Raw genomic sequence first — 57,671 nt, forward strand, 5'->3', positions numbered from 1 at the left:
TCCGCCGCTACATCATCTGGCGGAACAAGCACGCCGCCGACGAACGCCTACGCGCAGTCGTCGCCAGGGCCAACGTTGCCTGATGCGGCACTAGCCGTCCAGCTCCTCCAGCCGGCCCGCGTCCCGCTGCTGCTGCGGCGGCAGACCGAGCGCCGAGGCCAGGCCGTCCGGCCCGCTGCCCGCCTTGCGGTAGACCGCCGCCAACCGACGGTTGACCAGCCCGAGCGGCACCCCGAGCTCGTCGGCGATCCGCTGCGGCGGCACGCCCTGCACGGCCCGCTTGGCGACCTCCCACTCGGCGCTGCTGAGCGTCTCCAGGGTGTCCCGGAAGTCGCGCAGCCCCAGCCGGTTGGGCCGCAGGCCGTAGTTGGCCAGCTCCCGCCGGGCCCGGTCGACCAGCCCCTCCGCGGAACAGTGCTGGGCCAGTTCGATGCCCTGGTACAGGTACTCCTGGGCGTCCTCCAGCCGCCCGACCCGGCGCAGCGCGGCACCGAGGTCGACCAGGGCGACGGCGTGCTCGTATCCGGCCGGGGACTGCCCGAGGTACGCCACGGCGTCCTCCAGCAGTTCGACCGCCGCCTGGCCGTCCTCGATCCGGGCCTGCAGGCGCAGCGCGCTGCCGATCGCCGAGGCGGTGCCGAAGTTGCGTGCGTCCCGGACCGCCCGCTGGGCGTAGTCGCGGGCACGCTCGGGCTCGTCGTCCGCGATCGCGATGGCGAGGTGGCCGGCCCAGGGCGCCCAGACGGTGTTGTGCCAGCCGCGGACCTCCAGTTGGGCGCCCGCCTCGGTGAGCGCGGCGGCCGCGCCCGCGTACTTCTCCTTGGCGACCAGCAGCTTGCCGTACAGCGAGGCCGCGTCCGGCAGCACCATGGCCGTCGCGTGGTACGGCGGGTGGAAGCCGAACTCGTTGGCCAGTTTCCAGGCCTCGTCGACCCGGCCGCGGGCGATCAGGGTGTCGACGAGCACGCCGATCGCGTCCCACGCCAGCGGCAGCTTCTCCCCGATCCGCTCGGAGATGCGGTACGCCCGGCGCAGGAAGTCCTCGGCCTCGGCGAGCAGGCCGCGGCGGAACCGGGCCAGGCCCATCAGGAAGTAGGCGAAGCCCCGGTGGGCACCGCTCCACCCGGCGATCTCGAACTGGATGATGGCGTCCGCGGCCAGCCGTTCGGCCTGGGCGATGCGGTCGTTGTAGATGTACGTCAGGCCGAGCATCGAGGGCAGTTCGAAGCCCCAGGTGGTGTCGGTCCAGCCGAGGCCCTTGGGCAGTCGGCCGCCGTCGAGGACCTCGTCGGCGAGCGCGAGCGCATCGGCGGAGGCGGCGCCGCGCAGGGTGAGGTCCCAGGCGCGCATGGCGAGCACGGCCCGGTCGGCCGCCTCCCGCCCGCTCAGGCCCCGGCACATCTCACCGAGCCGGGCGGAGCGGCCCGGGCCGTCCTCCTCGGACTTGCGGAAGGCGTGCCACATGAACGAGGCGGCCTGGAGCCGCTGGCGCCCGGCCGGTTCGGTGGTCCTCAGGGCTTCTTCCTGGCAGACCAGGGCCGCCTGGCCCAGTTCACCGGCGTGGGCGAGCACCTCGGAGAGCCGGAAGGTGGCGTCCACGCGCAGGGCGGGGCGCAGCGGCACCTCGTCGGGGTCGAGGGCCAGCTTGAGCTGGTTGACGGTGGCGACGGGGTCGGTGAGCAGCGCGGAGCACCCGAGTTCGTAGAGCACCTCGGCCTTGATCTCGTCGGCGGGCGGCTCGTTGAGCGCGCGGTGCAGACAGCGCTGGGCCGCCTCGGGGGCGCCGATCAGCTGGTGTTCGACGGCGGCGCGGCGCAGCTTCTTGACGATCCGGTCGTCGCCCTCGCCGGAGTGGGTCTCGACCAGGTGGCGGGAGGCGGCGAGCAGGCCGAGTCCGGCGTTCTCGATCTCGGCGGCGGCGATGCCGTGCATGCCGAGGCGGGTGGCGTCCGGCATGGTGTTGTAGATGGAGCTGGCGATCAGCGGGTGGACGAACTCCAGGTTCCCGTTGGGGCTCTGGGTCAGCACGCGCTGCTTGCGCAGCTGCTTGATGGAGTCGCGGGCGCCCTCGGTGCTCTGGGTGGAGATCCGGGTGGCGAGGTCGACCCGGATGTCGGTGCCCAGCATCGCGCAGGCCCAGGCGAAGCGCAGGGTGCTGGCGCCGAGCCGGTCCAGCCAGCTCTTGAGGGTCATCCCGGCGGCGTCGACGGCGAGTTCGCGCAGCTGCCGGGAGTTCTCCTCGACCGGTTCGAGTTCCTGCTCGCGCACCTGGTCGAGCAGGGCGTTGGCCTCGAACGGGTTGCCGTTGACGACGTTCCAGAACTCGTAGCAGAAGGCGTCCTCGGCCCTGTCGCCGAGCTCGGCGCGGATCATGTCGGTGACGGAGCTGAGGGTGAGCCGGTTGAGCTCGTGCTTGCGACCCTTGAGGAGGAGGACGTCCCGCCGGAAGTCCTGGGTCTCGATGGGCCAGTCGTTCTCGTCCTCCCGGAAGGCGAAGACGAGCAGAACGGGAAGTTCACTCGATCGGATGGCGAACTTGGTCAGCCAGGAGAGTGACTCGCCGTCCGCCCAGTGCAGGTCGTCGACGATCATCACCATCGGCGCGCGGCGCGGCGCGAGCTGGGTGAGGACGTAGTCGAGGCCGTCGCGCACGCCCTGCGGGTCGAGGCGGCGGGCGCCGGCCTTGGGCTGCTTGAGGCCCATGGCCGGTCCCACGACCTCCTCCCAGGTGCCCATGACCTGGCTGAACACCTCGGGCTTCAGGTCGGTGAGCACGGGCTGGAGCAGCTGGCGCAGGACGTGGTACGGCTCCTTGAACTGCCGTTCACCGCCTCGGGCGAACAGCACGGTGGCACCGTCGCGGAGCTTGGCGAGCCGCCTGACCTCGTGCAGCAGACTGGTCTTGCCGATGCCGGGGCGGCCCGAGAAGGTGAGCAGGTCGCCGATCTCGGTGCCGCCGGCGGCGAAGCCACGGCAGAGCCGGTCGACAGCGGCCTCCACCGAGCGCAGTTCGGCGTCGCGGTCGCGCAACCGGACCCGGGGCGCGATGCCGTCGCCGTCGTGGGCGGAACCACCGCCCGCCCGAAGTGCGTTCTCCTGCTCGGTCACCGTCGTGCCTCCGCCTCGCCCGCTGCGTCACAGCTCCATCACTGCGTGGAGCCGAGGTTAGCGCCGTGCGGACCTCCCCGTGGGGCATTCGTGCAGGCTGGGGCGGACGGTGAGGGTTTGGGGGCCCTGTCAAGGGCAATTGCCCTACATCCCTAACATCCCATCATTGCATCAGATACCCTACGGCCTTCGAGGCGCGGATGATCTTGCGAAGCCCACCCTCACCGTCCGCGCCCCGTCGCGCCAACTCCCCCCACCATCACCGCTCCAACAACAAGCGCCCCCACCCTTCGCTGCACCGGGAGTCCGATGTCTGACGACACCTCACTTCAGATTCCGTTCCCGCACCGCCGCAGTCCGCACGGCATCCACGCCACCGCACTGCACAGGGACTGGCTGATCCGCCACCCGCTGCTGCCCGACGCCGACCATCCCGGCTACGCGCACTGGGAGGTGGTGGACCTCGCCGCACTCGGCTATCCGGACGCCGGCCCGGACGAACTCGCCCTGGCCGCCGACCTGATGGGCTTCTACTTCCTCTTCGACGACCAGTTCGACGGCCCGCTCGGCCGCCGTCCCGCCGAGGTGGCCCCGATCTGCGAACGGCTGATCGCCGTCCTGCACGGCGCCCGCGCCGACCAGGGCTCCGCGGTCGAGACCGCCTTCGCCGATCTGTGGAACCGCAGCATGCGGGGCATGCCGGCCCGCTGGCAGGCCCGCGCCGCCTACAACTGGGAGTACTACCTGGCCAGCCACCCGGCCGAGGCGGCCGGCCGGATCTCCACCCGGCCGCCGGACCGCGCCGGCTACCTGGAGCTCCGCCGGGGCACCGCGGCGATGGAGACCATCTTCGACATGGTCGAACGCCTGGGCCAGTTCGAGGTCCCGGCCGCCGTCCTGCACCACCCCGTGCTGCGTCAGCTCCGCCAGCTGGCCGCCGACATACCGTCGCTCAGCAACGACGTGCACTCCTACCCGCTGGAGGCGCCGCGCGGGGACGTGAACAACCTGGTCATGATCGTCCAGCGGGAACGGCGCTGCTCGGCCGAGGAGGCCTGCGCGGCGGTCATCGCCGAGGCCCAGCTGATGGTCGACCGCTGCGCCGAACTGCACGCCCGGCTGCCCGACGTCCACCGCGAGTTGGGCCTCTCCCGGATCGAACGCACGATCGCCCAGCGGTACGCGGACGGGCTGCTCACCTGGCTGGCCGGCTACCTCAGCTGGGAGGCCCGCACCGGCCGGTACCACGCGGTCTGACCGGCGTGCGCCCCGGACCGCCCGACGGGCGTGCGGTGGCGCGACCCGAGAGCGCCGCCCCGGCCGTACGGCGGCGCACGGCGGCACGCCGCGGGGACGGTCCGGCCGACGCACGGCGGCTTACGGAGGCACGCCGGGGACAGCCCCACCGACGCGCGACGGCGCGCGGCTGCGGGTCGCGGGGGTGCGTCCGAAACGCGCGCCCCCGCAGTGATCCGTTTCGGGACGCCCGCGGAGATCGGGATCGGGCCCCGGGCTCCCGCGGAGATCGGGATCGGGCCCCGGGCTCCCGCGGAGATCGGGATCACGCCAGGGGTCCCGCGGAGATCCGGTCCGGGACGTCCGGCGGACCAGGCCCCCGCGAACGACCGGAAGACACACCCTCCGTACCGGACACGCGTACGGACCGTAGCCGCGCCGGGCGCCCGGCGGTTATCGTGCTCGGCGGCGGGCGCCCCGGCGGGGCGCCGGTCCGATTGCGTGTCCGACCCCTCCCGCCGGACCGCCCCCGAACGGGCGGTCCGGCGTGCCGCCCGTGGCCAGAGCCGTGCCCGGCGGCGCCCGACGCAGCGAGGAGACAGCGAACATGACGGTCTACCAGCCCCCCGGCACGCCCGGCAGCATCGTCGCCTACCGCTCCCGGTACGAGCACTGGATCGGCGGCGAATGGACGCCTCCGGTGCGCGGCGAGTACTTCGGCAACCCGACCCCGGTCACCGGCGAGGTGTTCACCGAGGTCGCCCGGGGCACCGCCGAGGACATCGAGGCCGCGCTGGACGCGGCCCACGCCGCGGCCCCGGCCTGGGGCCGCACCTCCGCCGCCGAGCGCGCGCAGGTCCTGCTGCGGATCGCGGACCGGATGGAGACCAACCTGGAGCAGCTGGCCGTCGCGGAGAGCTGGGAGAACGGCAAGCCGGTGCGCGAGACGCTGGCCGCCGACCTCCCGCTCGCGGTCGACCACCTGCGCTACTTCGCCGGTGCGCTGCGGGCCCAGGAGGGCAGCCTCTCCCAGCTGGACGAGGACACCGTGGCGTACCACTTCCACGAGCCGTTGGGCGTGGTCGGCCAGATCATCCCGTGGAACTTCCCGATCCTGATGGCGGTCTGGAAGCTCGCCCCGGCGCTCGCCGCCGGCAACGCGGTGGTGCTCAAGCCCGCCGAGCAGACCCCGGCCTCGGTGCTGCTGCTCGCCGAGCTGACCGCCGACCTGGTGCCGCCCGGCGTGGTCAACATCGTCACCGGCTTCGGTGAGGAGGCCGGCGCCCCGCTGGCCGCCAGCCCCCGGATCCGCAAGATCGCCTTCACCGGCGAGACCGGCACCGGCCGGCTGATCGCCCGTTCGGCCGCCGAGAACCTGATCCCGGCCACGCTGGAACTCGGCGGCAAGAGCCCCAACGTGTTCTTCGCGGACGTCGCCGCCGACGACGACGCCTTCTACGACAAGGCCGTCGAGGGCTTCGCGATGTTCGCCCTCAACCAGGGCGAGGTCTGCACCTGCCCCAGCCGCGCCCTGATCGAGACCCCGGTCTACGAGCGGCTGCTCGGCGACGGCCTGGCGCGGGTGCGGGCGATGCGCCAGGGCAACCCGCTGGACACCGAGACCCAGGTCGGCGCCCAGGTCAGCGTCGAGCAGCTGAAGAAGATCCTCTCCTACTTCGAGATCGGCCAGGACGAGGGCGCCAGGATCCTGGTGGGCGGCGAGCGGGCCGACCTCGGCGGCGCGCTCGCCGGCGGGTACTACGTCACGCCGACGGTCTTCGAGGGCGACAACTCGATGCGGGTCTTCCAGGAGGAGATCTTCGGACCGGTCGTCTCGGTCACCCGCTTCGACGGCTTCGACCAGGCCGTCGCGCTCGCCAACGACACCCAGTACGGGCTCGGCGCGGGCGTGTGGACCCGCAGCATCAACACCGCCCACCGGGCCGGGCGCGCCATCCAGGCGGGCCGGGTCTGGACGAACTGCTACCACGCCTACCCGGCCCACGCGGCCTTCGGCGGCTACAAGAACTCCGGCATCGGGCGGGAGACCCACAAGGCGCTGCTGGAGCACTACCAGCAGACCAAGAACCTGCTGGTCAGCTACTCCCCCGACGCGGTCGGCTTCTTCTAGACACGCGGTCGGCTTCTTCTAGACCCGACGAGCCAGGGAGGCCGGGAAAGCGGAGCGGGAGGCCCGTCGGGGCCTCCCGCTCCCTCGCCACTCCCCGTGGCGGGCTCCGGGGCGAATCGCCTGTTCCGGGGATCAAAGCACATGAATGCGGCCAATTCACCGACGCGCCGCCGACATGCCCGGACGGCCCGCGCGAAAGCCGTAAACAGGACTCCCCGCCCCTCACCCCCATCAGGGAGTCCCGCGTGACCATCGCCCCCACGAAACTCAGCGACCCCGCCGTCCGCGCCTTCGTCACCGCGGTCAACGCGGGCGACCGCGAGGCCTTCTTCGCGCTGCTGGCCCCGGACGCGACCATGGCCGACGACGGCTCCGAGCGCGACCTGGCGGACTGGGTCGACCGGGAGATCTTCGGCCCGAACGGCCGGATGGCCGTCCAGACCGAGTCGAGCGGAGGCCACGCGCTGGTCGCCGAGTTCACCAACGAGACCTGGGGCACCATGCGCACCGCCTGGCGCTTCACCGTCGACGGCGGGAAGATCCACCGCTTCGAGACCGGCCAGGCCTGAGGCTACCGGTCCAGCCCCAGGCACCCCCGCACCGCGCGGATCAGGTTCCGCGAGCGGATGTCCCCGGTGACGCCCGGCTGCATGCCGTTGGTGACGTAGCCGAAGCCCAGCCCCAGGTCGGGGTCGGCGAAGCCGAGCGAACCGCCCCGACCCGGGTGGCCGAAGCTCGCCGGGGAGGCCATCGGCGCGGTCGGGCCGTGCCGCCAGAAGCCCAGGCCGAAGGTGGAGTTGACGATCAGCACCCGGTCCGGCCCGCTCACCGCCGGCTCGACCGCGCGTGCCAGCACCTCGGGGCCGAGCAGCGGCGGCAGCAGCGCGCCGGAGCCGTCCGGGCGGTCGGCCGCGCCGATCAGTGCCGCGTAGAACCGGGCGAGTGACCGGGCGGTGCCGATGCCGCCGGCGCCGGGGATCTCGGCGGCCTGCACCGCCGGGTCGTTGAGGTCCACGCCGGGGCGCACCGAGGCGAAGGAGCGGGCGGTCAGCGAGGCCGGGTCCTGGTAGGCGTCCCGGACGGACTGCTTGGGTCGCAGCCGCAGCCCGCTCGGACCGGTCCGGGCCGCGTCCGGCGCCGGGAGGTCGACGAGTCTGCCGACCCTGGGCGCGGCGCCGGCCGGCAGCCCGATCCACAGGTCCAGCCCGAGCGGCCGGGCGACCTCCTCGGCGAAGAACTGGCCCACCGTCCGGCCGCTGACCCGGCGCACCACCTCGCCGACCAGCCAGCCGAAGGTGTACGGGTGGTAGCCGTGCGCGGTGCCGGGTTCCCAGGCGGGCGCCTGCGCGGCGACGGCGGCGGCCGCGCGTTCCCAGGTGAGCACGTCCTCCAGCCGCAGCGGCACGTCCAGCGCGGGCACTCCGGCCTGGTGCGAGAGCAGCCAGCCCACCGGTATCCGGCCCTTGCCGGCCGCCGCGAACTCCGGCCAGTACGAGGCCGCCGGGGCGTCCAGGTCGAGCAGGCCGCGTTCGGCCAGGAGCAGCGCGGTGGTCGCGGTCAGGCCCTTGGTGACCGAGCGCAGCACCTGCGCGGTGTCCGCCGTCCACGGCACCGCGGGCGCCGGCCGGCCGCCGACCTCGGGGCGGGCGTCACCGCCCCACAGGTCGACCACCTTGCGGCCGCGCACATACAGCGCGAAGGCCGCACCGAGCTCGCCGTAGTCGGCGAAGTTCCGCACGAAGGCCGCCCGTACGGGCTCGAACCCCTCGGCCGTCTCGCCCCAGATCTCCACCACCGCGTGCCGCCCTCGACCAGTTCCGTTGCTTCTCGTGCCACTCGTGTTCGCTTTCGATCTCCTTCGATCGAATCCGTTCGAACCGAGCCCCGAAACCCTAACCTGTCCCTCATGACCAACCCTGCCGAGGAACTGCTGGACATCGTCGACGAGCACGACCGCGTGATCGGGACCGCCCTGCGCGGCGAGGTGTACCGGCGCGGGCTCACCCACCGCTGCGTCTTCATCCTGGTCCGCGACCCGGCCGGGCGGATCTTCGTCCACCGCCGCACCGACACCAAGCTCTTCGCCCCCGGCGCGTACGACATGTTCGTCGGCGGCGTGGTCGGCTCCGGCGAGACCTACGCCGAGGCCGCCGTCCGCGAGGCCGAGGAGGAGCTCGGCGTGCACGGCATCGCCCCGCGCCCCCTGTTCAAGTTCCTCTTCGAGCAGGACCGGCTCTCCTGGTGGTGCGACATGTACGAGGCCGAGTGGGACGGCCCGGTCTCCCCCCAGGAGTCCGAGGTCGCCTGGCACACCTGGCTCACCCCCGCCGAACTCGCCGACCGCCTCACCCGCGACTCCTTCGTCGCCGACGGGCGCGAGGCCTACCGCCGCTACCTGGACCTCCGGTCCGCGTAGCGCCGCCACGACCTCGGCGTTCGGGGCCGGTGCGCGGGCCGGAGGGCAGTGGGCCCCTGTCTCCACCGCAGGGCCCTCGACGAACTAGGGTGGCGCGCATGGCCTCCCGTACGCCGTCACCGACGGCCGATCGCGCAGCACGGACCTCCGCCTCCGCCCGGGCGGCGGGCGAGCGGCCGCGTCGGCGGCTGAGCGTGGACGAGCGGCGGGAGCAGCTGATCGCCGTGGCACTGGAACTGTTCAGCCGACGGCCGCCGGAGGAAGTGTCGATCGACGACATCGCCGCCGCCGCGGGGGCCTCCCGGCCCCTGGTGTACCACTACTTCCCCGGCAAGCAGGCGCTGTACGAGGAGTCGCTGCGGCGGGCCGGGCAGGAGCTGTCGGCCCGGTTCGAGGAGCCCATGGACGGGCCGCTGTCGGAGCGGCTCTACCGGGTGATGGGCCGCTACCTGGACTTCGTGCAGAGCCACGGGCCGGGCTTCGCCGCGCTGCTGCGCGGCGGCTCGGTGGCGGCCAGCGCGGGCACCTCGGCGGTGATCGACGACGTGCGCAGGGCCGCGCAGGAGCAGATCCTGGCCCACCTGGCGCTCCCCGAGCCGAGCGCCGGACTGCGGCTGACCGTCCGGGCCTGGATCGCCAACGCCGAGATCACCTCGCTGGAGTGGCTGGTCGAGCGCTCGGTGCCGCTGGAGGAGCTCCAGCTGCACCTGGTGCAGGAGTTCGTCGCCTCGCTCACCCTCACCGCCGCCCGCGAACCGGCCCTCGCCGCCGAACTGGCCTCCTTCTTCGCCGACGAACGCCCGGACGGCCCGACCGGGCGCCTCGTGCGGGACCTCGCGGGGCTGTTCGCCGTGCCGGGGATCGTCGAGGCGGTCACCGCGCTCGCCGCCGGCACCCCCGAGGACGGGTCCGCGCAGGCCACCGGCACCACCACCGAGTGATCATCGGGTCATCCTGCGGTTCGGTCCGGACGGCGGGCTCTGATAGGAATGAGCCGGGATCTGACGACCCGCCGCCGCGGCGGGCCCGGTCCCACCCGAACCACCGACGGCAGACGGAGCAGAGCGGGGGGCTCACCAGGTGACCCAGGACGTGCAGTTCAGCGTGGAGGCCAATCCCTTCGCGGCGGCGGAGCAGGTCTGCGCGACCCTCGGCACTCTCACCGACGCCCTCTTCGACGAGCGCACCTCGCGCCACCCGGCGGCCTCGCTGAGCGCCCCGCGGGCGGCCGAACACCCCGCCGCCGAAACGCTGTTCGGCCTGCCCCTGGCCCCCAACGGCCCGGTGCACACCGCCCTCGACCGGCTCGGCACGGTGACCACCGCCGGCACCGCCCGGCCGGGCACCGGCGCACGGCTCACCGACCGGGTGGTCACCGCGCTCCAGGCCCGGTACGGCGGCGGCGCGGTGCGCGGTGCCATCGCCGACCGGGGCACCACCTCGGCCGCGCTGTTCCAGCTCCCGGTCACCGGCGAGTTCGCCGACGCCAAGCTGCGCCCACCGTTCGCCCCCGCGCTGGCCGCGCTGGCGGCCGGGCAGCAGACCCGGCAACCGGTCGAACTGCCCACCGGCGCGGGCGCCGAGGTCCGGCTGGTCGTGCCGCCCGGCTTCCACGCGCTGACCTCCCCGGGCGGCCCGCCCGGCGTCTCCGCCCGTGCGGTGCCCCCGCTGTCGGCACTGCCCGACGGCACGCACCGGACGGGCGACACGGACCGGACGGGCGGTACGGACCCGGCCACCGTGGCGGCCGCCGACGAACTGGCCCGGCACCTGGCGGAGGTCGCCGAGGAACTGTTCAGCGCCACCGGCCCGGAGCCGCGGCGCGACTTCGCGGTGATCTCCGCCACTCTGGCCGACCTGATCCGCGACGCGGGCGTCGTCTACGCCGGCGTCTGCGCCCTGGAGCTGGACGACCGCACCTCGGACGCCGCCCTCGTCGTCTCGCTCGCCCGGCACCCGCTGCCGATCACCGCGCTCGCCACCGAACTGGCCACCGTCCGGCGGCACGCCGAGGTGTGGACCGTCCTGCTGCCGGCCGGTCCGGCCGCCGTCCTGGTCGAGGGCCGGACCGCCCCGGTGCCCGGCCCGCTGGCCGCCGACGGGCAGCGGCGCTGGGTGGTCACCTCGGCCGTCCAGGCCTTCGTGCCGCTGCCGGACGGCGGGACGGTGCTGTGCGCCCAGCTGTCCACGGCGCGGCCGGAGGACTGGGAGCTGTACACGGAGGCGTTCGCGGAGCTGCTGAAGAGCGTCCAGTTCGGCTGGGACGGCGTGCCGGCCGCGATGAGCGGCGTTCCGGTCCAGGCTCCCGCTCCGGTCCGGACGCCCGCCCCTGCTCCGGCTCAGGTTCCGGCTCAAGCCCCCGCTGCCGCTGCCGTCGCTGCCGCCGCCGTGGCCGCCGAGAAGGAGGCGGAGGAGAAGCCGGTGCACCTGCGCGGCACACCGGTACGGGTGCCTCCCGCGGACTTCAACCCCTTCGCGCCCGTCGCGGAGGTCCCCTCCTCCGATGGGGAGGACACGGCGCCGGATGTCGAGGACCGCCCGAAGGGCACGCCGGTGATGGTCCCGCCAGCTGACTTCAACCCCTTCTCCATGGAGGGCATCCCGGACGCGCCGGGCGACGCGCCCGCGGCCCGGCCCGCCGGCGCCGCTCCGGTCGCCGACCCGTTCGGGACCACGGTCACGGCCGAGCAGAAGGCCGATCCGTTCGGCACCACCCTCCCCTCGCAGGGCCCCGCCGTCCCGCCGCCGCCCTCGACCCCGCCCGTCGTCCCGGCCCAGGCCCCGCCCGTCGCAGTGAAAGCGGCGGCACAGGGATCGGAGCAGCCCGGGGACGCGGAGGAGGCAGGTCCGCGCAAGGGCACGCCGGTGATGGTCCCGCCGCCGGACTTCAACCCCTTCTCCATGGAGGGCATCCCGGCCCTGCCGACGGACGAACCGAAGCCGGTAGCCGCGGCCGGCGCCGAGCCGGAGAACCGCCCGTTCGGCTGAGCCGGAGGCGCGGCGAGCCGCCGCGCGGTGACACGGCGAACGGATGACGGCCGACAGTCGACAGATTTCAGATTTCAGCGAACGAAATCTGAAATCTGTTACCTGTCGGCTGTCATCCGTTACCCGCTTCCGGCCCCTCTCCCCCGGCGCCAACTCCCCTGCCGCGAGCGCCGTCGGAGGTCGGCCGCGATCCGCTCCGCCGCCAACCGCCGCACACCGCCCACGGGTTCACCCACGCTCCGGGCGTACCTGCTCCGCCCCGGCCGGACCGGCTTCGGCGCTCAGCCCGCCCGCCGGGCCACGTGCACCACGTCCGGCACCCCCCGGGCGACCGGGACCTCGTGCGTCACCACGTCCGAGAACCCCACCGCCCGCAGCGCGTCCTCGAAGGCCCGCGAAGGCTGCGCACTCCACACGGCCAGCACCCCGCCGGGCCGCAACCGGTGCCACAGCACCGTCAGCCCGTCCGCGCCGTACAGCCCGTCGTTGGACTCGGTGACGGTCCAGTCCGGCCCGTTGTCGATGTCGAGGCACAGCGCGTCGTAGCGCTCGCCGTCCGCCGCCGCGAGGTACTCCAGCAGGTCGGTGTGGAGAACCTCGACCCGCTCGTCGTCCAGTGCACCGCCCGAGAAGGCGCCGAGCGGGCCGGTCCGGTGCCAGTCGATGATCGCGGACTCCCGCTCCACGATGGCGATCCGCCCCCAGCGCGGCTCGGCCGCCGCGTACGCCAGCGAGAATCCGACCCCGAGGCCCCCGATCAGCACCGACGGCCGCTCGACCGGGCCACCGGCCGTACGGTCCAGCTCGTCCAGCGCCGTCTGGATCAGCAGCCGCTCCGAGCGCCCGTCGGCGGTGTCCATCAGGAAGCAGCCGTTGGCGATGATCTCGAAGTCCCGACCGCGTTGCCGGAGCACCACCTCACCGTACGGGCCCTCCCGCCGGTCGAGCGTGACGACGGCCTCGCGGCCGTCGCGTTCGGGCAGTGCTGTGGTCATCCGTCCTCCTTGGCGGACTCGGTGAACTCGGGTGAACTCGGGTGAACTCGGCCGCACCACCGCCCTGGTACCGGCGGGCCGGGTGGGCTTGCGCCCGACAATAGCCGAGTCCGCACCCGGGTCCGTCAGGTCGTGATCAGCACCCCCGCGTACGAGACTCCCGCGACGACCACCCAGGATCCGAGCCCGAGCAGTGCGATCCGCCCGCCGGTGCGGGCCATGGTCGGCAGGTGCACCGCACTGCCGAGACCGAACAACGCGGCGGCCAGCAGCAGTTCCTGGGCGTCCGAGGCCAGGCCGAGCGCCCGCTCGGGCAGCACCCCGGTGGTCCGCAGGACGATCATCGCGAGGAAGCCCGCCACGAACAGCGGCACGATCGGCGGGCGGTTGTCGGTCTTCACCGACTTCTCGCCCGTCTTCCCGCCCACCTCGCCCTCCGCCGGAGCCCCCGCCACCGACGTCACCGCCGCCGAAGCCCCGGTCGAAACCCCCGCCGCGACCTTCACCGAAGCCACCCGCGCCACCCGCGCCGCCCGCAGGTTCCGCCGCACCATGACGGCCACCCCCGCGACCAGCGGCGCCAGCAGCACCACGCGCATCAGCTTGACCAGCACCGCCTCCCGCAGCGCCCCGGCCCCGCTGGTCTGCGCGGTGGCGACCACCTGCCCGACGTCGTGCACGCTCGCCCCGACCCAGCGCCCGAACTCCAGCTCGTCGAGCCCGAGCGGATGCTGGAGCAGCGGGAGCACGGCGATCGCCAGCGTCCCGCACAGGGTGACCAGCGCCACCGAGGCCGCGACGTCCTCCTCCTCGCTGCCCGCCGCCTGGCTGACCGCGCCGATCGCCGAGGCCCCGCAGATCGAGTACCCGGTGGCGACCAGCAGCGGCTGGTCGCCGGGCAGGCCGAGCCGCCGGCCCAGCCAGAGCGTGCCCGCGAAGGTGGCCGCGACCACGGCCAGCACCATGGCCACGGTGGCCCAGCCGAGGCCGAGCACGTCGTCCAGGCTGAGCTTGAGCCCGAGCAGCACGATCCCGAGCCGCATCAGCCGCTTCCCGGCCGTGGACAGCCCCGGCCGGGCGATCCCGCGGACCACCGGGCGCACCCCGGGCAGGTGGGCCGCCACCATGCCGAGCACGACGGCGGCGGTGAGCTTGGGCACGGCCGGCACCAGCGCGTGGACGCCCAGCGCGGCGGCCACCCCGAGGGCGGCGAGCAGCAGCCCGGGGGCGTCCCCGCGCATCGGGGGCAACGAGCGGGTACGGGCGGCACGGTGCCGGAGGGTCAGTGCCACGCCGGGATCACTGCTGCCCGTCGGCGGGCATCCGGTAGACCCGCCGGATGCTGGTGCCGAGCCGGGAGACGTCCGCACCGTAGACGTGGATGGAGATCGCCGTGCTGCTACAGGAGTTGCGCACCAGGTGGATGTCGCCGGGCGGGGCGAAGGCGGCGACGGTACCGGCCGGGCCGGCCACGTGCTCGGTCTCGACCAGCCGGGCGGTGGGGCCGCCGGAGACCAGCCGGTAGCGGGTCTCGCTCTCCTGCCCCTGGTGGACGCCGGCCACGCACCAGGAGACGTGGTCGTGGATCGGGGTCTGCTGCCCGGGCAGCCAGACCAGGGCGACGACGGAGAAGCTGCCGTCCTCCTCGGCGTGCAGGACGTGCTGGCGGTAGCGCTGCGGGTCGCCCTCGCGGTGGGCGGGGGCGAGCAGCGCGTCGGGACCGTCCGGGTCGGCGTGCAGGTGCGGGGCGAGTCGCTCGCCGACCAGGTAGGCGGTGAGCTCCGGCGGGAGTCCGCGGTCCACGACGGCGCGGATCTCACTGATCAGCGCGGTCATCCGCTCGGTGAGTCGGCCGCTGCCGACCGTGGCTGAGGGAGTCATCCCAGCAGGTTCGACCCTGGCGACCTATCACGTCCAAGGAGGGTTTGTAAGGAACCTACCCACCAACGCTTATATGTCAGCAGGCAGCCGCTCGCCCGTTACCTGCTGCCGCCTCCTGCTGCCGCTCGCCGCCGGGAGTCGTCATCCGGGTCGGCGCTCAGCACCCGACCCGACTCGCCGCCGCCTGCCGCAGGTGGTCCAGCACCAGCCCGGTGGCCGGGATCCGGCGGTGCTCGCGCAGCACGTACGCGCTCACCTGCCGCCGCAGGTGCGGTTCGACGGCCCGCCCGGTGACCTTGCGGTGGCACATGAAGGAGAGCACCAGCGCCGGCATCAGCGCGATCCCGACCCCGGCGGCGACGAGCGACTGCACCGCGAGGTTGTCGTCGGTGGAGAACACGATGTCCGGCGCGAACCCCTCCTCCGCGCAGACGTGCAGCAGGTTGGCCCGGCAGCGCGGACAGCCGGCGATCCAGCGTTCGCCGCCGAGGTCGGCCAGCCGTACGGCGTGCCGGCGGCCGAGCGGGTGCCCGACCGGCAGCAGCACCGTGAGCAGGTCCTCCATCAGCGGGATCTCGTCCACGCCCTCCGGCACCTCGGTGGCCACACCGGGGTATCGGAAGGCCAGCGCGATGTCGCACTCCCCGCGCAGCAGCCGCTGGACGGAGTCCGGCGGCTCGGCCTCCAGCAGTTCGACCCGCACGCCGGGGTGCTCGGCCAGCAGCCGGGCCATCGCCTCGGGTATCAGGGTGGCGTTGGCGCTGGGGAAGGCGCAGACCCGCACCCGTCCGGCGCGCAGCCGGGCGAGGGCGGCGAGCTGCTGCTGGGCGGCGGACATGCTGTCGAGGATCAGCTCGGCGTGCCGGGAGAGCGCCTCGCCGGCCTCGGTGAGCCGCAGTCCGCGCCCGGCCCGGGTGAAGAGCGGAACGCCGACGGTGCGTTCGAGCGCCTTCATCTGCTGGGTGATGGCGGGCTGGGTGTAGCCGAGCTCGCGGGCGGCGGCCGAGTAGGAACCGGCCCGGACGACCTCGTGGAACGTCCTGATGTGCCGCGAATCGAACACCGGCTCCATGACCCCTCCCGCCCATCCGTTCTCGACAGCCCCGCCCCGGCCCCGCCCGGACCGTGCTCGGACCGCGCCCGGGCCTCGCCCGGACGCCCGAGAATCATAAGAGGAATTTGGAGGTATCGACCCCAACCCCACCCGTACCTATGGTTCAGCCCCGAACCAGGCTTCTCACTGCTGCGCCGACGGCGGCAGCCCCATCGCCACCTCGGCCTTGACCACCGGTGCCCCGCCGCGCACGCCCGGGCTTCGCCGGCTGCGCCGTTCCACGAAGCGGGCGAGCCAGGAGAGCAGCAGACACATGCCGATGTAGATCGGTGCGATCACCATCACCACCGGGATGAACGGCAGGTCGTAGTCCAGGTTGGTGGCGATCAGCTTGCCCGCGTGCAGGAACTCCTCGTAGGTGATCAGGAAGCCCAGCGAGGTGTCCTTGAGCGCGACCACCAGCTGGCTGATGATGGCCGGCAGCATCGCCCGGTTGGCCTGCGGCACCAGGACGTACGACATCACCTGGGTCTTGCGCATGCCCAGTGCGTACGCCGCCTCCCGCTGGCCCTTGGGCACGGCGAGCACGCCGGCCCGGAACACCTCGGCCAGCACCGAGCCGTTGTAGAGCACCAGCCCGGTCACCAGCGCCCAGAGCGGCTGCACCTTGAGCGCGACGAAGACGAAGAAGATCATCACCAGCACCGGCATGGCCCGGAAGAACTCCACCACCAGCGTGGAGAGCCAGCGCACCACCCGGTGGTCGGAGAGCCGCCCGGCCGCGAACAGCGCGCCGAAGGGCAGCGCGAACAGCACCGTCCAGCCGAAGGCCTTGAGGGTGTTTCCGAGCCCGCGCAGCAGCAGTTCCTGCACGCCCCGGTACTCGAACGGCTGCCACTTGGCGTACGTGAACTGGTGGGTGTGGAACAGCATGTAGATCACCCAGCCGATCAGCGCCGCGATCAGCAGCAGCGCGATCCCGCCGTACAGCCGGTGCCGGGCGAGCGCCTTCGGGCCGGGGATGTCGTACAGCGCCGAGGATTCAACGGTCATCGGGACACCGCCACTCGTCGTTCCAGCAGGTTGAAGACGGCGCTGATGGCCAGGGTGATGATCAGGTATCCGACGGCGATCCAGACGAAGGTCCAGACGATGCTGTAGCCCAGCTCGTTGATGGTCCGGTAGGTGCCCAGCAGCTCGGTGACGCTGAACGAGCCGGCGATCGCCGTGTTCTTGGCCAGCGCGATCATCACACTGCCGAGCGGCGCCACCACCGAGCGGTACGCCTGCGGCAGCACCACCAGGCTCATCGTCTGCCCGAAGCTCATGCCCAGGCTGCGGGCCGCCTCGCCCTGCCCGGTCGGCACCGTGTTGATGCCCGAGCGCATCGACTCGCAGACGAAGGCCGAGGTGTAGCAGCCCAGCGCGAGCACCGCGAAGGTGTAGAAGGGCAGGGTGATGTTGAACCGGGGCAGGCCCAGCACCACGATGAAGAACAGCAGCGTCAGCGGCGTGTTGCGCAGCAAGGTCACCCACACCGTCCCGAACACCCGCAGCGGCTTGACCGGCGAGACCCGGAAGCCCGCGATCAGCACGCCCAGCACCAGCGACAGCACGGCACTCACCGCGAACAGCGAGAGAGTGCCGAGGAACCCCTCCCAGTAGGTCGACCAGTTGTCGATCAGCGTTTTCACGGCGCGGCCCTCTCAGTACCGGTCGATCTGCGGCGGGGTGGGCGCCGGCTCCCCGGAGAGGCCGAGGGTCGCCTCGAAGGCCCTCTGCCAGTCGCCGTTCTGGATGTGGTGCTCCAGCGCGTCGTTGATCGCGCCGCGCAGCACGGTGTCCTCCTTCGGCACCCCGATCCCGTACGGCTCGGTCGAGAACAGCGGGCCGACCACCTTGAGCTCGTCCGGCACCTTGGCCGCGTACCCGAGCAGGATCGCGTTGTCCGTGGTCACCGCGTCGACCTGGTTGGTGATCAGGTTGTCCACGCAGGCCGAATAGGTGTCGTAGCCGATCAGCTCTGCCTTCGGGTACTTCGACTGGATCCGCTGGTACGGCGTCGATCCGGCCGCCGAGCAGACCTTCTTGCCGTCCAGGTCCTCCGGGCCGTGGATGGTGTCGTTGTTCTTGCGCACCAGCAGCGACTGCCCGGCGATGAAGTACGGGCCGGCGAAGCCGACCAGCTTCTTCCGGTTGTCGTTGATGGTGTAGGTGCCGACGTAGTAGTCCACCTGGCCGTTCTGCAGGGCGGTCTCGCGGTTGGCCGAGGCGATGGTCTTGAACTGGATCCGGTCCGGCGGGAAGCCCAGCGAGGCGCCGACCATCTTGGCGATCTCGATGTCGAAGCCGGAGTACTCGCCGGTGGCCGGGTTCTTCTGGCCCAGGTACGGCTGGTCCTCCTTGGCGCCGACCACCAGGTGGCCCCGGCTGCGGGCGGCGTCCAGGGTCGGCGAGCCGGTGATCGCGGAGGCGTCCTGCACCTGGTAGCTGGGCAGGGCGCTGGGCTGCGGGCCCTTGGGCGGCGGGGTCCCGGGCTTGCCGCAGCCGGCCGCCAGCGCGGCGAGCAGCAGGGCGACGGCGAGCAAGCGCCGGCCCGCCCGTGCGGCGGGCCGCACCCCGGGCCGCGCGACCGGCCTCCCCGCGGGTCGAGCCCCGGGCGTCGTCTCACGGTTCACGGCGCCGCCTCAGTGCTTCAGGATCTTGGACAGGAAGTCCCGGGCGCGATCGCTCTCAGGGGCGCTGAAGAAGTCCTCCGGGGCGCGGTCCTCGACGATCCGGCCGTCGGCCATGAACACCACCCGGTTCGCGGAGGCCCGGGCGAAGCCCATCTCGTGGGTGACCACGATCATCGTCATGCCCTCGCTCGCGAGCTGGCGCATGACGTCCAGCACCTCGTTGATCATCTCGGGGTCGAGCGCCGAGGTGGGCTCGTCGAACAGCAGGGCCTTCGGGTCCATGGCCAGCGCGCGGGCGATCGCGACCCGCTGCTGCTGCCCTCCGGAGAGCTGCGCCGGGTACTTGGCGGCCTGGTCGGCGAGGCCCACCCGCTCCAGCAGCGCGCGGGACTTGGCGTCCGCCTCGGCCCTGGGCCGGCCGCGGACCTTGATCTGCGCGAGCGAGACGTTCTGCAGCACGGTCTTGTGCGCGAACAGGTTGAAGGACTGGAACACCATGCCGACCTCGGCGCGCAGCCTGGCCAGGCCCTTGCCCTCCTCGGGCAGCGGGCGGCCGTCGATCAGGATGGTGCCGTCCTCGATCGGCTCCAGCCGGTTGATCGCCCGGCAGAGGGTCGACTTGCCGGAGCCGGACGGGCCGATGACCACGACCACCTCGCCGCGGCCGACCGTCAGCTCGATGTCCTGCAGGACGTGCAGGTCCCCGAAGTGCTTGTTGACCCCGCGCATCTCGATCAGCGGGGTGAAGGCCGAGGCGCCGGCCGGCGCCGGCCCGGGGGCTGCGGTCACCTGTTGCGCCGTCCCTTCAGCAGCCAGCCCAGCGCGACGCCCGCGATGAGCGTGGCCAGCAGCGCGATCCAGAGCGGCGCGGTGACGGTGAAGACCCAGAACTGGATCTGGACCCTGTCGAGGTTGGCGAACAGGAACCACACGGCGAGGACGACGATGACGCCGATCCCGATGTAGCGCGTGGGGATGCCGCCGATCTCACCGCGCGGGGAACGGGATGGTCCGTCTGAAATCTTGGTCACCGGAGCAGTCTGCGGGCCGGGCGGCCGATTTGCCCGGTTACGCGCTCTTCCGGGCCAGGGAGTAACCCGTACGGGGCAATCAGGCCCCGTACGGGTTTGAGTCCGCCCCGGTCCGCTCCGGTCCAGTCCGGCCCGACTCCGGTCCGGCCGCCGGCCGGACCGGAACCCGCTACCGCTCGTCCCGCCAGGACCGCCAGAGCGCCGCGTACGGACCGCCCGCCGCGACCAGCTCCGGGTGGCTGCCGTACTCGCTGATCCGCCCGCCCTCGACCACCGCGATCACGTCCGCGTCGTGCGCGGTGTGCAGCCGGTGGGCGATGGCGATGACCGTCCGCCCCTCCAGCACCCGGGAGAGCGAGCGCTCCAGGTGACGGGCGGCCCGCGGGTCCAGCAGGGAGGTGGCCTCGTCCAGCACCAGGGTGTGCGGATCGGCCAGCACCAGCCGGGCCAGCGCCAGCTGCTGGGCCTGCGGCGGGGTCAGTGAGGTGCCGCCGGAGCCGACCTCGGTGTCCAGGGCGTCCGGCAGGGCGTCCACCCAGGCCCCGGCGTCCACGGCGTCCAGCGCGGCCCGCAGCTCGGTGTCGTCCGCCCCGGGCGCGGCCAGCCGCAGGTTGTCCCGCAGGGTGCCGACGAAGACGTGGTGCTCCTGGTTCACCAGGGCGACCTCCGCGCGCACCCGCTCGGCCGGCATCCGCGCCAGCGCCGCCCCGCCGAGGGTCACGCTGCCGCGGCCGGGGGCGTAGATCCCGGCCAGCAGCCGGCCGAGGGTGGACTTGCCCGCGCCGGACGGCCCGACCAGCGCGACCCGGCTGCCCGGGGGGACGTCCAGGCTGATCCCGTGCAGGACGTCGGCGCCCTCGCGGTACCCGAACCGGACGTCCTTCGCCTCGACCCGACGGCCGTCCGGCAGGACGGACTCGTCCCCCTCGTGCTCGGGCACCTCGCGCACGCCGACCAGCCGGGCCAGCGAGGCCTGGCCGATCTGGAGCTCGTCGTACCAGCGCAGGATCATGTCCACCGGGCCGGTCAGCATCTGCGCGTAGAGCACGCCGGTGGTCAACTGGCCCACGGTGATCCAGCCTTGGACGGTGAACAGCCCGCCGAACAGCATGGTGGCGAGCACCGCCAAGGTGTAGACCGCGTCGATGGTCGGGAACCAGACCGAGCGCAGCCACAGGGTGTACCGCTCCCAGGCCAGCCACTCGCGCAGCTTGCGGTCGGTCAGCCGGACCCGCTGGTCCCCCAGCCGCAGCGCCTCCACCGTCCGCCCGGCGTCCACCGTCTCGGCCAGCACGTTGCTCACCGCCGCGTACCCGGCCGACTCGCTGCGGTAGGACTGCGGCGCGCGCCGGAAGTACCAGCGGGAGCTGACCAGCAGCAGCGGAAGCCCGATCAGCGAGGTCAGCGCGAGCAGTGGCGAGGTGACCAGCAGCGCGCCGAGCACCAGCAGCAACGACACCACGGCGACGGCGAGTTCGGGCACCGCCTCGCGCACCGACTTGTCCAGCCGGTCGATGTCGGTGGTGCCCCGGGAGACCAGGTCCCCGGTACCGGCCCGCTCCAGCACCCCGGTCGGCAGGGCCACCGAGCGGACCAGGAAGTCCTCGCGCAGGTCGGCCAGCACCCGCTCGCCGAGCACCGCGCCGCGCATCCGCGACCAGCCGGTGAACGCCGCCTGCACCACGAGTGCCAGCAGGTACCAGGCGACCGCCACCGCGATGGTGGACCCGACGGTCCCGGTGGCCAGCGACTCGACCAGGCGCCCGAGCACCCAGGGCCCGACCAGCCCGGCCACGGTGGCCACGGAGTGCAGCGACACCACCGCGGAGAACCCGGCGCGGTGCCGCCGCGCGAGCAGCAGCAGGTATCCGCGCACCGCGGCCGGGGAGCCGACCGGCAGGGTGGCGGCCGGCTCCTGTTCCTCCTGGAACGGAGGCTTCATGACGTGCTCCTCGCGTGCGTAGCAGGGAAGTTGACGATGTTCCTCATACGGCCTCACCCACCGGAGCGGCCGCCTCCTCGCCGCGGGTGACCACGGCCCGGTAGGCCGACTCGGTGCGCATCAGCTCGCGGTGCGGCCCGGCCGCGACGACCCGGCCCTCCTGCAGCAGCACCACCCGGTCCGCCCGGTCGAGCAGCAGCGGGCTGGTCGCGAACACCACGGTGGTGCGGCCCGCCCGGGTGTCCCGCAGCCCGGAGGCGATCCTCGATTCGGTGTGGGCGTCCACCGCGCTGGTGGGCTCGTCCAGCACCAGCACCGGCGGGTCCGCCAGCAGGGCGCGGGCCAGGGCGAGCCGTTGGCGCTGCCCGCCGGAGAGCGAGCGTCCGCGCTCGGTGATCCGGGCGCGCATCGGGTCTCCCCCGCACTCCGGCGAGCCCTCCGCCAGGGCCGTCAGCACGTCCTCCGACCGGGCCGCCGCCAGGGCCGCGGCGGCCGTGACCCGCCCCGAGGAGGGGATGTCGAAGAGCTCGGCCAGCGTGCCGGAGAGCAGCACCGGTTCCTTGTCGTGGACCAGCACCGCCGCCCTGGCCTCGGCCAGCGGCACCGCGTCCAGCTCCGTACCGCCGAGCCGCACCGGGGCCTGCGCCCGCTCGCCCTCGACCGGCGGGACGTGGCCGCCGAGCCGCTCGGCCAGCGCCCCCGCGAAGTCCGGGTCCCCGCAGACCACCGCGGTCAGCTCGCCGGCCCGCGCCGTCAGCCCGCTCGTCGGGTCGTGCAGGTCGGCCTTGTCCGGCCGGACCAGTGAGGCCTCCGCCGTGCCGGCCGTCCGGCCGAGCGAGAGCACCCGGACGGTGCGCGCGGCGGAGACCCGGGCCACGCTCCACGCGTGCGCCGCCTCGCCCAGGATGCGCAGCGGGGCGGCCAGGAAGGCCGTGGCGCCGTAGACCGCGATCAGGGTGCCGACGGCGAGCTCGCCGGAGGCCACCAGCCGGGCGCCGTACCAGGTGACGCCGACCACGAACAGGCCTGGCAGCAAGACCTGTTGAGCCTGCATCAGCGACTGGATCCGGGCCGAGCGGACGGCCGCGGCCCGGACCTTCTGGGAGGCGGCCCGGTACCGCTCCAGGAACAGCTCCTCGCCGCCGATGCCGCGCAGCACCCGCAGCCCGGCGACGGTGTCGGCCGCCAGCTCGGTGGCCTTGCCGCCGAGGCTGCGCTGCTGCTCGTAGCGCCGCTCGAACGGCCCGATCAACGGCCAGACGGAGGCCGCCAGCACCGGGACGCCGAGCAGCACCCCGGCCCCGAGCACCGGATCGACCAGCAGCACCGCCACGCTGACGGCCAGCCAGACGATCACCGCCGACCGGACCCGGGCGACCAGTTCGACGTACCAGCCGATCCGCTCGACGTCCCCGCTGCCGACCGCGACGACCTCTCCGGTGGCGATCCGGCGGGACAGCCCGGCCCCGAGGCGCGAGGCCTTCCGGGACACCAACTGCCGTACGTGGGTGGCCGCGTGGATCCAGTTCCAGACCGCCTGGCGGTGCACCAGCACGGCGCCGAGCGCGGCACCCGCGCCGAGCAGCAGCAGGATCCCGCCGGCCCGCCAGATCCCGCCGGCGTCACCGTCCACGGCGGCCTGCACGCCGAACCCGAGCGGTATCGGCAGGGCGGCCCGGCACCCCAGCTCGATCAGCGACCAGAGGGTGGCGAGCACCTGCCCGCGCCGCTGGCGGCGCTGCAGCCAGCGCAGGAAGGCCGGGGGTGAGGAGAGGTCGGGACTGCCGGGATCGGCCAGCGGCAGGGGGGTGAGCAGCATGACACTCCGATACGAGCGGTGCGCGGCCACGAGCGCACAGGGGTTCGGGAGAGCTACAGGAGTTCGAGGAGCGACGCACACGGAGCACCGGGGTGACGTGCGCGCAGTGCGGACGGCAGCCCTACGGCGGGCGGCCCGACGAGGAGCGGCCCGAGCCGACAGGCGGATGACGCGCGGCACGGCAGCACGGCTGCGGCGCGACGTCGACGATGCGCCCGGAGCGGAGCCGGACGGGGTGGGATGGGCACGAAGGGCCCGAGAGTCAGGACGTCATGATCGGGAGCCTGCCAACCTCCGCGCGATCTGCGCAACGTGTTTTTCACCACGGCTTTTCGCCCCGGCCCGCGCGCTCCGCACCCCGGCCACCGCGAGCCGGACCCGCACGCCCCCCGCACGCCCCGCCGGGGCGGTCCCCACCCCGCCCCGGGTCGGCCGACCCCTCGGCCAAACCCCCGCAAAGCTTCACCCAAGATTCGCCCGTTCGGCGGGAACAATCACACCGGGACGCCAGTTGCCCCCACTGGAACCACAGGACAATCAGGAGGGCACCCCTTCCCGTGAGCACCATCCCCACCGTCACCCTCAACGACGGCGCGCAGATCCCGCAGCTCGGCTTCGGCGTGTGGCAGGTCCCGGACGCCGAGGCCACCCCGGCCGTCCGCACCGCGATCGAGGCCGGCTACCGCTCCATCGACACCGCGGCCATCTACGAGAACGAGGCCGGCACCGGCGCGGCGATCGCCGACGCCCTGGCGGGCGGCGTCGCCCGCGAGGACCTCTACGTCACCACCAAGCTGTGGAACTCGGGCACCCGCGACTGGTCCGGCGAGCAGGGCCGCGACGCGGTGCTGCGCGAGTTCGACGCCTCGCTGGCCAAGCTCGGCCTCGAATACCTCGACCTCTACCTGATCCACTGGCCGCGCCCGATGCACGGCGACAGCTACCTGAACATCTGGAAGGCCTTCGAGCAGCTGAAGGCGGGCGGCCGGGTCAGGTCGATCGGCGTCTCCAACTTCGGCACCGAGCAGCTGAGCCGCCTGCTGGACGAGGCCTCCGTCGCCCCGGCCCTGAACCAGGTCGAGCTGCACCCGTACTTCCCCCAGGCGGAGCTGCGCGCGTTCCACGCCGAGCACGGCATCGCCACCGAGGCCTGGAGCCCGCTGGGCCAGGGCAAGGACCTGCTCGCCGAGCCCGCCCTGGTGAAGACCGCCGAGAAGCACGGCCGCACGGTCGCCCAGGTGGTGCTGCGCTGGCACCTCCAGAGCGGCGTGATCGCCATCCCGAAGTCGGTCACCCCGTCCCGGATCCGCGAGAACCTGGACGTCGCCGGCTTCGAGCTGGACGCCGAGGACCTCGCGGCGATCGCCACCGTGGCCACCGGCAAGCGGATCGGCCCGGACCCGCAGGAGTTCGACTGGAACTGACGCCCGGCCCGGGGGCCCGGCCCCCGGACACCCGGATCGCCTGACGGCCGTCATGCCGAAGACCGCCCGCTCCCGTGGGGGGAGCGGGCGGCCTCAGGCGTACCCCGATCCGCCAAAGTCCATGGCCATGGACCCTCAGCGTTTTGGCGAATCGTTTTGGCTACTGCGGCGAAGTCTTGACCTAGAGCCTGCCCGCCTTCGCGATGAGCGCGAGCGCGGCCTCGTGCTCGCTCTCCTCCAGCGGGGCCAGCAGCAGCCGCTGGACCTCGGCCACCCCGGCGGCCGAGCGGTGCAGCAGGTCCTGTCCCGCCGGTGAGAGCGAGAGCAGGTTGCGCCGCCCGTCCGAGGGGTCGCGCCGGCGCTGCACCAGACCGCGGCGCACCAGTCGGCTGACCATCTCGGCCATCGTGGCCTTGTCCAGCGAGGCCAGCTCGCCGACCGTGCGCTGGTCGGCGCCCGGTTCCAGTTCCAGCGCGTCCAGCACCGCGTACTGCGGAGCCGTCAGCTCGGCGCCCACGTGCTCCGACCAGAGCTTGGTGTGCACCTGCTGGCTCACCCTGATCAGGTAGCCGATCGCCCGCTGGGCGTCCAGTATCGGCCGCGCGTCGGTGATGACGGCGACCGCCGCGGGCTCCAGCCTGGCTATCTTGGCCATCACCCGGACGATCTCGACCTGTTCCTCCGCCGTGAGCGGCTCGAACAGGACGCGCTGAACGCGGACCACACCACCGGTGGCCTCGCGCACCGCCTGGGCACCGCTCTGCGAGAGCGCCAACAGTTTGCGCCGGCCGTCGGCCGGGTCGCGCCTGCGCAGCACCAGGCCGCGGCGGACCAGCCGCGCGACCATCTCCGCCATCGTGGCCTTGTCGAGCGAGGCCCGCTCGCCGACCGTCCGCTGGTCCGCACCCGGTTCCAGGGCCAGGACCAGCAGCACGGCGAACTGCGGAGCCGTGAGATCGGCTCCGACGTGTTCGGACCACAAACGGGTGTGGACCTGCTGTGCAACGCGAATGAGGTGTCCGGGCGACTGCTGCAGTCGCGCAGACACGCGGGTTGTCGGGATCTCCCCCAGCACCATGTATCCGTCCCGATGTCACACCCGGTGTGTGTGGGACACCCGGGTGGGGCAGTAACGGCGAGTGGGCGTCCAGCTATGAGGGAGGGCGCTCCAGCCGTGCAGCCGGTGGCTGCTGGCGGACACTATACAAACGGCGGGCCCTTGCTGGCAGGCAGGGGCGGATAGTAGACGCAGGTTCGGCAACATTGGCATATTTACGGACTGCGAACGGCTTGCAGTAACTCGTTCTCAGCAGAAAGCCGACCGGTCGGTCCTTACCCACCGTCACCTGCGTCTCTCCACCCTGGCCGCCCTCCCTACCCGCCGGTAGGGTGTGGCCACCCTCTCCGGGGGCTCTCCCCGGGAGGCAACCCCGAGAGAGACGAGACCGAGCATGACCGAGCAGAGCACCGCCCCCCGGGTCGCCGTCGTCACCGGCGCCGCCCGCGGCCTGGGCGCCGCCACCGCCGTCCGGCTGGCCGCCGACGGCTACGCGGTCGCCGTCCTGGACCTCGACGAGGCGGCCGGCAAGGAGACCGTCGACCGGATCACCGCCGCCGGCGGCAGGGCGCTGGCCGTCGGCGCCGACGTCTCGGACGCCGAGCAGGTCCAGGCCGCCATCGACCGGGTGGCCGCCGAGCTCGGCACCCCGGTCGTCCTGGTGAACAACGCGGGCGTACTCCGCGACAACCTGCTCTTCAAGATGTCCGAGTCCGACTGGGACACGGTCATCAACGTTCACCTCCGCGGCGCCTTCCTGATGACCCGCGCCGTGCAGAAGCACATGGTCGACGCCGGTTTCGGCCGCATCGTCAACCTGTCCTCCTCCTCGGCCCAGGGCAACCGCGGCCAGGCCAACTACTCGGCCGCCAAGGCGGGGCTCCAGGGCTTCACCAAGACTTTGGCCATTGAGCTGGGCAAGTTCGGCATCACGGCCAACGCGGTCGCCCCCGGCTTTATCGCCACGGACATGACAGCAGCCACCGCCGCCCGGGTCGGCATGGACTTCGAAGACTTCAAGCGGGCCGCGGCCTCGCAGATCCCGGTCCAGCGGGTCGGTGAGCCTGAGGACGTCGCCCACACCATCTCCTTCCTCGCGAGCGAGGGCGCCGGCTTCGTCTCCGGCCAGGTGATCTACGTCGCGGGCGGCCCCCTCGACTGAGCACGGAACCTACACAGGGTTACCACGGAGTGGGAAGCCGGCCGAACCGGCCTCCCACTCCTCCTGCTTTACCGGGGCTTTTGCAGAATCATTCGACGACCACACGGACTTTCGATCCTGGAATAGTGGAAATCACCCCCCGAGCCAGCCCCGATCGACCCAATTGTCGATTTCCCGGGAAAATGACAATTACCACCGGAATAGCCCTGTCCGGCTGGGTAAGGTCACCCCGTGCAATCCAGAAGTACCCCCGCTCCCATTCCGCGCCAGAGGCCGGAGCGCCGCACCGCCGAACCCGACCGCCGGGAACGCCCCACCACCCCGGGATACGCCCTCCCCCCGGCCGGCCCCGGCCCCGGTGAACCCGGCTGGCCCCCGATGAGCCGACGGCAGGCCGCCCTGCTCGCCGTCACCCTCGCCGGCTACCTGCTGGTACTGGCCGGGGTCCTGCTCAACACCGAGCTGGTCGACCTCGACTGGTCGGTCCGACTGCTGCGCCCCTACGAGCGGTGGCCCCGACTGGAGCCACTGCTCGACACCTGGGTGGTCGCCGGGCAACGCGGACCCTCGGCGATCGCCGCCTTCTGCTGGCTCGGCTGGCGGGCCCACCGCCTCGGCCGGCTGCGCCCGCTGCTGGTCATGGGCATCGCGCTGCTGTTGCTCAACGTCACCGTCGGCGCGGTCAAGATCGTCACCGGCCGGCTCGGCCCGCACTACGCCCAGTACGTCGGCTCGCCCGAGCTCTTCTCCGGCGGCACCATCTTCCCCTCCGGCCACACCGCCAACGCGGTGGTCACCTGGGGGGTGCTCGCCTACCTCGCCGTCCGCTGGCGGCGCACCGGTGCGCTGATCGCCGCCGCCACCGCCTGCTCGATCGGCCTGACCACGGTCTACCTGGGCACCCACTGGGTCACCGACGTCCTGGCCGGCTGGGCCGCCGGACTGCTCGTCCTGCTCTCGCTGCCACTGCTGGAGCCCCTGGTCGCCACCGCCGAACAGCGGCTCCACCGGCGTTTCGCCCGTCGGCACCTGCCCTGCTGAACCCGAAACCGCACCCGACCCGAGTCACGCCCGACCGGAGCCACGGCGAACCCCGACCGCACCGGACCCGCACCAGGCCCGCACCGAAGCCGAACCCCGAATGCCGGAACCGAACCCGGCCCCGATCCGACGGAACGGGCCGGACCTACCCCTCCCAGCTGCGCTCGACCACACCGTTGCGCACCGCGAGGTTGAGCCGCCCCTGGCGGTACTCCATGGTCATCAGGTCACCCGGCTCCAGCACCCGGACCGACGCCCAGCCGTGCCTTCGGGCCAGCTCCCGGGCCCGCTCGATCCGCAGCCCCGCGTATCCCTCGCCGTCCTGGCCCCCCGCACCCGAACCGGCGCCCGAACCCGCCGCGCCGGACCCCGCCCCCACCGCGCCCGAACCCGACATCGCGCCTCCCCGGCTCGCCTCCTCGGACGTACGCTGGAATCGTAGCCCGACCGGCGTGGTCAGGAGGTGAACGCCATGCGCACCACCACCCCGCGACGGTGGCGCAGCGGCACCGAGCCGGCCACCGCCCGCAGCGATCTCAAGCTCCGCTACCTGCTCTCGCTCACCTTCACGCCGCTGTTCGCACTGGCGACGGTGGGTTTCGCGCTCTGGGCGGCCGCCTCCCCCGCCGACGGCGCACCCAGCCGGGGCACCCTCACCGGCTTCGCCGTGGCCTGCGGCCTGCTGACCCTGTTCGCCGCCGTCGATCTCGTGGTGGTGATCCGGCGTCGCCGGACCGAGCTCTGACGTGGTGTCTCCCATGGAGTGGGAAGTCGGCCCGGCCGACTTCCCACTCCGTGCCACCGACTTCCCACGCCCCCGGCTCCCACTCCACGCCCCCGGCTTCCCACTCCGTGCCACCCGCTGCCCCGGGCTCAGCGGCCGCCGACCGCCTGCTTGACCAGCGTCCGCCCGAAGTCCCACATCAGTCCGCTCCCCCGGTGGGCCTCGTCCATGATGTCGGTGAAGGCTTCCATGAACCGGTCCACATCGCGCTCGGTGATGATCAGCGGCGGGATCAGCTTGATCACTTCCAGGTGGTCGCCGGACACCTGGGTCAGGATGCGGTGCCGCTGCAGCAGCGGCACCACCACCATCTGTGCGAACAGCCCCTTGCGCGCCGCCTGGAGCGCGGTCCAACCGGTGCGCAGCTTGAGCGACTTGGGCCGGCCGAACTCGATCCCGATCATCAGCCCGCGCCCGCGCACCTCGGCGAGCAGCTCGTAGGTGTCGACCAGTGCGGCCAGCCGTTCACGGAAGTGGTCGCCCACCTTGCGGGCGTTCTCCACCACCTGCTCGTCGCGCATCACCTCCAGGGTCGCCAGCCCGGCCGCCATGGCCTGGGCGTTGGACCCGAAGCTGGCCGAGTGCACCAGCACCCGGTCCATCGAGGAGTACACCTTCTCGAAGATCCAGCTCTTGCCGAGCGTCGCCCCGATGGGCACGTACCCGCCGGACAGGGCCTTGGCCGCGCAGACGAGGTCGGGCAGGACCCCGTCCTCGTGCTGGTAGGCGAAGAACTCGCCGGTGCGGCCGATGCCGGTCTGCACCTCGTCGCAGATCAGCAGCGCCTTGTGCTCGTGCAGCAGGGCCTGGGCGGCCCGCAGCCAGCCGGGCGGCGGAGCCTGGACGCCCTTGCCCTGGATCGGCTCGACGATCAGCCCCGCGACGTCGCCGCGCTTCAACTCCTTGGCCAGCGCGCCGAGATCGCCGAGCGGGATGGCGGTGTCCGGCAGCAGCGGGTCGAAGCCCTTGCGGAATCCGTTCTCCCCGTTGACCGAGAGCGAGCCGGTGGTCAGCCCGTGGAAGGCGTGGTCGGCGTAGAGGATCCGCCGGCGTCCGGTGGCGTACCGGGCGAACTTGAGCGCGGTCTCCACCGCCTCGGTGCCGCTGTTGCCGAAGAACACCCGGTCCAGTCCGGGCGCGTACGACAGCAGCCGCTCGGCCAGCAGTCCGGGCAGCGGCGGGCAGTCGAAGCGGACCAGGTCCGGCAGGTCGAGGTCCATCACCTGCTGGACCGCCGAGCGCACCACCGGGTGGTGGCGGCCGAGCGCGAAGATCCCGAAGCCGGCCAGCATGTCGAGGTACTCGTTGCCCTCGGCGTCGTAGAAGTACTGGCCCTCGGCTCGCTCGTAGTACTTGTCGAAGCCGATGGTGTGCAGCATGCGCGGCAGCTGCGGATTGAGGTATCGGCTCTGCAACTCGTAGCGCTCGCCGCCGCGTTCGGCGATCAGGGCGGCGAGGTCGAAGGGGCGGTCTGGGTCAGCCGGCATGGCGCGGGTTCGCTCCTCGGGTCGGTAGCAGGTTCTTGGCGAAGACGGCGGTCTGGGCGGCGACCCCGGTGCCGGTCAGTCCGGCCTCCTCCAGGATCTCCCCGCGCGAGGCGTGGCCGAGGAACTCCTGGGGCAGGCCGAGCACCCGCACCGGCACGTCCACGTCGGCGTCGCGCAGCGCCTGGGCGAGGACCGAACCGACGCCGCCGGTACGGCCGTTGTCCTCGACGGTGACCACCAGCCGGTGGGCGGCGGCCAGTTCGGGCAGCGCCGGGTCGACGGGCTTGACCCAGCGCGGGTCGACCACGGTCGCGGTGAAGCCCTCGGCGAGCAGCAGCCGGGCCGCGTCCAGGCAGGCGGAGGCGGTGGTGCCGACCGCGACCAGCAGGATCTCCGGCACCCGCCCGGTGCGCAGCAGCACGTCCACCCCGCCGATCCGCTCCACGGCCGGCACCGCGGGTCCGACGTTCCCCTTCGGGAAGCGCACGACGGTCGGGGCGTCCTTGACCTCGACGGCCTCGCGCAGCTGGGCGCGCAGCTGTTCGGCGTCGCGGGGTGCGGCGAGCCGCAGGCCGGGGACCACCTGGAGGATCGACATGTCCCACATGCCGTTGTGCGAGGCGCCGTCCGGCCCGGTCACCCCGGATCGGTCGAGCACGAAGGTGACGCCCAGCCGGTGCAGGGCGACGTCCATCAGGACCTGGTCGAAGGCCCGGTTGAGGAAGGTCGCGTAGACCGCGACCACCGGGTGCAGCCCGCCGGTGGCCAGCCCCGCCGCACTGGTGACGGCGTGCTGCTCGGCGATCCCGACGTCGAAGGTCCGCTCCGGGTAGGCCTTGGCGAACGGGGCCAGGCCCACCGGCTGGAGCATGGCCGCGGTGATCGCCACCAGGTCCGGCCGCTCGGCGCCGAGGGTGACCAGCTCGTCCCCGAACACCGAGGTCCAGGAGACACCGCCGCTGGGCGAGATCGGCAGGCAGGTGTAGGGGTCGATCGGGTTGACGGCGTGGAAGCGGTCGGCCTCGTCCTGCTCGGCCGGCCGGTAGCCGCGCCCCTTGACGGTCAGGCAGTGCACGATGACCGGCCCGCCGAAGTTGCGGGCCTGGCGCAGCGCCTGTTCGACCGCGCCCAGGTCGTGGCCGTCGATCGGTCCGAGGTACTTGAGGCCGAGGTCCTCGAACATGCCCTGCGGGGCGAAGGCGTCCTTGAACCCCTTCTTGGCGCCGTGCAGCGCGTCGAAGATCGGCTGGCCGACCAGCGGGGTGCGCTGCAGGGCCTCCTTGCCGAGGGCGAGGAAGCGCTCGTAGCCCTGGGTGGTGCGCAGGGTGGCCAGGTGGTTGGCGAGGCCGCCGATGGTCCTGGCGTAGGAGCGCTCGTTGTCGTTGACGACGATGACCAGCGGCCGGTCGCGCGCCTCGGCGATGTTGTTGAGCGCCTCCCAGGCGAGCCCGCCGGTGAGCGCGCCGTCGCCGATCACCGCGACGGTGTGCCGGTCGTGCTGGCCGAGCAGTCGGGCGGCCTTGGCCAGGCCGTCGGCGTAGGAGAGCGCGGTGGAGGCGTGCGAGTTCTCGACCAGGTCGTGCTCGGACTCGCCGCGCGAGGGGTATCCGGAGAGTCCGCCGCGCATCCGCAGCCGGCTGAAGTCCTGGCGGCCGGTGAGCAGCTTGTGGACGTAGCTCTGGTGGCCGGTGTCGAAGACGATCCGGTCGTACGGCGAGTCGAAGACCCGGTGCAGCGCGATGGTCAGCTCCACCACGCCGAGGTTGGGCCCCAGGTGGCCGCCGGTGCGGGTGACGGCGTCGATCAGGAAGTCGCGGATCTCGTCGGCGAGCAGCGGGAGTTCGGCCGCCGGGAGCCTGCGCAGCTCGGCCGGCGACGTGACGCGGGAGAGCAGTGACATGGGTACACCTCACGACTCGGAGCGGTGCGGTGGCGCCTCCGGCCGGCCCGGGCGGCGCGGGGCCCGGCCCGGTTCGGGAACGGGCCCGGTTCGGGAACGGGCCCGGTTCGGGAACGGGCCCGGCCCGGTTGGGCGGAGCCGGCCCGGGCGCGTGCCCGGGCCGGGGTGCCGACCCGGGGGCCGGCTCCCGTCTCAGCGGCCCTTGTTGCCGCTGACGGTCTCGGTGATGGCGCGCAGCGACTGCTGGAGCGAGCCCATCGTCGCGAGGACGGCGGTCGGCTCGTAGCCGCAGTGGGCCATGCAGTTCTCGCAGCGCGGGTCCTTGCCGCGGCCGTACTTGCTCCAGTCGGTCTTCTCGACCAGTTCGCGGTAGGTCGGCACGTAGCCGTCGGCCATCAGGTAGCAGGGCCGCTGCCAGCCGAACAGCGAGTAGTTGGGGATGCCCCAGGGGGTGCACTCGAAGTCGGCCTTGCCCTCCAGGAAGTCCAGGAAGAGCGGGCTGTGGTTGAGGCGCCAGCGCTTGCGGTTGCCGTCGGCGAAGGCCTTGCGGAAGAGCTCCCTGGTCTGCTCGACGCCGAGGAAGTGCTCCTGGTCGGGGGCCTTCTCGTAGGCGTAGGCGGGCGAGATCATCATCTCGTCCACCTTGAGCTCGTCGTTGAGGTAGTCCAGCACCTCGATGACGGTCTGCGGGGTGTCGGTGTTGAAGAAGGTGCTGTTGGTGGTGACCCGGAAGCCGCGGCGCTTGGCCTCCTTGATCGCGGCCACCGCCTCGTCGAAGGTGCCCTCCTTGGCCACGGACTCGTCGTGCCGCTCGCGCATGCCGTCGATGTGCACCGCGAAGGTGAAGTACGGCGAGGGCGTGAACTTGTCCATCTTCTTGCGCATCAGCAGCGCGTTGGTGCAGAGGAAGACGTACTTGCGGCGCTCGACCAGCTGCCGGACGATCTCGTCGATCTGCGGGTGCATCAGCGGCTCGCCGCCGGCGATCGAGACCATCGGGGCACCCGACTCCAGGACCGCGCCGACCGCCTGGGCCACGGGCATCCGCTGCTTCAGGACGCCCGCCGGGTGCTGGATCTTGCCGCAGCCCTCGCAGGCGAGATTGCAGGCGAAGAGCGGCTCCAGCTCCACGATCAGCGGGAACTTGTCCCGGCGCTTGAACAGCTTCTGCTGCATGAGGTAGGTGCCGACCCGCACGGTCTGGCGCAACGGCATGGCCATGGCTAGCTCGCCTCCTGGGGGAGCGTCGAGGATGTGGGGTGGTTCAGGTCTGCGGAGCCGGGCGCGCGCTCCTGCCGGTACCAGTCGACCAGGGCGGGGACCGTCGCCCGCAGGGTCCGCCAGGCACGCACCCCGGCCGGGAGGGTGCCGAACCGCAGCAGCTCGTGCTCGGGTGTGTCCACCACCACCCGCAGGACGGCCGCCGGCAGCGCGGGCCGCACCTCGCACAGCGCGGCCAGGACGGCGGAGGCCTCCATGTCGACGGCGAGCGCGCCCTGGAGGTGCAGGGCGCGCCGTTCGATGCCGCGCACCACGTGGTCGGCGGTGTGGTGGACGCCGGTGTGCACGGTCAGGCCGCGCTCCTTCAGCGCCCGGGTGAGCCCCGGGCCGGAGTCGACCGGGTACAGGTGGCCCTCGGCGTCGCGCACGCCGTCGGCGGCCACCACGTCGCCGGGCAGGACGCCGGGGCCGACCGCGGCCCCGAAGCCGGCCACCACCACGGCGCCGTAGCCGGTGGGGGCGGAGCCGAGCAGCCGTCGGACGGCCGTCCCGGCGCGCCGCCGGCCGACCCCGGTGCGCACCAGTACCGGGGAGCCGCCGACCGCGCCGCGCCAGTCACCGCCGCGCAGGGCCCAGACCTCGGGGCCCAGGGCGCAGAGCACCAGCAGGGGCGCGGTGGTCACCGGGCCGCCCCGATCGCCGGGGCGCCGTCGGGCCGGCCCGTGCCCGGGGCGCCGTTGAGGTAGCGGCCGAGCGCGGTGACCGGGAAGACCAGCCGGTACAGGTGGTAGTTGATGGAGAAGTCCCACGGGAAGCCGGTGCCGGTGAACTGCGGCTCGTCCCAGGTGCCCTCGGGCAGCTGGGTGCGCACCAGCCAGTCCACGCCGCGCTCCACCGCCGGGTTGGCCCGGCCCTGCGGCCCCTCGCCGGCCGAGAGCAGCGCCATCAGCGCCCACGCGGTCTGCGAGGCGGTGGAGTCGCCGCGCCCGGCCCAGCGCGCCGGGTCGTCGTAGGAGCGCATGTCCTCGCCCCAGCCGCCGTCGGCGTTCTGCCGGTCCTCCAGCCACCGCACCGCCCGGCGGATCGCCGGGTGCTCGTCCGGGACGCCGGCCGCCACCAGGGCGGGCAGCACCGAGCCCGTGCCGTAGATGTAGTTGGTGCCCCAGCGGCCGAACCAGGAGCCGTCCGCCTCCTGGTTGCGCAGCAGCCATTCGACGCCGCGCCTGGTCCGGGGGTCGCGGGAGCGGCCGGTCTCGGCGAGCATCTCCACCACGTGCGCGGTGACGTCGGCGGACGGCGGGTCGACCACCTCGCCGAAGTCGCAGAACGGCAGCTTGTTGGGCAGCGTGCCGGTGTTGTCCACGTCGAAGGCGCCCCAGGCGCCGTTCTTGGACTGCATGCCGAGGTTCCACAGCACGCCCCGGTCCACCGCCGCGTCGACCTTGCCCGGATCGGGGTGGGCGACCCGGCGCAGCGCGAGCACCACCTCGGCGGTGTCGTCGATGTCGGGGTAGGTGTCGTTCTCGAACTCGAAGGCCCAGCCGCCGGGGGCGAGCCCGGGCCGCTTCACGGCCCAGTCACCGGGCTTGCGGATCTCCTCGCCGAGCATCCAGTCGACGGCGGAGACCAGCGCCGGGTGGTCGGCCGGCACCCCGGCGTCGACCAGGGCGATGGTGGCCAGGCAGGTGTCCCAGACCGGGGACTGGCAGGCCTCCAGCCAGCGCTTGCCGTCCTCGGTGTGCACGGTAAAGCGGTCGAAGGAGGAGAGCCCGGCCTTCACCACCGGGTGCTCCAGCTCGTAGCCCTCCAGGTGCAGGGCGATCAACGAGTAGACGGCGGGGGGCTGGATGCCGCCCCAGCAGCCGTCGGCCTCCTGCCGTTCGACGATCCAGCGGCAGGCCTGCGAGACGGCCAGTCGGCGCAGCGGGCGGAAGGCCCGGCGGTGGTAGGCGTGCAGCGCCTTGTCGAGGCGTTCGAAGAGGCCGTCCCAGGTGGTGGCGGGGGCGAGCGGCCGGTGGGGGTACGGGTCGTTCGGGTCGGTGTGCAGCTCGGTGAGCGCGAAGGGGGCCGGACGGACCGGGCGGTGGGACGAGACGACGGTCAGCGGGACGATGGTCTGGCGGGCCCAGCAACCGAAGGCGTAGATGTTCAGCGGCAGCCACTTGGGCAGGAAGATGATCTCGGGCGGCATCTCGGGCAGCCGGTCCCAGGGCCACCAGCCGAACAGGGCGAGCCAGATCCGGGTGAACACCCGGGCGGCCGCGATGCCCCCGGCGGAGCGGACGTAGCGCGCGGCGGCCAGCATGTGCGGGGCGTCCGGGTCGTCGCCGGCCAGCTTGAGCGCGACGTACGCCTCGACGGTGGTGGACAGCTCGGGCGGTCCGCCGTGGAAGGTGGACCAGGTGCCGTCCTCGCGCTGCTGGGAGCGGATCCACTCGGCGGTGGCGTGGGTCAGCTCCTCGGTGCGGATTCCGAGGAACTGGCGGAGCAGTAAGTCCTCGGCATCCATGGTGACGTTGGTCTCCAGGTCGCCCTTCCACCAGCCCTCGGACGACTGCAGGGAGAGCAGGTGGGTGGTGGCGCGGGCCAGGGCCTCCCGCGCGTCGGCCGGCCGCAGGTCCGCCCCACCGGCCGGCCGGAGCTGGTCGGTGTCCTCGGGCTGCCACCGCCCCGTGCCCAGCAGGGCCGGGGGGCGGTCGCCCACCGCGACCGGCTCGGGATCGTACTCAGGGTCGAGCCGGCCGTCCGCGGTTGCTGTCAACGTAACGTCACCTCTCTCGTACCACCACGAATTCGGCGAGTGCGACGAAGTGCTCGCGCACCTCGTCGGTCATGGGCACCTCGTCCAGGGCGGCGAGGGCAGTCGTGTGCTGGCGGCGGGCTTCCTCCTGGGTCCAGGCGCGGCCGCCGGCCTCCTCGATCAGCGCGGCCCGGTCGGCGAGCTCGGGCTCGCTCTCCTCCCCGCGTCCCTTCGGGTCGGCCAGTTGCTCGGCGAGCCGGCGCGAGGCCGCTCCGCCCTCGGCCAGTGCGGCGGCCACCGGCAGGGACTTCTTGCGCTGGCGCAGGTCTCCCCAGTGCGGCTTGCCGGTGACCTCGGTGGCACCCCAGATGCCGAGCAGGTCGTCGACCGCCTGGAAGGCCAGGCCGAGGTGGTGGCCGTAGCGCTGGAGCGCGCCGGAGACCTTGTCGTCGGCGCCGGCCAGGACGGCGCCGATCGCCGAGGCGGCGGCCAGCAGGGCCGCCGTCTTGCCGCCCTCCATCTCCAGGCACTCCGCGACCGTGACGCTGTCGCGCTGTTCGAAGGCGACGTCCATGGCCTGGCCGTCGATCAGCCGGCGGGTCGCCGTGGTGAGCAGTCGGACGGCACGCGCGGCGTCGGTGGCGCTGGCGCCGCCGGTCACCGCGGCGTCGAGCAGCACCTCGGTGCCGAGCGTCGCCAGGGCGTCGCCGACCAGGATCGCCTGGGCCGGCCCGAAGACCGTCCAGGCGGTGGCCCGGTGCCGTCGGGTCTCGTCACCGTCCATCAGATCATCATGGAGGAGGGAGAAGTTGTGCACCAGTTCAACCGCGACCCCGCCGGGCACCCCCACCTCGGCCGCCGCGCCGGTGGCCCGGGCGGACAGCAGCGCCAGCGCCGGGCGCACGGCCTTGCCGCCGTCCCCCGTCACCGGCGTGCCGTCCCGGTCGATCCAGCCGAAGTGGTAGGCGGCGACGGTGTCCATGGGTGCGGCCAAACGGGCGACCGCGGCCCGTAGCGGCGGGGTGCAGAGCGTACGGCTGCGGGCGAGCAGCTCCGGCACCGAGACCGGTTCGGCGTGCGCCGTGCCTCCGACGGCGAAGCCGGTGCGTGACTCCACGTGCGTTCCCTCTCCCTCGTGGTGCCGGACCGCACGGGGCGGCCGGGTGCCGGCAGTGCGGCAGGTGTCGAATCGAGTGCCGGTGCCGATGGTGCCGGTGTCGGTGGTGCCGATATCAGTGGTGCCGGTGTCGGTGGTGCCGGTGCGGCCGGACGGGCCGCGGCCGGTGGTTGCGCCGATGCGCTCGACGGTACGCCCGTCGGCTCTGGCGGGCTCTCCGGCGGCGGAGCCCGCCGTCACCTGGGCCACCTCCCGTCGCCGCGGTCCACCGGCACCCGGGTGCCGGCCACGGCGAGCGCGGCGTCCGCCGCGGCGTGGCCGCTGCGCACGGCCCCTTCCATGGTCGCGGGCCAGCCGGTGGCCGTCCACGATCCGGCCAGCAGCAGGCCGGCGACGTCGGTACGGGCCGACGGGCGCAGCGCCCCGTTGCCCGGGGCCGGGTCGAAGGTGGCGGTGCGCTCCCGGGTGACGAAGAAGTCCAGCACCTCCGCCTGGGCCGCGGCCGGCAGCAGCCGGCCCAGCTCCGGCAGGTAGCGGCGGCGCAACTCGGCGACCGGGAGGTCGATCTCGTCCTGCGCGGCGGACTGCGACAGCGCCAGGTACTGGGCGCCCGGGTGGGCCCGGCCCAGCGGGGCGGCGGCCAGGCCGGAGTGCGCCGTGCGGTCGAAGACCCACTGGACCGGGGAGCCGAGCGCGGCGAAGAACGGCCGGCGCAGCACCTTGCGGTCGTAGATCACGTGCACGTTGAGGATCGGCGCGGTGCCGAAGCCGGCCAGCCGGTCCTGCCCGGGGATCGCGTTCGGCGGCAGCAGCGCGGCCGTGCTGTCCTGGGCGCCGGCCAGCACGACGGTGTCGGCGGTGAGCAGTTCCCCGCTCTCCAGCCGGACGTCGTGCTGCGGCGCGGCCGGCTTCAGTTCGGCCACCCGCGACCGCAGCAGCACCCGGACGCCGGCCCGCTCCAGCTCGGCGAGCGCCCGGTCGTGGTGGATCGTGCCGAGCGGGACGGCGGAGACGCCGATGTCCGAGGCGCCCGGGTCGGAGAGCAGACCGGTCTTGAACACCATCCCGGCGAGCGCCATCGACACCTGGTCGGCCCGGCCGTTCAGGGTGGCGACGCCGACCAGGTCCCACAGGGCGGCCTGGGTGGCGGCGTTCTGCCCGTTGCGGCGCAGCCACTCGCCGAAGGAGATCGCGTCCAGCTCCGGGTCGGCGAGGTCCAGCCGCCGCAGGGCGAGCGCGCCGCGGACCACCCGGGCGCGGTCGGCCGGGGACAGGTGCGGGTAGCGGGCCAGGCTGGCGGCCAGGTGCAGCGGGACGGGCAGGCCGGCCCGGCGCAGCCGCCCGAGAGCGCGCACCGGGGCGGCCTGCGGCCCGGTGACGGAGAGCACCGGGATGTCGAGGCGCTCCTGGAGGTGGACCAGCCGGGTGGCGCCGAGCCGCTCCAGCAGGCCGCGGTAGGCGGTGCAGCAGCGCAGGTAGACGTGCTGGCCGTTGTCGACGGTCAGCTCACCGCGCTGGAACGAGAAGGCCAGGCCGCCGAGCCGCGGCCGCCCCTCGGCGAGGGTGACCCGGTGGCCGGCCTCGGCGAGGCGCAGTGCGGTGGTGATCCCGGCCAGACCGCCGCCGACCACGACGGCGGCCGGGCGCGCGGCATCGGCTCGCCCGGTCATCGGCCCTCCCCCTCGCAGTCGGTGGACCGCCCGCAGGCGGTCGCTGAAGCCGGTACTCGTCCGGTCGGCACGGAACTACCCGCACGTGATTCCACGCTGACACAGCGTGACAGAACTGGTGTGAGAATCAAGAACGCCCCCCGGCGAGCCCGGAAAGCGCCACGTACGCCTTCTCCCAGCCCGGCAGGGAGACCCGGCCGCGCAGCACCGACTCCGGGTCGGTGGCGATCCGGCCGAGCAGCCGGTGGTAGATCCCGGCCATCGCGGCGGTGCAGGCGCGGCTGCGGCGGTCGAGCATCGGCAGCAGCCGCAGGCCCTCCTCGAAGGCCGCCTGGGCGCGGGCGGCCTCGAAGGCCACCAGGCCGGTGAAGTCCGCGCCGACCGGCGGCTCCGGCAGGGCGAAGCCCTGCTCGCAGCCGAACCGGACCAGGTCCTCGGCGGGCAGGTAGGTGCGGCCGTTCAGGGCGTCCTCGCGCAGGTCGCGCAGGATGTTGGTGAGCTGCAGCGCCAGGCCCAGGGTGTCCGCGTAGCGCGCCCCGAGCTCCGGGTCGTCGCAGCCGTAGACGCCCAGCGAGAGCCGGCCGATCGCGCCCGCCACGCAGCGGCAGTAGACCTTCAGCTCCTCGTAGGTCTGGTACTCGGCGCCCTTGAGGTCCATCTCGACGCCGTCGATCAGCTCGTCGAAGCCGCCGAGCGGGATCGGGAAGCGCCGGGCCGCGTCGGCCAGGGCGACCTTGATCGGGTCGGTGTCGTCCTCGGCGACGACCCCGGAGCGGACCTCGTCCACCAGTTCCCGGGTGCGCAGCAGTGCCTCGGCCTTGCGGTCGTCCGGGAGGTCGCCGTCCCCGATGTCGTCCACCCGGCGGGCCAGGGCGTACAGGGCCGACATGGCCAGCCGCTTGGGTTCGGGCAGCAACCGGATGCCGTAGCTGAAGTTGCGCGCCTGCAGTCCGGTGACTGCCTCGCAGTACCGGTACGCCGCCATGACCTGGGCCGACGCCAGTGGTGATACCGCCACTCGGGCGTTCACCTTCCCTTCGCGAAGATGGCCGCCGCCTTCGCTGCGAGGCGGCGCTTGTCAGGCTTCGCCTGCTGGGCGAGCACGTCGTACCCGGCGTCCTCGACGGCCGCCAGGGCCGCGTAGCCGCCTGCGGTGAATCCCGCCAGGAGCAGTCGAAGCCTCCCCCGAACCGTACCTACCAATGGTGCGCCGCGGTCGAGCAGGGTGCGGGCCCGCTCGACCTCGAAGGCGATCAGCTCGCGCACCGCGCCGTCGGCGGAGGGGGCGGCCAGGTCCGCCTCGGTGACACCGAAGCGGGCCAGGTCCTCGGCGGGCAGGTAGATCCGGCCGTGGGCGAGGTCCTCGGCCACGTCCTGGATGTGCTCGACCACCTGGAGGCCGCTGCACACGGCGTCCGAGAGCTCGATCCGCTCGGGGGTGGAGACGCCGGCGATGGCCAGCACGAGGCGGCCGACCGGGTCGGCGGAGAGGGTGCAGTAGCCGAGCAGGTCGTCGAAGGTCGCGTAGCGGGCGGTGGTCTGGTCCACCCGGTTGGCCTCGATCAGACGGCGGAACGGCTCGGGGGTCAGGCCGTGCCGGTCGACCAGCGGGACGAGCGCGTCCAGCAGCGGGTGGCGGGGCCGGTCGGCGCCGGCCCCGGAGCCGCCGGCGGTGCGCAGCGCGGTCTCGAAGACCCGGTCGAGGTCCTGCTCCAGTCCGTCGAGCAGGGCGAGCCGGAAGGCGGTCTCCTGCGGGGTCGGCGGGCCGGGCTGGGCCGAAGGGGTGGCGGGGGGCGTCCGCTCTACCCCGAGCAGGCGGGCGGTGGCGGCCGGGTCGGCCAGGTCGCCGTCGCCGGCGTCGTCGACCAGGCGGGCGAAGCCGTACACCGCCATCAGGTCGTCGCGCCAGGCCGCGGGCAGGAAGAAGGGGGCGACGGGGAAGTTCTCCGCGCCCGCCTTGTCCAGGGTCTGTCCTGCGGAACCGTTCACCGGCGTATCTCTGGGCTGGGCCGAAGCCGACACTGCTGTCACTCCCCCGTTCTACACCGCGTGGCACGACCGGCCCGACTCGGACACGCGTCCGAGCGCGGGGGCCACGCACGGCACACCGCCCCCGAGACCACCAGGCTGGCACGCCGGGGCGCGGCGGAAAAGAGCGCCCCGCCCCGGGCACCGCGCGCTCACCCCCGCGGCGGCGGGCCGGCCGGGACCGCGGGGCGTACGGACCGGGCCGCGGGCACGGTGAAGGGCCGGCTCCGGAAGTTCCGGAACCGGCCCCTGGGGTGTGACGGAGACTACGGTCGGTCGCCGCGCTCGTAGCGGCTGACGACCTCCTCGGTGGGTCCGTCCATGACCAGCTCGCCGGCCTCGATCCATATGGTCCGCTCGCAGACCTCGCGGATCGAGTTGTTGTCGTGGCTGACCAGGAAGACCGTACCGGCGGACTTGCGCAGCTCGTCGATCCGGCGCTTGCTGCGCTGCTGGAAGGCCTGGTCGCCGGTGGCGAGGGCCTCGTCGATCAGCAGCACGTCGTGGGTCTTCGCGGCCGCGATCGAGAAGCGCAGCCGGGCGCCCATGCCGGAGGAGTAGGTGCGCATCGGCAGGGAGATGAAGTCGCCCTTGTCGTTGATGCCGGAGAAGTCGACGATGTCCTGGTAGCGCGCCTTCACCTGGGCCGGGGTCATGCCCATCGCCAGGCAGCCGAGGATGACGTTGCGCTCACCGGTGAGCTCGTTCATCAGCGCGGCGTTGACGCCCAGCAGCGAGGGCTGGCCGTTGGTGTAGATGCCGCCCTTCTCGGTCGGCAGCAGGCCCGCGATGGCGGCCAGCATGGTCGACTTGCCGGAGCCGTTGGAGCCGATCAGACCGATCGCCTCACCCTTGTACGCGGTGAAGCTGACGCCCTTGACCGCGTGCACCTCGCGCACGCCGGCGGCACGCTTGCGGCTGATGATGCGGCTCAGCGCCGAGGTGGCGCTGCCCTTGCCGGAGCCGGCGCCGTGCACCTTGTAGACGATGTGCACGTCGTCGACGACGACGGTGGGCTCGCGGGCCACGTCCGTGTCCAGGACGGTGTCGCTCTTGCTCAGGTCGATGTCAGCCACGGCCGTACTCCTCCTCGGCCTTCCAGAAGAAGACGTATCCGACGACGAACATGCCCACGCCCCAGGCGAGGCCGTACGCCCACTGGTGCGGCGGGAGGGCCTGGTGCACCGGCTGGTGCGGGTTGTAGATGACCGGCGCGAAGGCGTGCCGCAGCAGGTCCATGTAGATCGACGCCGGGTTGAGCGACATCAGCGTCTGGATGTAGTGCGGCCAGTGGGTGATCTTGTCCTGGATGCTGAACATCACACCGGACAGGAACATCCAGGCGCGCATCACGAACGGGATCAGCTGGGAGATGTCGCTGGTCCGGGAGCCGATCCGGGCCATCACCAGCGAGATGCCGGTGTTGAAGAGCGTCTGCAGGAGCAGCGCCGGGATGATCAGCAGCCAGGTCCGGCCCGGGGTGATGCCGGCGGCGAGCACGGTGACGACCAGGACGACCATGGAGATCAGCAGCTGCTGGAGCTGGATCACGGTGAAGGCGATCGGGAGGCTGGCCCGGGGGAAGTGCAGCGCCCGGATCAGCCCGAGGTTGTCGGAGATCGCCCGGGTGCCGGCCTGCACCGCGTTCTGGGTGAACTGGAAGACGAAGACGCCGATGCAGAGCCAGGCGATGTAGGTGTTGTCCGGGAAGCCCTGCTTGCTCGCCAGGATCACGCCGAAGACCAGGTAGAACACCGCGCAGTTGAGCAGCGGGGTCACCACCTGCCACAGCTGGCCGAGCTTGGCGTTGGTGTACTGGGCCACCAGGCGGGCGGTGGCGAAGGCCCAGATGAAGTGGCGCCGGGCCCAGAGCTGCTTGGAGTAGGCGAACAGGCCGGGACGGGCACCGCTGACCGCCAGACCGTACTTGTCCGCAAGCTGCTTGGGGGTCAGGCCCGCGTCCACCCCTCTGGGGGCCGAGAGGCTGACGGGTTCACTCACTGTCGACACATTCGTCCTTCACGCGGGATCGGTCGGGGCGGCCGGTCGGCGAGGTCCGCCGGTGCACCGATGGGGATCCACTGGGATCTCGGGGGAGCCGGCCGGCGTGTGGGCACCGGCCGCAGCGATCGGGCATTCGATGCGGGTGCCATCGGATGCGATCAGATGATCGGTGGTCGGCCCAGCCTGGTCAGTCGCCAGACGGTACGCCACCGCATGGGCCGCCGCGGACCGCAGGGTTCGCGCCAGCCCGCCCGGAACCCGCCCCACCAGGCCTTCAGCGCCTCCGGGGAGGGGCGGCGGGCCAGGGTCAGCAGGAACCAGGTTCCCGGATAGAGAGGCACCAACAGGGCCGGAAGGTTCCGCCTCGCGAGCCAGACCCGGTTGCGGGCCACGTTGTGGAAGTAGGTCGCGTGGCGGGCCGGCGAGGTCGTGGGGTGGTGCAGCACCACGTCCGCCCGGTAGTCGATGGCCCAGCCGGCGTCCAGCGCGCGCCACGCGAGGTCGGTCTCCTCGTGGGCGTAGAAGAACTCGGCGGGCAGCTGCCCGGCCTGCTCGAACACCTTGCAGCGCACCGCGCTCGCGCCGCCGAGGAAGGTCGTCACCCGGGACGAGCGCAGCGGGTCGCTGGCGCGCAGCCGGGGGACGTGGCGGCGCTGGGTGACCCCGGTGTCCGGATCCGCGATCCGGAAGGCGACGATGCCCAGCTCCGGGTCGGCGGTGAAGGCCTCGCGCAGCAGGCGGGCCGAGTCGGTGCGCGGCAGATTCCCGTCGTCGTCCAGGAAGAGGACCGCGTCGACCTCCGCCCCGTCCCGGCCGAACAGCTCGATGCCGACGTTGCGCCCGCCCGGGATGCCCAGGTTCTCCGGCAGCTCGACGCTGCGCACGTCCTCCGGCAGCGGGGGCAGCTTCACGCCCTGGCCGACCACGGCCAGTTCGACCGCCGGGCCCTCCTGGGCGCGGACGGCCTCGATCAGGGCGTTGAGCTCGGCCGGCCGGTTGCCCATGGTGATGATCACGGCGCCGAGGCGGAAGTTCTCCGCGGTGGTCCCGTTCATCGCAGCCTGCTGGAGAGGACGATGCTCAGCAGGTGCAGCACGGTCTGGAGCATCGCGATCGCCGCCAGGACGACCACCGCGAGCCGGGTGAAGAGGAGTCCGCCGTGCACGGCATCCGCGACGCCGGCGGCCAGGACGAACAGCGAGGCCTCGACCGCGCCGACCAGGCGGTGGAACTTCAGGAAGGAGGCCGCCCGGCGGGCCCTGGCGACGGAGGACGACCGCGGCACCGAGGCGCTGTCCTCGACGGCCGTCATGCCGCTGCGCGCCCGGGCCACGTCCACCAGGTCGGTCTCGGACTTGATCAGGATCGCGCCGAGCGCGGCCAGGGTGCCGAGGAAGGCCCACTCCCAGTGCGACCCGGCGCCCTCGCGGTGCAGCAGGTCGGTGGCACGCAGGCCGAGGCCGGTCAGCAGGGCCGCCTCGGACATGTAGTGGCCGACCCGGTCCAGGTAGACCCCGGTGAGCGAGGTCTGCCGGCGCCAGCGGGCCACCTCGCCGTCCACGCAGTCCAGCAGCAGGTAGACCTGGATCAGCAGGGCGCCCAGGACGGCGCCCGCGATGCCCGGCACGACCAGCGCGGCACCGGCCAGGATGCCGGTGAACATCATCAGGTACGTCAGGCCGTTGGGCGTGATCGCCGTCATGGTGGAGAGCACGCGGGTGATCCGCAGCGAGATCTTCCGCATGTACAGGCGGCCGGCCCAGTGCTCGGCGCTGCGGCGCTGGAGCATGCCCTCCGGGTGGATCACCGCGCGCAGTTCCTCGATCGAGGGCCTGCGGCTCAGGTCCACCGGGGGCCGTTGGGCTCCCGCGGTGGAGGGGTCAGCTGTTGACGGCTTGGACATAGTCGGCGTACGCGTCCCTGATTGCGGAAGGGGAGAGGTCGAGGTGTTCGAGGATGGTGAAGCGCCCCGGTCGGGTGTTCGGAGCGTAGTGCACCGCTTCGGTGAACTCCGCCTCGGTGAAGCCGATCTGAGCGGCGGTCACCGGCAGTCCGTGGCTCGCCAGGCGCTCCACGATCAGACCGGTCAGCTCGCGCTCGCCCCGCAGGAAGCTGGCGAAGGCGGCGCCGAGGCCGACCTGCTCGCCGTGCTGGGCGGACCGCTTGGGATACAGCACGTCCAGGGCATGCGAGATCTCGTGGCAGGCACCCGACGAGGGCCGGGTGCTGCCCGCGATGTTCATCGCGATGCCGGACAGTACCAGGGCCTCGGCGAGCGCCGTCAGGAGGTCCTGGTCCTGGGTGCCGCCCGGGTGCCGCAGCAGGTTCTCGCCCGCCGAGCGGGCCATCGCCACGGCCAGTCCGTCCACCGGTTCACCGGTCACCGCGTGCGACAGCTCCCAGTCCGCGCACGCGGAGATGTTGGAGACGACGTCGCCCACGCCGGCCGCCACGAAGCGCGGCGGGGCCTGCCGGATCACGTCCAGGTCGACCACGATGCCGATCGGGCTGGGCACCCCGTAGGAGCCGCGCCCGGCGTCGTTGTCCAGGGTGGAGACCGGCGAGCAGATGCCGTCGTGGGCCAGGTTGGTGGCGACCGCGACCAGCGGCAGGCCGACCCGGGCCGCGGCGTACTTGGCGGCGTCGATGATCTTGCCGCCGCCAAGGCCCACGATCGCGTCGTAGTGCCCGCCGCGCATCGCCTCGGCCAGCCGCACCGCGCTGTCCAGGCTGCCGTCGTCCACGTTGTACCAGTCGGCTCCGGGCAGGGCCGGCTCCAGGCGACGGCGCATGGCCGAGCCGGAGCCGTTGCTGATCGCGACCGCGATCCGGCCCGAGGCCGACAGCCGCTGGTCCGCGAGGATGCCGCCGAGCGCGTCCAGCGCGCCCGGGCGGATCTCGACGAACAGCGGCGACGGAACCAGTCGGGTCAGTACCGGCACGCGATCTCCCGCGCCTTCGCCAGGTCGTCGTGGTTGTCGACCTCGACCCAGGAGACCTCGCCGATCGGCTGCACGTCGATCCGCAGGCCGCGGTTCACCATCTCCTGGTAGCCGTCCTCGTAGTACAGCTGCGGGTCGCGCTCGTAGGTGGCGCGCAGCGCGTCGGTCAGGTCGGCGGCGGCGGACGGGTTGATCACCGTGACGCCGATGTACTCGCCGGTCGCCTCGGCCGGCTCCATCAGCTTGGTGATGCGGCGCATGCCCGTGGCCGGGTCGACGATCACCTTCATCTCCTCGTCGGCGAGCTTCTTCACCGTGTCGAGGGCGAGCAGGATGCCGGGGGCGGTGCCGGACTCGGTCAGTCGCCGGTTGCCCTCCAGCATGGTCCGCTGGACGGAGACCGGGTGGACGGTGTCGCCGTTGGCGAGCAGCAGGCCCTCGGCGAACAGCTCGCGGGCGCACCACAGCGAGTAGGCGTTGTTCCACTCCTCGGCCTTGTCGTTCTCGACCAGGTGGAGCTTGACGCCGTACTTGTTCTCCAGGGCGTCCTTGCGGTCGTACACCGCCTCCTTGCGGTAGCCGACGACGATCGCGGCCTCGCGCAGTCCGACCTCGGCGAAGTTGCCGAGCGTGAGGTCCAGGACGGTCCGTTCCCCGTCGACCGGCACCAGAGCCTTGGGCAGGGTGTCGGTGTACGGGCGCAGCCGGCGGCCGGCGCCGGCTGCCAGAACGAGGCCGATCATGCGGGTCTCCTGATCCGTCGTGCTGTGCGCGGATCTGTGCCGGAGGTCGGCGGCGCCACCGGTTCGCCCGGACCGGCGTTCGACCGGGGCGGGCGGCGGCGCGCCGGTGCCGGCACAGATCCGGGCACCGTGTCGTATGTGATGGTAGGCGACCGGGGCGACCGGCCAGAACGCGCCCGTGGGCCCGGGGCGGCCGACAGGGCGGCCGACGGGGCGGCGGGCCCCGGGCGGCGGGCGGGGCGAACGGCGGCCGCGGTGGCGGTGGAGCGGCCCGGGGCGGCGGTGGAGCGGCCCGGGGCGGCGGTGGAGCGGCCCGGGTTCCGCACCGGCTCCACCGGGCCGGTCGAACGGGCTCCGAACGCGCGGCGAACGGTTCTGCGAATTCCGTGCCCCTTTCGGGGGCTTCCCGGATCCTTCTCTGGCCGGTTTCCGATTCCTCCGGGTCATGATCCGTCCGGTTGTGCGTGGGGCCCCTGGCGAGTGCCACCCATACGGCAGACTGGAGCCCGACGCCGGCGCCGGTGCCCCTGCTGTGTCCGCCGCACTCCACCCGGTGCGTCGGAGACACCCGATGCTCCCGTTGCTCCCGCTCCCGAAAGAGGCCCCATGCCCCAGAGTCTGCCGACCGACCCGACGCACTTCGCTGCCGAGATCGACACCGGTCTCGACGTGGAGACCGATGTCACGGTCGACCCCCGGGCCACCGGATCCGCCCCGGCCGGAGCCGAGATCCTGCTGGAACTGGTCGACGACGAGGGCGTCACGATCGGCACCGGCGAGAAGCTCTGGGCCCACCAGCAGCCGGGCCGTCTGCACCGGGCCTTCTCCGTCTTCCTGTTCGACCGCCAGGGCCGGCTGCTGCTCCAGCGCCGGGCGCTCGGCAAGTACCACTCCCCCGGCGTCTGGTCGAACACCTGCTGCGGCCACCCGTACCCGGACGAGCCGCCGTTCGTCGCCGCCGCCCGACGCACCGCCGAGGAGCTGGGCGTCGCGCCGGCGCTGCTGTGCGAGGCGGGCACCGTCCGCTACGACCTGCCGGACGAGGCCTCCGGGCTGATCGAGCGGGAGTGGAACCACCTGTTCGTGGGACTCGTCACCGCGCCGGTCGAGCCGGACCCGGAGGAGGTGGACGACTTCGCCTTCGTGACCGCGCAGGAGCTGCGGGAGCTGCGGGCGGAGCGGCCGTTCTCGGTCTGGTTCGAGACGGTCTTCGAGGCCGCGCTGCCGGGCATCCGGGAGATCGCCGGGCGGGACTGGTAGTCCCGGTCCGGCCGCTCCGGCCGTCGGCCCGGTCGTCGGCCCGGTCGTCGGCCCGGCCGTCGGCCCGGCCGGTCAGTGGCCGGGCTCCGGGGGGACGGGCAGCGAGGCCCAGATGACCTTGCCGCCCTCCCCCGTGTGTTCGACGTCGCACACCCCGCCGGCCTGCAGGGTGACGCTCTTCACCAGCAGCAGGCCGCGCCCGCCGGTGCTCGCGGTGTCGTTCTCCAGTGCCTTCGGCCGGTACGGATCGCCGTCCTCGACCGACACCCGCACCGAGGCCCGGCGCACCGACAGCTCGGTGACCACCTCGGGGGACAGCTCGGCGGCGTGCGTCACCGCGTTGCTCACCAGCTCCGAGACGATCAGCAGCAGGTCGTCCACCAGCTCCTGGTAGCGCACCCCGGTCATGCCCTGGGCCAGCAGACGGTCCCGCACCGCGTGCCGGGTGAGCGGCACCGAGGCCTCGGTGGCGGGCGCCGGGAAGCGCCACACGCCCTCGGCGGGGCCTCCGGAGACCGTGGCCCCGCCCCGGCCCTCCATCCGCCTGTCGCGTCTCGGTTCGGCCTTCGCCGCTCCGCTGATCTGCTCCACGTCCAGCCGCCCTTCGTCCGCGACCCGGGAATCAGGCGATCCGCTTCATGGCGCCCTCGGTCCACAGACGCTACGAGAGCCGTCGCGGCGGCCGTGGCACCGTCGACAAGTTGCCCGTGTCGGACCGGTTCCGGCCGCAACCGACCGCGGCCGGTGCGGGAGTCGACCGGTTCCTTCGCGGACGCCACCGGTTCGGGCCGGATTCGAGCGCGTTCCCAGGCCGTACCAACCTGTGCGGGCCGCGTTCCGGGCCGTGTGCGGGCGGTGCGGGCCGCGTTCCGGGCAGGCTCCTGGCTCGCCGCGGGCGCGGTACGGCCCGGGCGAAGCGGCCCGCGGGGGCCGGACGGGCCTCGGACCAGGATGTCCGGTGGCCCCGCCCCGCGGAAGCGCAGGTGAGAAGCACTCCAGAACCCTGGTAATGTTCTCTCTGTCGCCGAGGGGACGAGGAAAAATCCCCGAAGCACACACCCGGTCCGGGTGGCGGAATGGCAGACGCGCTAGCTTGAGGTGCTAGTGCCCTTTATCGGGCGTGGGGGTTCAAGTCCCCCCTCGGACACAGCCGAATTCCCCGTGGGAGCCGAAAGGCACCCACGGGGAATTTCGTTTTTTCGGGCCGCCCCTTTCCCGGGCGGGCCCCGGTCGCCATCCCCGGCCACCACCCCTTCCGGGCACTGTGGCCTCGGCCTCCTCGCCGGTCCGCACCGGCCCGGACGCCGGACACGAGATGGCAACAATCGGACGGTTTGAGCTTCCTCTGAGGTATTCGCCCGTTTTCGGAACATAGGCTGCTCTCCGTTTGTCCGAAATACCGACTCAAAATCGCAAAAACACCGACACCACCCGATGAACCACGAGCGAGAGGACCGATACGTTGAGTGAGCCCGAATCGTCGACGGCATCACACCAGAACTACCGCCGATCGCTCGGCACGATCAGCCTGACCGCGGTCGGGCTGGGGTCGATCATCGGCTCCGGGTGGTTGTTCGGCGCCGAGCGGGCCGCCAAGCTCGCCGGACCCGCCTCGATCCTCGCCTGGGTGATCGGTGCCGCGGTGGCGCTGACCATCGCGCTCACCTACAGCGAGCTGGGCTCGATGTTCCCCAAGGCCGGCGGCATGGTCCGGTACGGCCAGTACTCGCACGGGTCGCTGGCCGGCTACCTGGCCGCCTGGGCCAACTGGATCGCCATCGTCTCGGTCATCCCGGGTGAGGCCACCGCCTCCGTGCAGTACATGAGCTCCTGGCACTTCGGCTGGGCACAGGGGTTGTTCGACGGCAAGGAGCTGACCCTCAGCGGAGTGGCGCTGGCCAGCGTGCTGCTGCTCGTCTACTTCGCCCTCAACTGGTTCGCGATCACGCTGTTCGCCAAGACCAACACCGCGATCACCGTCTTCAAGGTCGTCGTCCCGACGGTGACCGCCGGTGCGCTGCTCTTCGCGCACTTCGACACCGCCCACTTCACCGACCACGGCGGCTTCGCGCCGAACGGCTGGAGCTCGGTGTTCACCGCCGTCGCGGTCTCCGGCATCGTCTGGGCCTTCAACGGCTTCCAGTCCCCGCTCAACCTGGCCGGCGAGGCCCGCAACCCCGGCAAGTCGCTGCCGAAGGCCGTCATCGGCTCGATCCTGATCGCCCTGGTGATCTACGTCGCGCTGCAGATCGCCTTCCTCGGCGCCATCCCCGGCGGCGACCTGGCGAACGGGTGGAGCAACCTCTCCTACACCTCGCCGCTGGCCGACCTGGCCATCGCCTGGGGCCTGAACTGGCTGGCGATCACGCTGTACGCGGACGCCTTCATCTCGCCCTCCGGCACCGGCATGATCTACGCCGCCACCACCTCGCGCATGATCCACGGCGTGCAGGAGAACGGCCACCTGCCCAAGATCTTCGGCAAGGTCGACGCCAAGACCGGCATCCCGCGCCCGGCGCTGGTGCTCAACCTGGTGGTCGCCTTCCTGTTCCTCGCGGTCTTCCGCGGCTGGGGCTCGCTGGCCGAGATCGTCTCGGTGGCCACCGTGATCTCGTACATCACCGGCCCGGTCGCCGTGATGGCGCTGCGCCGCCTGGCCCCGGACCTGCCCCGGCCGGTCCGGCTGCGCGCCATGCCGGTGATCGCCCCGGTCGCGATGGTGTTCGGCTCGCTGGTGCTCTACTGGGCCCGCTGGCCGCTCACCGGCAAGGTCATCCTGCTGATGGCCGCCGGCCTGCCGATCTGGGCCTGGTACGAGCTGCGCAAGCCGTTCGCCGAGCTGAAGCCGCACCTGAAGGCGGGCGCCTGGATGGTCGCGTACCTGTTCGTGATGGCCGGCGTCTCCTGGGCGGGCAGCGCCGACTTCGGCGGGCACGACTACCTGCCGGAGGGCTGGGACCTGCTGATCGTCGCCGCGATCGGGCTGGCGTTCTACCGCTGGGGCGTCGCCAGCGCCTGGGCCAACCCCTCGCTGGCCGCGGTCCGCCAGGAGATGGCGGAGGAGGCGCGGAGCGCCGCGCCGGACGACGCCGCGGAGCCCTCGCGGGTCTGAGGCGCCTGAGCGCGTGAACTCACGGTGAAGGGCCGGTCGGAATCCTCCGACCGGCCCTTCGGCGTTCGCGGGGACCGTGCGCGGTGCGCACCGTTCCCGGTGCGCTCCGTTCCCGGTGTACGTCCATTCTGCCGTGGCGGGCACCCCCCGGTCACCGTCTTCGGGGATGATCTTCGTCGCGGTTTCCGCGCCTAGCGTGGTCGCGGGCGGTCCTCGACGGGAGGACCCGGGCAGGGAGCGTCGTCGACGTGACGGAAGCACAGCAGTACGGTCAGGATCCGGCCCTCGTGCGGGAACTGACCGGAATGATGGCCGAGGACGGCGCGGCCGCCCGGCTGGCGAACAGCCCCGACCTGGCCGAGCAGGCGGCCTGGCGCCGGCTCACCGCCCGGCACGGGGACCGGCTCGCGGAGATCATGGCGGCGCACGGCTGGCCGACCGAGCGCACCGTCGGCCCCGAGGCCGCCCGGGCGGCCTGGCTGGTGGCGCAGCACGCGGACCGGCAGCTCGACGTCCAGCGGCAGGCCGCGGCGCTGATGGGCGTGGCCGTCGCCAGGGGCGAGGCGAGCGCCCGCGACCTGGCCTTCCTCCAGGACCGGCTGGCGGTCAACGAGGGCCGGGAGCAGCGCTACGGGACGCAGATCGGCGCGGTGACGGACGGCCGCCCGGTGCCGTGGCCCTGCGAGGAGCCCGAGCGGCTGGACGAGCGGCGCGCCGAGGTGGGCATCGAGCCGTTCGACGAGTACACCGCGCGGTTCGCCCCGAAGTAACCGTCACGTCCGCCGGGCGGGATTGACTCTTGCGCGCGGCCGTCCGCGCCGCATTGACTGGCCTCCGACCAGCGCTGCTGGTCAAGGGTCGGCTGAGTGGACGAGAGGACGATCGGTGCGGCAGTACGCGCAGTACCCGGAGCACGGCGACCAGTACATCGACGGCGAGTGGCGGCCCTCCGGTGACACCAGGTCGATCACCGTGCTGAACCCGGCGACCGAGCAGGTACTGGCCACGGTGCCGGCCGGCGGTCCGGCCGACGTCGACGCGGCGGTGACGGCGGCCCGCCGGGCGGCCCGGAGCTGGGGCTCCACCGCCCGCGAGGAGCGGCTGGCCCTGCTGACCCGGCTGCGGGACGGGATCGCCACCGCGCAGAACGAGATCACCGAGACCGTCGTCGCCGAGCTGGGCTCGCCGGTCGGCTTCGCCGGGGCCGTGCACGCCGGGCTGCCGCTCGCCGTGGCGACCTCCTACCTGACCCTGCTCGCCGAACACCCCTTCGAGGAGCGGATCGGCAACTCGGTGGTGCACGCCGAGCCGGCCGGGGTGGTCGCGGCGATCACGCCCTGGAACTACCCGCTGCACCAGATCGTGGCCAAGGCCGTCCCGGCGCTGGCGGCCGGCTGCCCGGTGGTCCTCAAGCCGGCCGAGGACACCCCGCTGGTGGCCCGGCTGTTCGCCCGGCTGGTGCACGAGGCCGGCTTCCCGGCGGGCACCTTCCACCTGGTGACCGGCACCGGCGCGGTGGCGGGCGCGGCGCTCGTCGGGCACCGGGAAGTGGACCTGGTCTCCTTCACCGGCTCCACCGCCGTCGGCCGGCAGATCGCCGAGACGGCCGGCCGGGGGCTGAAGCGGGTCTCCCTGGAACTGGGCGGCAAGTCGGCCAACGTGGTGCTGCCGGGCGCCGACCTGGCCCGCGCGGTCAAGGCCAACGTCGCCAACGTCTTCGCCAACTCGGGCCAGACCTGCAGCGCGCTGACCCGGCTGCTGGTGCACGAGGACCAGTACGACGAGGCGGTCGCCCGGGCCGAGGAGCTCGCCGCCCAGTACCGGCCGGGCGACCCGACCGACCCGCGGACCCGGATCGGCCCGCTGGTCAACGCCAGGCAGCTGGACCGGGTGCGCGGCTACATCGACGGCGCGCTGGCCGAGGGCGCCCGGCTCGTCGTCGGCGGCTCGGAGCCCGTCGCCGAGCTGCCCACCGGCTACTACGTCCGCCCGACCGTGCTCGCCGACGTGACCCCGGAGATGACGGTGGCCCAGGAGGAGGTCTTCGGCCCGGTCCTGGCGATCCTCCGCTACCGCGACGAGGACCACGCCGCCGAACTCGCCAACGGCACCCCGTACGGCCTGGGCGGCGGCGTCTGGGCCCGCGACACCGACACCGCCGCCGCCTTCGCCCGCCGCCTCGACACCGGCCAGGTGGACCTCAACGGCGGCCGCTTCAACCCGCTCGCACCCTTCGGCGGCTACAAGAACTCGGGCCTCGGCCGGGAGCTGGGCCGCCACGGGCTGGAGGAGTTCCTCCAGTACAAGTCCCTGCAGTACTAGCCGCACCGGGCCGTCGCCCGCGCCCGGGGAGGTGGAGGCCGGGCGGGGCCGGAGGCCGGGCGGTGGCCCGGCGAACGGCTGGCAACTGACAACTTTCAGATTTCAGCGAACAGATGACAGATTTCGAAATCTGTCATCTGTTCGCCGTCTGCCGTCCGCCGTCAGGCCAGGTCGACGCCCGGGTAGAGCGGGTACGGGGCGAGCAGGTCGGCGGCGCGCTTGGCGGTGGCGTCGCGGAGGGCGGCGTCCAGGCTGTAGGCGGCCTTGGACGGGGAGCCCTTGGCCGTGGTGGTGGGGGTGGTGGCGCTCAGGACGGTGTGGATCAGGTCGGCGATCTCGTCCATCTCCGCGGTGCCGAGGCCGCGGGTGGTGAGGGCCGGGGTGCCGAGGCGGACGCCCGAGGTGTACCAGGCGCCGTTCGGGTCCAGCGGGACGGAGTTGCGGTTGGTGACGATGCCCGAGTCGAGCAGGGCCGCCTCGGCCTGGCGGCCGGTCAGGCCGTAGCCGGAGACGTCGGCGAGGACCAGGTGGTTGTCGGTACCGCCGGTGACCAGCTTGCCACCGCGGCGCAGCAGGCCCTCGGCGAGCGCCTGGGCGTTGGCGACGACGGCGCGGGCGTAGGCCTGGAACTCGGGGCGGCGGGCCTCGGCGAGGGCGACCGCCTTGGCGGCCATGACGTGCGAGAGCGGACCGCCGAGCACCAGCGGGCAGCCGCGGTCGACGTGCTCGGCCAGTTCGGACTGGCACAGCACCATGCCGCCGCGCGGGCCGCGCAGGGACTTGTGGGTGGTGGTGGTGACGATGTGGGCGTGCGGGACCGGGTCGTGGTCGCCGGTCAGCACCTTGCCCGCGACCAGGCCGGCGAAGTGCGCCATGTCGACCATGAGGGTCGCGCCGACCTCGTCCGCGATCTCGCGCATCCTGCGGAAGTTCACCAGGCGCGGGTAGGCGGAGTAGCCGGCGACGATGATCAGCGGGCGGAACTCGCGGGCGGTCTCGCGCAGCGCGTCGTAGTCGATCAGGCCGGTGGCCGGGTCGGTGCCGTAGCTGCGCTGCTCGAACATCTTGCCCGAGATGTTGGGTCGGAAGCCGTGGGTGAGGTGGCCGCCGGTATCCAGGGACATGCCGAGCATCCGCTGGTTGCCGAGCTCCTGGCGCAGCCGCGCCCAGTCCTCCTCGGTGAGGTCGTTGACGTTGCGCACCGCGGCGCGCTCCAGGGCCGGGCTCTCGACCCGCTGGGAGAGGACGGCCCAGAAGGCGGTGAGGTTGGCGTCGATGCCGGAGTGCGGCTGGACGTAGGCGTGGTCGGCGCCGAACAGTTCGCGGGCGTGCTCGGCGGCGATGCTCTCGACGGTGTCGACGTTGCGGCAGCCCGCGTAGAAGCGGCGGCCGACGGTGCCCTCGGCGTACTTGTCGCTGAGCCAGTTGCCCATGGTGAGCAGGACCGCCGGGGAGGCGTAGTTCTCGCTGGCGATCAGCTTGAGCGAGGCGCGCTGGTCCGCCAGCTCCTGGCCGATGGCGGCGGCGATCCGGGGTTCGACGCCGGCGACCACGCCGAGGGCGCTGCGGAAGGCGGTGTCGGCCGCGGCGGAGGCGGCGGTGTGGGGCTGCTGGGCCATGGCGGTCTCCTGGTGGGGATGCGGGGGCCCAGGCGCTCGGCAAGTTCACGTGAGGATTCACGGGGCCGCTTCCCGATGGTTGATTCCATCCCTACGCGCCAGTTGCGGCCCACCGGGATCGTACCAACACCGGAGGGACTGTGGCGGAGGTCTCAGAATGCGGAACGGGCGGTCCGCTATGTTCCGCTATGTCCGTTCTTTTGCAACGCCGGTGTTTCGGCGAAATGAAGCCGCCACATATCCCGAAACAGTTCCGCAGGAATGACCCGAACGACCGTCGAAGGTGATTTGCGGAACCTCGGACGCATCCGATCCAATGGCGCTCGAACGGCTGCCGGGAAAACCCCGGTACGCCGTACCGGAAATGCACACCAGCGCACCCTCACCCATGGGGCGGCGGAGAATTCGGGGGTTACGCCTCATGGCAGCGGTCGACACCGTCCCAGGCACCACGGCCGGGCCCGCGCCCGCCGCCGACCCCGGCCTGCTCCGCCGGATCCTGCGGGACCGGGTCGGCGCCGCCGCCCTGGCGGTGGTGGTGCTGTTCCTGCTGCTCGCCCTCGGCGCCCCGCTGGTCGCCGCGCTGTACGGGAAGAACCCGGTCGACCACTACGGCCAGAACGTCCCGGGCCTGCTCAGCGACAGCGGACTGCCGATGCTGCCGAACGGCGGGATCTCCGGCGACTTCTGGTTCGGCCTGGAGCCCGGCCTCGGCCGGGACGTCTTCACCCAGCTGCTGTACGGCATCCGCACCTCGCTGCTGATCGCCTTCGCGGCCGCCGCGGTGACCACCACCCTGGGCGTGCTGGCCGGCGTCGCGGTCGGCTACCTGGGCGGGATCACGGACCGGCTGTTCGGATTCCTCGCGAATGTGCTGCTGGCCTTTCCCACGCTGCTCCTGCTGCTCGCGCTCAGCCCGGTGATCCAGTCCCGTTTGGTCGACCCGGGCACCGCGGAACCGGAGTGGATGCAGTTCCTGGTGCTGATCCTGGTTTTCTCGGCGTTCGGCTGGATTCCGCTCGCGCTTTCCCTGCGGGCCACCGTCCGCTCACTCCGGGAAAGGGATTTCGTGCAGTCCGCACGGGCCCAGGGCGCCGGCCGGTTCCATGTCGTCGTCCACGAACTTCTGCCGAATGTGCGCTCGCAGCTGCTGGTGCACGCCACCATGGCGGTGCCGACCTTCGTGGCCTCCGAGGCCGCGCTGTCCTTCCTCGGAGTCGGCATCACCGAGCCGGTCCCGGACTGGGGGCGGATGATCGCGCGCGGCTCCGAGGTCTTCCAGGCCGACCCCACCTACATGGTGTTCCCCGGCGTGGCGCTGCTGCTGTTCGTCATCGCCTTCAACCTGCTCGGCGACGCCGTCCGGGACGCGCTGGACCCGCGCGCCCGCACTGCCCGCTGAGCCCCCTCGCCTCCTCTCATCCATCAACCCGAGCCCGCCCCGGCACGATCCGCCGGGGCAAGGAGAGATTCGCCATGCGCTGGACCAGACCGTCCCTCGCCGTCATCGCCACCGCCCTGCTGGCGACCTCCTGCTCGGCCGGCGCGGGCAGCACCACCGGCTCCGGCGGCGCCGCCGGGGCCTCCGCCAAGGAGACCTCCCCGCTGACCGCCGTGCTCGGCAGCGAGCAGGAGAGCGCCGGCCCGGCCCCGGCCGTCCCGGGCGCCCGCGCGGGCGGCACGGTGAACGTGTACAACAGCGTGGAGTTCCGCCACCTCGACCCGCAGAAGGTCTACGCGGGCGCCACCTACAACGCCTCGCTGCTCTGGGGCCGCCAGCTGACCCAGTACCAGGTCGTGGACGGCAAGGCCAAGCTGGTCGGCGACCTGGCCACCGACACCGGCACCCCGGCCGACGGCGGCCGCACCTGGACGTACCGCCTCAAGCCGGGCGTCGCCTGGGAGGACGGGCAGCCGATCACCGCCCAGGACGTCAAGTACGGCATCGAGCGCACCTTCGGCAAGGGCTACGAGGTCGGCCCGCCGTACTGGCCGCAGTGGCTCACCGGCGAGGCCGGCTACGAGGCGGCGCGCACCAAGTACGCGGGCCCGCAGGCCGGCGACCTGGACGCGATCGAGACGCCGGACGAGCGCACGATCGTCTTCCACTTCCCGCAGCCGCAGGCCGACGTCCCGTACATGGCCGCGCAGTCCTCCTCCTCCCCGGTGCGCCGGGACAAGGACACCGGGACGGACTACGACCGACTGCCGTTCGCGACCGGGCCGTACCGGATCGTCGAGCACGTCCAGAACACCCGCATGGTGCTGGAGCGCAACCCGGCCTGGAAGCCCGAGACGGACCCGATCCGCAGCCAGTACCCGGAGAAGTTCGTCTTCACGTACGGCAAGGAGGCGCTCAACCTCAACCAGGAGATCCTCTCCGGACGGGACGGCGGCGCCAACGCCACCACCGCCTCCGACACCCTCTCCGCCGAGCTGTACCAGACCACCGACACCGACCCGAAGGCCAAGGAACTGGTGGTCTCCGGGCGGCAGGGCGCCTTCGTCACCCAGCTGATGATCAACAACGCGCGGGTGCCGGACGTCGAGGTCCGCAAGGCGCTGCACCTGGCCTACCCGCGCCAGCAGGCCCGCCAGGTCCAGGGCGGTGCCCGGACCGGCGAGCTGGCCACCACGCTGAGCTCCCCCGCGCTGATCGACTACCAGAAGTACGACCTCTACCCGGCCAGGCCCGAGGGCGACCCGGAGGCCGCCAGGGCCGCGCTCGCCAAGGCCGAGCAGGCGCCCGGGAGCCTGAC

The 57,671-nt window shown here is 72.8% G+C and carries 48 protein-coding genes, 1 tRNA gene, 1 pseudogene and 1 riboswitch (1 of these 51 running past the window's edge); of the genes and pseudogenes, 18 read left to right on the plus strand and 32 right to left on the minus strand.

All coding sequences use genetic code 11. The features are described from left to right. A pseudogene (locus ACZ6EM_RS24325) lies at positions 1-83 on the plus strand (transposase); the annotation flags it as partial. A gap of 7 nt (positions 84-90) precedes the next feature. Here the strand turns inward: ACZ6EM_RS24325 and ACZ6EM_RS24330 are convergent. Beyond that, positions 91-3,108, minus strand: a complete 3,018-nt coding sequence (locus ACZ6EM_RS24330; protein WP_465773222.1) for an ATP-binding protein — start codon at positions 3,106-3,108, stop codon at positions 91-93. A gap of 309 nt (positions 3,109-3,417) precedes the next feature. Here ACZ6EM_RS24330 and ACZ6EM_RS24335 point away from each other — a divergent pair, with 309 nt between their 5' ends. The 3 genes from ACZ6EM_RS24335 (at position 3,418) to ACZ6EM_RS24345 (ending at position 7,044) form a co-directional block, all read left to right on the plus strand. Then, positions 3,418-4,365 carry a terpene synthase family protein gene (locus ACZ6EM_RS24335; RefSeq protein ID WP_401050100.1) on the plus strand — a complete coding sequence of 316 codons (948 nt, stop codon included), beginning with the start codon at positions 3,418-3,420 and terminating at the stop codon, positions 4,363-4,365. A gap of 586 nt (positions 4,366-4,951) precedes the next feature. Continuing rightward, a complete protein-coding gene (gene exaC / locus ACZ6EM_RS24340; RefSeq protein ID WP_452177907.1) occupies positions 4,952-6,475 on the plus strand; it encodes an acetaldehyde dehydrogenase ExaC in 1,524 nt (507 codons plus the stop codon). Between the two features lie 245 nt (positions 6,476-6,720). Then, positions 6,721-7,044, plus strand: coding sequence for a nuclear transport factor 2 family protein (locus ACZ6EM_RS24345; protein ID WP_359911682.1), 324 nt, complete (start codon positions 6,721-6,723; stop codon positions 7,042-7,044). Positions 7,045-7,046: 2 nt separating this feature from the next. On the opposite strand, the gene ACZ6EM_RS24350 is transcribed toward ACZ6EM_RS24345, so the two are convergent. Then, positions 7,047-8,270, minus strand: a complete 1,224-nt coding sequence (locus ACZ6EM_RS24350; protein WP_465773223.1) for a serine hydrolase domain-containing protein — start codon at positions 8,268-8,270, stop codon at positions 7,047-7,049. A gap of 111 nt (positions 8,271-8,381) precedes the next feature. Here ACZ6EM_RS24350 and ACZ6EM_RS24355 point away from each other — a divergent pair, with 111 nt between their 5' ends. The 3 genes from ACZ6EM_RS24355 (at position 8,382) to ACZ6EM_RS24365 (ending at position 11,879) form a co-directional block, all read left to right on the plus strand. After that, positions 8,382-8,891, plus strand: a complete 510-nt coding sequence (locus ACZ6EM_RS24355) for an NUDIX hydrolase (protein ID WP_401050111.1) — start codon at positions 8,382-8,384, stop codon at positions 8,889-8,891. A 98-nt stretch (positions 8,892-8,989) separates the two neighbouring features. Beyond that, on the plus strand, positions 8,990-9,832 hold the full coding sequence (locus tag ACZ6EM_RS24360; protein ID WP_401050112.1) for a TetR/AcrR family transcriptional regulator: 843 nt from the start codon (positions 8,990-8,992) through the stop codon (positions 9,830-9,832). A gap of 139 nt (positions 9,833-9,971) precedes the next feature. Further along, entirely contained in the window at positions 9,972-11,879 is a 1,908-nt protein-coding gene (locus tag ACZ6EM_RS24365) for a hypothetical protein (protein WP_465773224.1), read from the plus strand. A 281-nt stretch (positions 11,880-12,160) separates the two neighbouring features. Here the strand turns inward: ACZ6EM_RS24365 and ACZ6EM_RS24370 are convergent, their stop codons facing one another. From ACZ6EM_RS24370 to ACZ6EM_RS24420, 11 genes are all read right to left on the minus strand, one after another. Further along, positions 12,161-12,874, minus strand: a complete 714-nt coding sequence (locus ACZ6EM_RS24370) for a spermidine synthase family protein (protein ID WP_401046566.1) — start codon at positions 12,872-12,874, stop codon at positions 12,161-12,163. Positions 12,875-12,999: 125 nt separating this feature from the next. Beyond that, a complete protein-coding gene (locus tag ACZ6EM_RS24375; protein WP_465773263.1) occupies positions 13,000-14,115 on the minus strand; it encodes a YeiH family protein in 1,116 nt (371 codons plus the stop codon). A 58-nt stretch (positions 14,116-14,173) separates the two neighbouring features. Then, positions 14,174-14,755, minus strand: a complete 582-nt coding sequence (locus tag ACZ6EM_RS24380) for a cysteine dioxygenase family protein (RefSeq protein ID WP_401046564.1) — start codon at positions 14,753-14,755, stop codon at positions 14,174-14,176. Positions 14,756-14,912: 157 nt separating this feature from the next. Beyond that, positions 14,913-15,818: a LysR family transcriptional regulator gene (locus ACZ6EM_RS24385; protein ID WP_359911662.1), complete on the minus strand. Its 906-nt coding sequence runs from the start codon at positions 15,816-15,818 to the stop codon at positions 14,913-14,915. Between the two features lie 174 nt (positions 15,819-15,992). Then, positions 15,993-16,862, minus strand: coding sequence for an amino acid ABC transporter permease (locus tag ACZ6EM_RS24390; RefSeq protein ID WP_401046561.1), 870 nt, complete (start codon positions 16,860-16,862; stop codon positions 15,993-15,995). Then, complete coding sequence (locus ACZ6EM_RS24395) at positions 16,859-17,503, minus strand: amino acid ABC transporter permease (protein ID WP_359911656.1); 645 nt, start codon at positions 17,501-17,503, stop codon at positions 16,859-16,861. Before ACZ6EM_RS24395 ends, ACZ6EM_RS24390 begins: the two co-directional genes overlap by 4 nt. A 12-nt stretch (positions 17,504-17,515) precedes the next feature. Beyond that, positions 17,516-18,397 carry a glutamate ABC transporter substrate-binding protein gene (locus ACZ6EM_RS24400; protein ID WP_359911653.1) on the minus strand — a complete coding sequence of 294 codons (882 nt, stop codon included), beginning with the start codon at positions 18,395-18,397 and terminating at the stop codon, positions 17,516-17,518. Between the two features lie 99 nt (positions 18,398-18,496). After that, a complete protein-coding gene (locus ACZ6EM_RS24405; RefSeq protein ID WP_452177909.1) occupies positions 18,497-19,225 on the minus strand; it encodes an amino acid ABC transporter ATP-binding protein in 729 nt (242 codons plus the stop codon). 47 nt (positions 19,226-19,272) lie between these two features. Beyond that, complete coding sequence (locus ACZ6EM_RS24410; protein WP_359911650.1) at positions 19,273-19,518, minus strand: LapA family protein; 246 nt, start codon at positions 19,516-19,518, stop codon at positions 19,273-19,275. Between the two features lie 169 nt (positions 19,519-19,687). After that, the gene (locus ACZ6EM_RS24415) at positions 19,688-21,460 is read right to left on the minus strand and encodes an ABC transporter ATP-binding protein (protein WP_359901573.1); all 1,773 of its coding nucleotides are present in this window, start codon (positions 21,458-21,460) and stop codon (positions 19,688-19,690) included. 43 nt (positions 21,461-21,503) lie between these two features. Beyond that, positions 21,504-23,279: an ABC transporter transmembrane domain-containing protein gene (locus ACZ6EM_RS24420; RefSeq protein WP_465773225.1), complete on the minus strand. Its 1,776-nt coding sequence runs from the start codon at positions 23,277-23,279 to the stop codon at positions 21,504-21,506. Positions 23,280-23,836: 557 nt separating this feature from the next. Here ACZ6EM_RS24420 and ACZ6EM_RS24425 point away from each other — a divergent pair. After that, positions 23,837-24,703, plus strand: coding sequence for an aldo/keto reductase (locus ACZ6EM_RS24425; protein WP_401055289.1), 867 nt, complete (start codon positions 23,837-23,839; stop codon positions 24,701-24,703). 181 nt (positions 24,704-24,884) lie between these two features. Here the strand turns inward: ACZ6EM_RS24425 and ACZ6EM_RS24430 are convergent, their stop codons facing one another. Further along, positions 24,885-25,685, minus strand: coding sequence for a MarR family winged helix-turn-helix transcriptional regulator (locus ACZ6EM_RS24430; protein ID WP_387685267.1), 801 nt, complete (start codon positions 25,683-25,685; stop codon positions 24,885-24,887). Positions 25,686-26,154: 469 nt separating this feature from the next. On the opposite strand from ACZ6EM_RS24430, the gene fabG reads away from it, so the two are divergent. Next, on the plus strand, positions 26,155-26,922 hold the full coding sequence (gene fabG, locus ACZ6EM_RS24435; RefSeq protein WP_465773226.1) for a 3-oxoacyl-ACP reductase FabG: 768 nt from the start codon (positions 26,155-26,157) through the stop codon (positions 26,920-26,922). A gap of 378 nt (positions 26,923-27,300) precedes the next feature. Next, positions 27,301-27,963: a phosphatase PAP2 family protein gene (locus ACZ6EM_RS24440; protein WP_452177889.1), complete on the plus strand. Its 663-nt coding sequence runs from the start codon at positions 27,301-27,303 to the stop codon at positions 27,961-27,963. Between the two features lie 145 nt (positions 27,964-28,108). Here ACZ6EM_RS24440 and ACZ6EM_RS24445 read toward each other — a convergent pair whose 3' ends face one another. Beyond that, a complete protein-coding gene (locus tag ACZ6EM_RS24445; protein ID WP_380539533.1) occupies positions 28,109-28,360 on the minus strand; it encodes an I78 family peptidase inhibitor in 252 nt (83 codons plus the stop codon). A gap of 75 nt (positions 28,361-28,435) precedes the next feature. Here ACZ6EM_RS24445 and ACZ6EM_RS24450 point away from each other — a divergent pair, with 75 nt between their 5' ends. Next, positions 28,436-28,708 carry a DUF6343 family protein gene (locus tag ACZ6EM_RS24450; RefSeq protein ID WP_359901593.1) on the plus strand — a complete coding sequence of 91 codons (273 nt, stop codon included), beginning with the start codon at positions 28,436-28,438 and terminating at the stop codon, positions 28,706-28,708. Positions 28,709-28,836: 128 nt separating this feature from the next. Here ACZ6EM_RS24450 and ACZ6EM_RS24455 read toward each other — a convergent pair whose 3' ends face one another. From ACZ6EM_RS24455 to ACZ6EM_RS24525, 15 genes are all read right to left on the minus strand, one after another. Beyond that, positions 28,837-30,234, minus strand: coding sequence for an aspartate aminotransferase family protein (locus ACZ6EM_RS24455; RefSeq protein WP_465773227.1), 1,398 nt, complete (start codon positions 30,232-30,234; stop codon positions 28,837-28,839). After that, complete coding sequence (gene dxs / locus ACZ6EM_RS24460) at positions 30,224-32,134, minus strand: 1-deoxy-D-xylulose-5-phosphate synthase (protein ID WP_465773228.1); 1,911 nt, start codon at positions 32,132-32,134, stop codon at positions 30,224-30,226. Before dxs ends, ACZ6EM_RS24455 begins: the two co-directional genes overlap by 11 nt. Before the next feature lie 192 nt (positions 32,135-32,326). After that, positions 32,327-33,355 (minus strand): adenosyl-hopene transferase HpnH, encoded by a 1,029-nt coding sequence (gene hpnH, locus ACZ6EM_RS24465; protein ID WP_401054291.1) that lies wholly within the window; start codon positions 33,353-33,355, stop codon positions 32,327-32,329. Positions 33,356-33,357: 2 nt separating this feature from the next. Beyond that, a complete protein-coding gene (locus ACZ6EM_RS24470) occupies positions 33,358-34,038 on the minus strand; it encodes a phosphorylase family protein (RefSeq protein ID WP_401054292.1) in 681 nt (226 codons plus the stop codon). Beyond that, complete coding sequence (shc, locus tag ACZ6EM_RS24475) at positions 34,035-35,972, minus strand: squalene--hopene cyclase (RefSeq protein WP_359901739.1); 1,938 nt, start codon at positions 35,970-35,972, stop codon at positions 34,035-34,037. Before shc ends, ACZ6EM_RS24470 begins: the two co-directional genes overlap by 4 nt. Positions 35,973-36,123: 151 nt before the next feature. Beyond that, positions 36,124-37,212, minus strand: coding sequence for a polyprenyl synthetase family protein (locus tag ACZ6EM_RS24480; RefSeq protein WP_380348844.1), 1,089 nt, complete (start codon positions 37,210-37,212; stop codon positions 36,124-36,126). 236 nt (positions 37,213-37,448) lie between these two features. Continuing rightward, entirely contained in the window at positions 37,449-38,882 is a 1,434-nt protein-coding gene (gene hpnE, locus ACZ6EM_RS24485) for a hydroxysqualene dehydroxylase HpnE (RefSeq protein WP_465773229.1), read from the minus strand. A 127-nt stretch (positions 38,883-39,009) separates the two neighbouring features. Further along, a complete protein-coding gene (gene hpnD, locus ACZ6EM_RS24490; protein WP_380539628.1) occupies positions 39,010-39,867 on the minus strand; it encodes a presqualene diphosphate synthase HpnD in 858 nt (285 codons plus the stop codon). A 41-nt stretch (positions 39,868-39,908) separates the two neighbouring features. Beyond that, entirely contained in the window at positions 39,909-40,871 is a 963-nt protein-coding gene (gene hpnC, locus ACZ6EM_RS24495) for a squalene synthase HpnC (RefSeq protein WP_452177893.1), read from the minus strand. 305 nt (positions 40,872-41,176) lie between these two features. Next, positions 41,177-41,986, minus strand: coding sequence for an ABC transporter ATP-binding protein (locus ACZ6EM_RS24500; RefSeq protein WP_359901613.1), 810 nt, complete (start codon positions 41,984-41,986; stop codon positions 41,177-41,179). Further along, the gene (locus tag ACZ6EM_RS24505) at positions 41,979-42,920 is read right to left on the minus strand and encodes an ABC transporter permease (RefSeq protein WP_380348796.1); all 942 of its coding nucleotides are present in this window, start codon (positions 42,918-42,920) and stop codon (positions 41,979-41,981) included. The genes ACZ6EM_RS24500 and ACZ6EM_RS24505 overlap by 8 nt, the downstream gene beginning before the upstream one ends. Before the next feature lie 152 nt (positions 42,921-43,072). Continuing rightward, entirely contained in the window at positions 43,073-43,969 is an 897-nt protein-coding gene (locus tag ACZ6EM_RS24510; protein WP_452177894.1) for a glycosyltransferase family 2 protein, read from the minus strand. Next, positions 43,966-44,703, minus strand: coding sequence for a CDP-alcohol phosphatidyltransferase family protein (locus tag ACZ6EM_RS24515; RefSeq protein ID WP_359901747.1), 738 nt, complete (start codon positions 44,701-44,703; stop codon positions 43,966-43,968). Before ACZ6EM_RS24515 ends, ACZ6EM_RS24510 begins: the two co-directional genes overlap by 4 nt. 91 nt (positions 44,704-44,794) lie before the next feature. Further along, positions 44,795-45,856, minus strand: a complete 1,062-nt coding sequence (locus ACZ6EM_RS24520; protein ID WP_359901620.1) for an iron-containing alcohol dehydrogenase family protein — start codon at positions 45,854-45,856, stop codon at positions 44,795-44,797. After that, positions 45,844-46,599, minus strand: a complete 756-nt coding sequence (locus ACZ6EM_RS24525; protein WP_359901623.1) for a phosphocholine cytidylyltransferase family protein — start codon at positions 46,597-46,599, stop codon at positions 45,844-45,846. The genes ACZ6EM_RS24520 and ACZ6EM_RS24525 overlap by 13 nt, the downstream gene beginning before the upstream one ends. 606 nt (positions 46,600-47,205) lie before the next feature. On the opposite strand from ACZ6EM_RS24525, the gene idi reads away from it, so the two are divergent. Continuing rightward, on the plus strand, positions 47,206-47,859 hold the full coding sequence (idi, locus tag ACZ6EM_RS24530; RefSeq protein ID WP_359901625.1) for an isopentenyl-diphosphate Delta-isomerase: 654 nt from the start codon (positions 47,206-47,208) through the stop codon (positions 47,857-47,859). Positions 47,860-47,931: 72 nt separating this feature from the next. Here the strand turns inward: idi and ACZ6EM_RS24535 are convergent, their stop codons facing one another. Next, positions 47,932-48,399 carry an ATP-binding protein gene (locus tag ACZ6EM_RS24535; protein WP_452177911.1) on the minus strand — a complete coding sequence of 156 codons (468 nt, stop codon included), beginning with the start codon at positions 48,397-48,399 and terminating at the stop codon, positions 47,932-47,934. Between the two features lie 522 nt (positions 48,400-48,921). Here ACZ6EM_RS24535 and ACZ6EM_RS24540 point away from each other — a divergent pair. From ACZ6EM_RS24540 to ACZ6EM_RS24555, 4 genes are all read left to right on the plus strand, one after another. Beyond that, positions 48,922-49,006 (plus strand) — tRNA-Leu (locus tag ACZ6EM_RS24540). Between the two features lie 315 nt (positions 49,007-49,321). Continuing rightward, complete coding sequence (locus tag ACZ6EM_RS24545; protein WP_401048303.1) at positions 49,322-50,971, plus strand: APC family permease; 1,650 nt, start codon at positions 49,322-49,324, stop codon at positions 50,969-50,971. A gap of 305 nt (positions 50,972-51,276) precedes the next feature. Next, positions 51,277-51,741, plus strand: a complete 465-nt coding sequence (locus ACZ6EM_RS24550; protein WP_401048305.1) for a DUF6624 domain-containing protein — start codon at positions 51,277-51,279, stop codon at positions 51,739-51,741. Between the two features lie 115 nt (positions 51,742-51,856). Next, positions 51,857-53,293: an aldehyde dehydrogenase family protein gene (locus ACZ6EM_RS24555; protein ID WP_465773230.1), complete on the plus strand. Its 1,437-nt coding sequence runs from the start codon at positions 51,857-51,859 to the stop codon at positions 53,291-53,293. A gap of 161 nt (positions 53,294-53,454) precedes the next feature. On the opposite strand, the gene ACZ6EM_RS24560 is transcribed toward ACZ6EM_RS24555, so the two are convergent. Further along, positions 53,455-54,912, minus strand: coding sequence for a glycine hydroxymethyltransferase (locus tag ACZ6EM_RS24560; protein WP_465773231.1), 1,458 nt, complete (start codon positions 54,910-54,912; stop codon positions 53,455-53,457). A gap of 19 nt (positions 54,913-54,931) precedes the next feature. Then, positions 54,932-55,028: riboswitch (ZMP/ZTP riboswitch) on the minus strand. Positions 55,029-55,333: 305 nt separating this feature from the next. Between ACZ6EM_RS24560 and ACZ6EM_RS24565 the strand changes: the two genes are divergently transcribed. Both ACZ6EM_RS24565 and ACZ6EM_RS24570 read left to right on the plus strand, forming a co-directional pair. Continuing rightward, entirely contained in the window at positions 55,334-56,314 is a 981-nt protein-coding gene (locus tag ACZ6EM_RS24565) for an ABC transporter permease (RefSeq protein WP_401048299.1), read from the plus strand. A gap of 74 nt (positions 56,315-56,388) precedes the next feature. Then, positions 56,389-57,671: the 5' portion of an ABC transporter substrate-binding protein gene (locus ACZ6EM_RS24570; protein ID WP_452177895.1), read on the plus strand. The gene runs 478 nt beyond the window's last position; the window shows 1,283 of its 1,761 coding nt (coding positions 1-1,283); it begins with the start codon at positions 56,389-56,391; the stop codon falls past the right edge of the window.

This window comes from Kitasatospora sp. NPDC041917 (assembly GCF_055589745.1).

What these genes read in the sequence shown, in the direction of transcription:
- ACZ6EM_RS24335 (WP_401050100.1), top strand. Translation starts at nt 3,418, where the DNA reads ATGTCTGACGACACCTCACTTCAGATTCCGTTCCCGCACCGCCGCAGT.
- exaC (WP_452177907.1), top strand. Translation starts at nt 4,952, where the DNA reads ATGACGGTCTACCAGCCCCCCGGCACGCCCGGCAGCATCGTCGCCTAC.
- ACZ6EM_RS24355 (WP_401050111.1), top strand. Translation starts at nt 8,382, where the DNA reads ATGACCAACCCTGCCGAGGAACTGCTGGACATCGTCGACGAGCACGAC.
- ACZ6EM_RS24360 (WP_401050112.1), top strand. Translation starts at nt 8,990, where the DNA reads ATGGCCTCCCGTACGCCGTCACCGACGGCCGATCGCGCAGCACGGACC.
- ACZ6EM_RS24370 (WP_401046566.1), bottom strand. Translation starts at nt 12,874, where the DNA reads ATGACCACAGCACTGCCCGAACGCGACGGCCGCGAGGCCGTCGTCACG.
- ACZ6EM_RS24375 (WP_465773263.1), bottom strand. Translation starts at nt 14,115, where the DNA reads ATGCGCGGGGACGCCCCCGGGCTGCTGCTCGCCGCCCTCGGGGTGGCC.
- ACZ6EM_RS24380 (WP_401046564.1), bottom strand. Translation starts at nt 14,755, where the DNA reads ATGACTCCCTCAGCCACGGTCGGCAGCGGCCGACTCACCGAGCGGATG.
- ACZ6EM_RS24390 (WP_401046561.1), bottom strand. Translation starts at nt 16,862, where the DNA reads ATGACCGTTGAATCCTCGGCGCTGTACGACATCCCCGGCCCGAAGGCG.
- ACZ6EM_RS24415 (WP_359901573.1), bottom strand. Translation starts at nt 21,460, where the DNA reads ATGAAGCCTCCGTTCCAGGAGGAACAGGAGCCGGCCGCCACCCTGCCG.
- ACZ6EM_RS24420 (WP_465773225.1), bottom strand. Translation starts at nt 23,279, where the DNA reads ATGCTGCTCACCCCCCTGCCGCTGGCCGATCCCGGCAGTCCCGACCTC.
- fabG (WP_465773226.1), top strand. Translation starts at nt 26,155, where the DNA reads ATGACCGAGCAGAGCACCGCCCCCCGGGTCGCCGTCGTCACCGGCGCC.
- ACZ6EM_RS24440 (WP_452177889.1), top strand. Translation starts at nt 27,301, where the DNA reads ATGAGCCGACGGCAGGCCGCCCTGCTCGCCGTCACCCTCGCCGGCTAC.
- ACZ6EM_RS24445 (WP_380539533.1), bottom strand. Translation starts at nt 28,360, where the DNA reads ATGTCGGGTTCGGGCGCGGTGGGGGCGGGGTCCGGCGCGGCGGGTTCG.
- ACZ6EM_RS24450 (WP_359901593.1), top strand. Translation starts at nt 28,436, where the DNA reads ATGCGCACCACCACCCCGCGACGGTGGCGCAGCGGCACCGAGCCGGCC.
- ACZ6EM_RS24455 (WP_465773227.1), bottom strand. Translation starts at nt 30,234, where the DNA reads ATGCCGGCTGACCCAGACCGCCCCTTCGACCTCGCCGCCCTGATCGCC.
- dxs (WP_465773228.1), bottom strand. Translation starts at nt 32,134, where the DNA reads ATGTCACTGCTCTCCCGCGTCACGTCGCCGGCCGAGCTGCGCAGGCTC.
- hpnH (WP_401054291.1), bottom strand. Translation starts at nt 33,355, where the DNA reads ATGGCCATGCCGTTGCGCCAGACCGTGCGGGTCGGCACCTACCTCATG.
- hpnE (WP_465773229.1), bottom strand. Translation starts at nt 38,882, where the DNA reads ATGACCGGGCGAGCCGATGCCGCGCGCCCGGCCGCCGTCGTGGTCGGC.
- hpnD (WP_380539628.1), bottom strand. Translation starts at nt 39,867, where the DNA reads ATGGCGGCGTACCGGTACTGCGAGGCAGTCACCGGACTGCAGGCGCGC.
- ACZ6EM_RS24510 (WP_452177894.1), bottom strand. Translation starts at nt 43,969, where the DNA reads ATGAACGGGACCACCGCGGAGAACTTCCGCCTCGGCGCCGTGATCATC.
- ACZ6EM_RS24515 (WP_359901747.1), bottom strand. Translation starts at nt 44,703, where the DNA reads ATGCTCCAGCGCCGCAGCGCCGAGCACTGGGCCGGCCGCCTGTACATG.
- ACZ6EM_RS24525 (WP_359901623.1), bottom strand. Translation starts at nt 46,599, where the DNA reads ATGATCGGCCTCGTTCTGGCAGCCGGCGCCGGCCGCCGGCTGCGCCCG.
- idi (WP_359901625.1), top strand. Translation starts at nt 47,206, where the DNA reads ATGCCCCAGAGTCTGCCGACCGACCCGACGCACTTCGCTGCCGAGATC.
- ACZ6EM_RS24535 (WP_452177911.1), bottom strand. Translation starts at nt 48,399, where the DNA reads ATGGAGGGCCGGGGCGGGGCCACGGTCTCCGGAGGCCCCGCCGAGGGC.
- ACZ6EM_RS24550 (WP_401048305.1), top strand. Translation starts at nt 51,277, where the DNA reads ATGATGGCCGAGGACGGCGCGGCCGCCCGGCTGGCGAACAGCCCCGAC.
- ACZ6EM_RS24560 (WP_465773231.1), bottom strand. Translation starts at nt 54,912, where the DNA reads ATGGCCCAGCAGCCCCACACCGCCGCCTCCGCCGCGGCCGACACCGCC.
- ACZ6EM_RS24565 (WP_401048299.1), top strand. Translation starts at nt 55,334, where the DNA reads ATGGCAGCGGTCGACACCGTCCCAGGCACCACGGCCGGGCCCGCGCCC.